Source organism: Pseudomonas sp. CFBP13509 (assembly GCF_005233485.1).
Lineage (GTDB): Bacteria > Pseudomonadota > Gammaproteobacteria > Pseudomonadales > Pseudomonadaceae > Aquipseudomonas > Aquipseudomonas marginalis.
The window spans coordinates 1-55,517 of record NZ_QGAA01000009.1; the positions used below are offsets into that span (position 1 = coordinate 1).

Annotated in this window: 52 protein-coding genes (1 of these 52 running past the window's edge); 32 read left to right on the forward strand and 20 right to left on the reverse strand. The window is 61.8% G+C overall.

The window, feature by feature from the left end; all coding sequences use genetic code 11:
* The first annotated feature begins 234 nt into the window (after window positions 1-234).
* Window positions 235-1,161, forward strand: coding sequence for an SdiA-regulated domain-containing protein (locus PspCFBP13509_RS16150; protein ID WP_065938078.1), 927 nt, complete (start codon window positions 235-237; stop codon window positions 1,159-1,161).
* A gap of 121 nt (window positions 1,162-1,282) precedes the next feature.
* Entirely contained in the window at window positions 1,283-2,197 is a 915-nt protein-coding gene (locus PspCFBP13509_RS16155) for an SdiA-regulated domain-containing protein (RefSeq protein WP_027608420.1), read from the forward strand.
* Between the two features lie 18 nt (window positions 2,198-2,215).
* On the opposite strand, the gene rpiA is transcribed toward PspCFBP13509_RS16155, so the two are convergent.
* Window positions 2,216-2,887 carry a ribose-5-phosphate isomerase RpiA gene (gene rpiA, locus PspCFBP13509_RS16160; RefSeq protein ID WP_065924352.1) on the reverse strand — a complete coding sequence of 224 codons (672 nt, stop codon included), beginning with the start codon at window positions 2,885-2,887 and terminating at the stop codon, window positions 2,216-2,218.
* A 136-nt stretch (window positions 2,888-3,023) separates the two neighbouring features.
* On the opposite strand from rpiA, the gene ilvA reads away from it, so the two are divergent.
* Both ilvA and PspCFBP13509_RS16170 read left to right on the forward strand, forming a co-directional pair.
* Window positions 3,024-4,538 carry a threonine ammonia-lyase, biosynthetic gene (ilvA, locus tag PspCFBP13509_RS16165; RefSeq protein ID WP_137212340.1) on the forward strand — a complete coding sequence of 505 codons (1,515 nt, stop codon included), beginning with the start codon at window positions 3,024-3,026 and terminating at the stop codon, window positions 4,536-4,538.
* 41 nt (window positions 4,539-4,579) lie between these two features.
* On the forward strand, window positions 4,580-4,993 hold the full coding sequence (locus tag PspCFBP13509_RS16170) for a DUF2269 family protein (protein WP_137212341.1): 414 nt from the start codon (window positions 4,580-4,582) through the stop codon (window positions 4,991-4,993).
* Window positions 4,994-5,093: 100 nt separating this feature from the next.
* Here PspCFBP13509_RS16170 and PspCFBP13509_RS16175 read toward each other — a convergent pair whose 3' ends face one another.
* Complete coding sequence (locus PspCFBP13509_RS16175; protein WP_137212342.1) at window positions 5,094-5,750, reverse strand: histidinol-phosphatase; 657 nt, start codon at window positions 5,748-5,750, stop codon at window positions 5,094-5,096.
* A 143-nt stretch (window positions 5,751-5,893) separates the two neighbouring features.
* Here PspCFBP13509_RS16175 and PspCFBP13509_RS16180 point away from each other — a divergent pair, with 143 nt between their 5' ends.
* Together PspCFBP13509_RS16180 and ptsP are read left to right on the forward strand one after the other, a co-directional pair.
* Window positions 5,894-6,373, forward strand: coding sequence for an RNA pyrophosphohydrolase (locus PspCFBP13509_RS16180; protein WP_003176750.1), 480 nt, complete (start codon window positions 5,894-5,896; stop codon window positions 6,371-6,373).
* Between the two features lie 22 nt (window positions 6,374-6,395).
* The gene (gene ptsP, locus PspCFBP13509_RS16185; RefSeq protein ID WP_027608425.1) at window positions 6,396-8,675 is read left to right on the forward strand and encodes a phosphoenolpyruvate--protein phosphotransferase; all 2,280 of its coding nucleotides are present in this window, start codon (window positions 6,396-6,398) and stop codon (window positions 8,673-8,675) included.
* An 86-nt stretch (window positions 8,676-8,761) separates the two neighbouring features.
* On the opposite strand, the gene PspCFBP13509_RS16190 is transcribed toward ptsP, so the two are convergent.
* Window positions 8,762-9,508 carry an NRDE family protein gene (locus tag PspCFBP13509_RS16190; protein WP_137212343.1) on the reverse strand — a complete coding sequence of 249 codons (747 nt, stop codon included), beginning with the start codon at window positions 9,506-9,508 and terminating at the stop codon, window positions 8,762-8,764.
* A gap of 121 nt (window positions 9,509-9,629) precedes the next feature.
* Here PspCFBP13509_RS16190 and PspCFBP13509_RS16195 point away from each other — a divergent pair, with 121 nt between their 5' ends.
* From PspCFBP13509_RS16195 to PspCFBP13509_RS16205, 3 genes are all read left to right on the forward strand, one after another.
* Entirely contained in the window at window positions 9,630-10,412 is a 783-nt protein-coding gene (locus PspCFBP13509_RS16195) for a sulfite exporter TauE/SafE family protein (RefSeq protein WP_137212344.1), read from the forward strand.
* A 65-nt stretch (window positions 10,413-10,477) separates the two neighbouring features.
* On the forward strand, window positions 10,478-11,290 hold the full coding sequence (lgt, locus tag PspCFBP13509_RS16200) for a prolipoprotein diacylglyceryl transferase (RefSeq protein WP_065924346.1): 813 nt from the start codon (window positions 10,478-10,480) through the stop codon (window positions 11,288-11,290).
* A gap of 52 nt (window positions 11,291-11,342) precedes the next feature.
* Window positions 11,343-12,176 (forward strand): thymidylate synthase, encoded by an 834-nt coding sequence (locus tag PspCFBP13509_RS16205; RefSeq protein WP_137212345.1) that lies wholly within the window; start codon window positions 11,343-11,345, stop codon window positions 12,174-12,176.
* Between the two features lie 83 nt (window positions 12,177-12,259).
* Here the strand turns inward: PspCFBP13509_RS16205 and cadR are convergent, their stop codons facing one another.
* Complete coding sequence (cadR, locus tag PspCFBP13509_RS16210) at window positions 12,260-12,700, reverse strand: Cd(II)/Pb(II)-responsive transcriptional regulator (RefSeq protein WP_027606134.1); 441 nt, start codon at window positions 12,698-12,700, stop codon at window positions 12,260-12,262.
* Between the two features lie 84 nt (window positions 12,701-12,784).
* Here cadR and PspCFBP13509_RS16215 point away from each other — a divergent pair, with 84 nt between their 5' ends.
* The 7 genes from PspCFBP13509_RS16215 to PspCFBP13509_RS16245 all read left to right on the forward strand — a co-directional run bounded on the left by PspCFBP13509_RS16215 (window position 12,785) and on the right by PspCFBP13509_RS16245 (window position 21,781).
* Complete coding sequence (locus PspCFBP13509_RS16215) at window positions 12,785-15,037, forward strand: heavy metal translocating P-type ATPase (RefSeq protein ID WP_137212346.1); 2,253 nt, start codon at window positions 12,785-12,787, stop codon at window positions 15,035-15,037.
* A gap of 16 nt (window positions 15,038-15,053) precedes the next feature.
* A complete protein-coding gene (locus PspCFBP13509_RS16220; RefSeq protein WP_027606132.1) occupies window positions 15,054-15,917 on the forward strand; it encodes a LysR family transcriptional regulator in 864 nt (287 codons plus the stop codon).
* A gap of 246 nt (window positions 15,918-16,163) precedes the next feature.
* Window positions 16,164-17,228, forward strand: a complete 1,065-nt coding sequence (locus tag PspCFBP13509_RS16225; protein WP_137212347.1) for a putative 2-aminoethylphosphonate ABC transporter ATP-binding protein — start codon at window positions 16,164-16,166, stop codon at window positions 17,226-17,228.
* Window position 17,229: 1 nt separating this feature from the next.
* The gene (locus PspCFBP13509_RS16230; RefSeq protein WP_137212348.1) at window positions 17,230-18,936 is read left to right on the forward strand and encodes a putative 2-aminoethylphosphonate ABC transporter permease subunit; all 1,707 of its coding nucleotides are present in this window, start codon (window positions 17,230-17,232) and stop codon (window positions 18,934-18,936) included.
* Between the two features lie 22 nt (window positions 18,937-18,958).
* The gene (locus tag PspCFBP13509_RS16235; RefSeq protein ID WP_074847855.1) at window positions 18,959-19,972 is read left to right on the forward strand and encodes a putative 2-aminoethylphosphonate ABC transporter substrate-binding protein; all 1,014 of its coding nucleotides are present in this window, start codon (window positions 18,959-18,961) and stop codon (window positions 19,970-19,972) included.
* Between the two features lie 130 nt (window positions 19,973-20,102).
* Window positions 20,103-21,227, forward strand: coding sequence for a TIGR03364 family FAD-dependent oxidoreductase (locus PspCFBP13509_RS16240; RefSeq protein WP_137212349.1), 1,125 nt, complete (start codon window positions 20,103-20,105; stop codon window positions 21,225-21,227).
* On the forward strand, window positions 21,227-21,781 hold the full coding sequence (locus PspCFBP13509_RS16245) for a phosphonate degradation HD-domain oxygenase (RefSeq protein WP_137212350.1): 555 nt from the start codon (window positions 21,227-21,229) through the stop codon (window positions 21,779-21,781). Before PspCFBP13509_RS16240 ends, PspCFBP13509_RS16245 begins: the two co-directional genes overlap by 1 nt.
* Here PspCFBP13509_RS16245 and PspCFBP13509_RS16250 read toward each other — a convergent pair.
* Both PspCFBP13509_RS16250 and PspCFBP13509_RS16255 read right to left on the reverse strand, forming a co-directional pair.
* Complete coding sequence (locus tag PspCFBP13509_RS16250; RefSeq protein WP_137212351.1) at window positions 21,778-23,145, reverse strand: DUF3482 domain-containing protein; 1,368 nt, start codon at window positions 23,143-23,145, stop codon at window positions 21,778-21,780. The genes PspCFBP13509_RS16245 and PspCFBP13509_RS16250 overlap by 4 nt on opposite strands.
* Entirely contained in the window at window positions 23,138-24,517 is a 1,380-nt protein-coding gene (locus PspCFBP13509_RS16255) for a DUF2868 domain-containing protein (RefSeq protein ID WP_065946532.1), read from the reverse strand. The genes PspCFBP13509_RS16250 and PspCFBP13509_RS16255 overlap by 8 nt, the downstream gene beginning before the upstream one ends.
* A 69-nt stretch (window positions 24,518-24,586) precedes the next feature.
* Between PspCFBP13509_RS16255 and PspCFBP13509_RS16260 the strand changes: the two genes are divergently transcribed.
* The 3 genes from PspCFBP13509_RS16260 (at window position 24,587) to PspCFBP13509_RS16270 (ending at window position 25,699) form a co-directional block, all read left to right on the forward strand.
* Window positions 24,587-25,099: a dihydrofolate reductase gene (locus PspCFBP13509_RS16260; RefSeq protein WP_137212352.1), complete on the forward strand. Its 513-nt coding sequence runs from the start codon at window positions 24,587-24,589 to the stop codon at window positions 25,097-25,099.
* Between the two features lie 83 nt (window positions 25,100-25,182).
* Window positions 25,183-25,422 carry a type II toxin-antitoxin system RelB/DinJ family antitoxin gene (locus tag PspCFBP13509_RS16265; RefSeq protein WP_033897026.1) on the forward strand — a complete coding sequence of 80 codons (240 nt, stop codon included), beginning with the start codon at window positions 25,183-25,185 and terminating at the stop codon, window positions 25,420-25,422.
* Entirely contained in the window at window positions 25,412-25,699 is a 288-nt protein-coding gene (locus PspCFBP13509_RS16270) for a type II toxin-antitoxin system RelE family toxin (protein WP_065923875.1), read from the forward strand. The genes PspCFBP13509_RS16265 and PspCFBP13509_RS16270 overlap by 11 nt, the downstream gene beginning before the upstream one ends.
* Window positions 25,700-25,730: 31 nt before the next feature.
* Here PspCFBP13509_RS16270 and PspCFBP13509_RS16275 read toward each other — a convergent pair whose 3' ends face one another.
* Window positions 25,731-27,122 carry an L-cystine transporter gene (locus PspCFBP13509_RS16275; RefSeq protein ID WP_065923874.1) on the reverse strand — a complete coding sequence of 464 codons (1,392 nt, stop codon included), beginning with the start codon at window positions 27,120-27,122 and terminating at the stop codon, window positions 25,731-25,733.
* Window positions 27,123-27,364: 242 nt separating this feature from the next.
* Here PspCFBP13509_RS16275 and PspCFBP13509_RS16280 point away from each other — a divergent pair, with 242 nt between their 5' ends.
* The 4 genes from PspCFBP13509_RS16280 to PspCFBP13509_RS16295 all read left to right on the forward strand — a co-directional run bounded on the left by PspCFBP13509_RS16280 (window position 27,365) and on the right by PspCFBP13509_RS16295 (window position 32,687).
* Window positions 27,365-28,423, forward strand: a complete 1,059-nt coding sequence (locus PspCFBP13509_RS16280; protein ID WP_137212353.1) for a haloacid dehalogenase-like hydrolase — start codon at window positions 27,365-27,367, stop codon at window positions 28,421-28,423.
* A 204-nt stretch (window positions 28,424-28,627) separates the two neighbouring features.
* Window positions 28,628-29,161, forward strand: coding sequence for an RNA polymerase sigma factor (locus PspCFBP13509_RS16285; protein ID WP_065923872.1), 534 nt, complete (start codon window positions 28,628-28,630; stop codon window positions 29,159-29,161).
* Entirely contained in the window at window positions 29,158-30,114 is a 957-nt protein-coding gene (locus PspCFBP13509_RS16290) for a FecR family protein (RefSeq protein ID WP_065923871.1), read from the forward strand. The genes PspCFBP13509_RS16285 and PspCFBP13509_RS16290 overlap by 4 nt, the downstream gene beginning before the upstream one ends.
* Window positions 30,115-30,245: 131 nt before the next feature.
* The gene (locus PspCFBP13509_RS16295) at window positions 30,246-32,687 is read left to right on the forward strand and encodes a TonB-dependent siderophore receptor (protein WP_065946528.1); all 2,442 of its coding nucleotides are present in this window, start codon (window positions 30,246-30,248) and stop codon (window positions 32,685-32,687) included.
* 63 nt (window positions 32,688-32,750) lie between these two features.
* Here PspCFBP13509_RS16295 and ilvD read toward each other — a convergent pair whose 3' ends face one another.
* Window positions 32,751-34,592 carry a dihydroxy-acid dehydratase gene (ilvD, locus tag PspCFBP13509_RS16300; RefSeq protein WP_027606118.1) on the reverse strand — a complete coding sequence of 614 codons (1,842 nt, stop codon included), beginning with the start codon at window positions 34,590-34,592 and terminating at the stop codon, window positions 32,751-32,753.
* A gap of 413 nt (window positions 34,593-35,005) precedes the next feature.
* On the opposite strand from ilvD, the gene PspCFBP13509_RS16305 reads away from it, so the two are divergent.
* Window positions 35,006-35,464, forward strand: coding sequence for an REP-associated tyrosine transposase (locus PspCFBP13509_RS16305; protein ID WP_065923869.1), 459 nt, complete (start codon window positions 35,006-35,008; stop codon window positions 35,462-35,464).
* 108 nt (window positions 35,465-35,572) lie between these two features.
* Here PspCFBP13509_RS16305 and PspCFBP13509_RS16310 read toward each other — a convergent pair whose 3' ends face one another.
* A complete protein-coding gene (locus PspCFBP13509_RS16310) occupies window positions 35,573-36,748 on the reverse strand; it encodes an MFS transporter (protein ID WP_137212354.1) in 1,176 nt (391 codons plus the stop codon).
* Window positions 36,749-36,955: 207 nt separating this feature from the next.
* Window positions 36,956-38,152 carry a class I SAM-dependent rRNA methyltransferase gene (locus PspCFBP13509_RS16315; RefSeq protein ID WP_074847840.1) on the reverse strand — a complete coding sequence of 399 codons (1,197 nt, stop codon included), beginning with the start codon at window positions 38,150-38,152 and terminating at the stop codon, window positions 36,956-36,958.
* A 187-nt stretch (window positions 38,153-38,339) separates the two neighbouring features.
* On the opposite strand from PspCFBP13509_RS16315, the gene PspCFBP13509_RS16320 reads away from it, so the two are divergent.
* Together PspCFBP13509_RS16320 and mutM are read left to right on the forward strand one after the other, a co-directional pair.
* On the forward strand, window positions 38,340-39,152 hold the full coding sequence (locus tag PspCFBP13509_RS16320) for an HDOD domain-containing protein (protein WP_169898796.1): 813 nt from the start codon (window positions 38,340-38,342) through the stop codon (window positions 39,150-39,152).
* A gap of 21 nt (window positions 39,153-39,173) precedes the next feature.
* The gene (mutM, locus tag PspCFBP13509_RS16325; RefSeq protein WP_137212355.1) at window positions 39,174-39,986 is read left to right on the forward strand and encodes a bifunctional DNA-formamidopyrimidine glycosylase/DNA-(apurinic or apyrimidinic site) lyase; all 813 of its coding nucleotides are present in this window, start codon (window positions 39,174-39,176) and stop codon (window positions 39,984-39,986) included.
* Window positions 39,987-40,226: 240 nt separating this feature from the next.
* On the opposite strand, the gene PspCFBP13509_RS16330 is transcribed toward mutM, so the two are convergent.
* The 5 genes from PspCFBP13509_RS16330 to PspCFBP13509_RS16350 form a co-directional block, all read right to left on the reverse strand.
* Complete coding sequence (locus tag PspCFBP13509_RS16330; protein ID WP_003195146.1) at window positions 40,227-40,478, reverse strand: YfhL family 4Fe-4S dicluster ferredoxin; 252 nt, start codon at window positions 40,476-40,478, stop codon at window positions 40,227-40,229.
* Between the two features lie 114 nt (window positions 40,479-40,592).
* On the reverse strand, window positions 40,593-41,072 hold the full coding sequence (coaD, locus tag PspCFBP13509_RS16335; protein ID WP_003176711.1) for a pantetheine-phosphate adenylyltransferase: 480 nt from the start codon (window positions 41,070-41,072) through the stop codon (window positions 40,593-40,595).
* Between the two features lie 114 nt (window positions 41,073-41,186).
* A complete protein-coding gene (locus tag PspCFBP13509_RS16340; RefSeq protein WP_065923865.1) occupies window positions 41,187-42,782 on the reverse strand; it encodes a GMC family oxidoreductase in 1,596 nt (531 codons plus the stop codon).
* A 37-nt stretch (window positions 42,783-42,819) separates the two neighbouring features.
* Complete coding sequence (locus PspCFBP13509_RS16345; protein WP_065923864.1) at window positions 42,820-43,365, reverse strand: twin-arginine translocation pathway signal protein; 546 nt, start codon at window positions 43,363-43,365, stop codon at window positions 42,820-42,822.
* 28 nt (window positions 43,366-43,393) lie between these two features.
* Entirely contained in the window at window positions 43,394-44,821 is a 1,428-nt protein-coding gene (locus tag PspCFBP13509_RS16350; protein ID WP_137212356.1) for a coniferyl aldehyde dehydrogenase, read from the reverse strand.
* A gap of 146 nt (window positions 44,822-44,967) precedes the next feature.
* On the opposite strand from PspCFBP13509_RS16350, the gene PspCFBP13509_RS16355 reads away from it, so the two are divergent.
* On the forward strand, window positions 44,968-45,639 hold the full coding sequence (locus PspCFBP13509_RS16355; RefSeq protein WP_074847834.1) for a TetR/AcrR family transcriptional regulator: 672 nt from the start codon (window positions 44,968-44,970) through the stop codon (window positions 45,637-45,639).
* Between the two features lie 33 nt (window positions 45,640-45,672).
* Window positions 45,673-46,527, forward strand: a complete 855-nt coding sequence (locus tag PspCFBP13509_RS16360) for a sulfurtransferase (RefSeq protein WP_137212357.1) — start codon at window positions 45,673-45,675, stop codon at window positions 46,525-46,527.
* Window positions 46,528-46,584: 57 nt separating this feature from the next.
* Here the strand turns inward: PspCFBP13509_RS16360 and PspCFBP13509_RS16365 are convergent, their stop codons facing one another.
* The 4 genes from PspCFBP13509_RS16365 to PspCFBP13509_RS16380 form a co-directional block, all read right to left on the reverse strand.
* Window positions 46,585-47,580 carry a hydrolase gene (locus tag PspCFBP13509_RS16365; protein WP_065923861.1) on the reverse strand — a complete coding sequence of 332 codons (996 nt, stop codon included), beginning with the start codon at window positions 47,578-47,580 and terminating at the stop codon, window positions 46,585-46,587.
* A gap of 61 nt (window positions 47,581-47,641) precedes the next feature.
* On the reverse strand, window positions 47,642-48,259 hold the full coding sequence (gene rsmD / locus PspCFBP13509_RS16370; RefSeq protein WP_027606107.1) for a 16S rRNA (guanine(966)-N(2))-methyltransferase RsmD: 618 nt from the start codon (window positions 48,257-48,259) through the stop codon (window positions 47,642-47,644).
* A complete protein-coding gene (locus tag PspCFBP13509_RS16375) occupies window positions 48,259-49,749 on the reverse strand; it encodes a M16 family metallopeptidase (protein WP_137212358.1) in 1,491 nt (496 codons plus the stop codon). Before PspCFBP13509_RS16375 ends, rsmD begins: the two co-directional genes overlap by 1 nt.
* Window positions 49,742-51,097, reverse strand: coding sequence for a M16 family metallopeptidase (locus PspCFBP13509_RS16380; protein ID WP_137212359.1), 1,356 nt, complete (start codon window positions 51,095-51,097; stop codon window positions 49,742-49,744). Before PspCFBP13509_RS16380 ends, PspCFBP13509_RS16375 begins: the two co-directional genes overlap by 8 nt.
* A 233-nt stretch (window positions 51,098-51,330) precedes the next feature.
* On the opposite strand from PspCFBP13509_RS16380, the gene ftsY reads away from it, so the two are divergent.
* The 4 genes from ftsY (at window position 51,331) to rpoH (ending at window position 55,408) form a co-directional block, all read left to right on the forward strand.
* Complete coding sequence (ftsY, locus tag PspCFBP13509_RS16385; protein ID WP_137212360.1) at window positions 51,331-52,737, forward strand: signal recognition particle-docking protein FtsY; 1,407 nt, start codon at window positions 51,331-51,333, stop codon at window positions 52,735-52,737.
* Entirely contained in the window at window positions 52,734-53,405 is a 672-nt protein-coding gene (gene ftsE / locus PspCFBP13509_RS16390; protein ID WP_003213784.1) for a cell division ATP-binding protein FtsE, read from the forward strand. Before ftsY ends, ftsE begins: the two co-directional genes overlap by 4 nt.
* Window positions 53,402-54,424, forward strand: coding sequence for a permease-like cell division protein FtsX (ftsX, locus tag PspCFBP13509_RS16395; protein ID WP_065923857.1), 1,023 nt, complete (start codon window positions 53,402-53,404; stop codon window positions 54,422-54,424). The genes ftsE and ftsX overlap by 4 nt, the downstream gene beginning before the upstream one ends.
* Before the next feature lie 129 nt (window positions 54,425-54,553).
* Window positions 54,554-55,408, forward strand: coding sequence for an RNA polymerase sigma factor RpoH (rpoH, locus tag PspCFBP13509_RS16400; RefSeq protein WP_003176698.1), 855 nt, complete (start codon window positions 54,554-54,556; stop codon window positions 55,406-55,408).
* A 46-nt stretch (window positions 55,409-55,454) separates the two neighbouring features.
* Here the strand turns inward: rpoH and mtgA are convergent, their stop codons facing one another.
* Window positions 55,455-55,517: the end of a monofunctional biosynthetic peptidoglycan transglycosylase gene (mtgA, locus tag PspCFBP13509_RS16405; protein WP_065923856.1), read on the reverse strand. It continues 660 nt past the right edge of the window; 63 of the gene's 723 nt are visible here — the last part of the coding sequence; its start codon lies beyond the right edge, outside the window; it ends in the stop codon at window positions 55,455-55,457.

Below are 55,517 nucleotides of genomic sequence, written 5' to 3' on the forward strand. Positions count from 1 at the left end.
GAAGCACGCGTTATCGTTGACGTTTTTCGCGAGCAAGCTCGCTCCTACAGGAGGCGATGTACGCTTAACTGACTGGCATTAGGGCTTGCCCCCTTCCACATTGGGTCCGAATCCATCTCGTGGATCGGCTTTTGCATTTTTTTCACACCCCATCCGGATAATCCTCAGCCTCCTGCGCGCGGGTCCATTGATCCTGTGCTATCACCTACCGCTGACTTTCCGGAAAAGCACCCAATGGCCGTGTCCCTGCCTTCCGCCACACCCAAGCCGCGCTCTCGCTTTGCCTTGCGCTGGTATTCCTGGCTATTTCTGGCGGGTGCCATCGTGTACGGCATTTCCTGGGCCATGCATTGGGACGATCGCGGCGTGCTGTGGCTGTTGGAGGGCTTTGAAACGCCCGCCGAGCGCAGCGAAAGTGTGTGGTTGCCTGACTATCACGTTGTCATCGACGCCAAGGTTTTGCCGGGCATGGAGAAAGACGAAGCCTCGGACGTCTCCTATAACCCGCAGACCAAAACCCTGTTTTCCGTCATGGGTAAAAACCCGTTCCTTGTCGAGCTGAGCCTGCAAGGCGATGTATTGCGCAAGATGCCGCTCAATGGCTGGGACAACCCGGAAGGCGTGACCGTGATGGAAAATGGCCTGATGGCCGTGGTCGACGAACGCCAGCACAACCTGACCATCGTCAAGATCGACGCTGCCACCCAGCAATTGAACAAGGCCGACTTCCCGAGCTATGACCTGGGCCCGTCCAAGGATCAGAACAAAGCGTTCGAGGGGCTTACCTGGGACAAGCGCAATCAGCAATTTGTGCTGGGAGAAGAGCGGCCGCCGGCGTTGTTCACCTGGAAAAGCGACGGCAGCCAGACCCTTGTCGGCGATAAACAGAAACTGGCCAGCAAAGAGCTGGACATGCGCAACCTTTCGGCCCTGGCCATCGACCCGCGCACCGGCCATCTGCTGGTGTTATCGGCCGACTCCCACTTGTTGCTGGAGTTGGATGAGAAGGGTGAACAAGTCAGCTTCATGACCCTGCTCGGTGGCTTCAACGGCCTCAAGAACACCATCCCTCGTGCGGAGGGGGTAACGATGGATGAGGACGGCACGCTCTATATGGTCAGTGAGCCAAACCTGTTCTATCGTTTCGAAAAGCAGAAATAACAGACGAATCACGTCGGATATTTCTCTATTAGCGGCATTCGCCAGACACCGGGGCGCGTTTAAGTTTAAATTCAGACAGGCGTGATATTCATTCGCCACTTTTGACTTTGAGCACCGCCCGATGCGTCGATTTGCCCGCCCCAAACCCATTCTTTTTATGCTGGTGTTGATCGCCCTGGTCAGCGCCGGGGCTGTTGCGCAGCATTTTCGCCTGTTCGAGCGCGCCTGGTTCAACTGGCAGGCCTGGCGTCAGCCGGCGGACGAGCGCTCCATCGGCCTGGCGGATTACCGAGTGACCCTTGAAGCCCAGGTTATCGAAGGGCTCGACGACGATGTCTCGGCCCTCACCTACGATCCGGTACGCAAGAGCCTGTTTACCGTCACCAATAAAAACGCCGAGCTGATCGAGCTGTCCCTTGAGGGCAAGATCCTGCGACGCATCCCGTTGGTGGGGTTTGGTGATGCCGAGGCGGTGGAATTTATCAGCGACAACATCTATGTCATCACCGACGAGCGCCAGCAGCGGCTGATCAAGGTGCATGTGGACGACGATACCCAATTCCTCGACGCCGCCGATGCGGAACAGATGACCCTGGGCCTGCATGTCGGGGGCAACAAGGGGTTTGAGGGGTTGGCCTATGACTCGGTGGGCAAGCGCCTGTTCGTGGCCAAGGAACGCGACCCGATGCTGATCTACGAGGTCCACGGCTTTCCCCATTTCAAACCGGAAAAAACCTACTCGGTGCACGTGATCAACAACCCCAAGCGCGATGCCGGGTTGTTTGTACGCGACCTGTCGAGCCTGCAATACGACGAGCGCAGCGGTCATTTGCTGGCGCTGTCGGACGAGTCGTTCCTGGTGCTGGAGCTGGACATCGACGGTCGCCCATTGAGCAGCCTGTCTCTGCTCAATGGGCGCCATGGCCTGAAAAAACGGGTGCCCCAGGCCGAAGGAATCGCCATGGATGACGAGGGTACGTTGTACCTGGTCAGCGAGCCGAACCTGTTCTACGTGTTCAAGAAACCCAATCCCTGAGACACATTGGGTTTTGCATCAGGCTTTAAGGGTTTTCACGCCTTCGGAAGTGCCCAGCAGCAGCACATCCGCCGGACGCGCAGCGAACAAGCCGTTGGTGACCACGCCGACGATGGCGTTGATCTGGGTCTCAAGCTCCACCGGGTGGGTGATCTGCATATTGAACACGTCGAGGATAATGTTGCCGTTGTCGGTCAACACGCCTTCGCGGTACACCGGATCGCCACCGAGCTTTACCAGTTCGCGGGCTACGTGGCTGCGAGCCATCGGGATGACTTCCACCGGCAGCGGGAACGCGCCGAGCACCGGTACCAGCTTACTGGCGTCGGCGATGCAGATAAAGGTCTTGGCCACCGCCGCGACGATCTTCTCGCGGGTCAGGGCTGCACCGCCGCCCTTGATCAGGTTCAGGTGTTCGTCGCTTTCATCGGCGCCGTCGACGTAGAACTCCAGGTCGCTCACGGTGTTGAGCTCGTACACCGGAATGCCATGGCCCTTGAGGCGCGCGGCGGTGGCTTCGGAACTGGCCACGGCGCCGTCGAATGCGCCTTTGTGCCGGGCCAGCGCATCGATAAAGCAGTTGGCGGTGGAGCCGGTGCCGACACCGACGATGCTCTTGTCGTCGAGTTTGGGAAGGATTAAATCGACGGCGGCCTGGGCCACTGCCTGTTTGAGTTGATCCTGGGTCATGCGGGCTCCGGAACGGGCGGGGAGTAAAGAGGGGCGCGAGTATAACCCAACAAAACCTCCGGATTCGTGTGGTCGCCCGGCCAAACGCTGGGTTAGACTCCTTGGCCCTGCCCAACCCGCCCAGTGATTTCCGCCGATGCTTGAACAGTACGTCAAAAAGATCCTCACCTCGCGCGTCTATGACGTTGCCGTAGAAACCCCGCTGCAGACCGCCCGCCAGCTCTCCGAGCGGTTGGGCAACAAGGTCTGGCTCAAGCGTGAAGACCTGCAGCCGGTGTTCTCGTTCAAGATTCGCGGCGCGTACAACAAGCTGACTCAATTGACGGCTGAAGAGCGTGCACGCGGCGTGGTCACGGCCTCGGCGGGCAACCATGCCCAGGGCCTGGCCCTGGCGGCCAAGGTGCTGGGGGTCAAGGCCACGATCGTGATGCCCAAGACCACTCCGGAGATCAAGGTCGAAGGCGTGCGCTCCCGTGGCGGTAAAGTGGTGCTGCACGGCGATTCCTTCCCGGAAGCCCTGGCCTACTCGCTGAAGCTGGTCGACGAAAAAGGCTACGTCTACATTCACCCCTACGATGATCCGCACACCATTGCCGGGCAGGGCACCGTGGCGATGGAGATCCTGCGCCAGCACCCGGGGCCCCTGGACGCGATTTTTGTACCGGTGGGCGGCGGCGGGCTGATCGCGGGCATTGCGGCGTACGTGAAATACCTGCGCCCGGAGATCAGGATCATCGGCGTCGAACCGGACGACTCCAACTGCCTGCAAGCTGCCATGGCTGCCGGCGAGCGTGTGGTGCTGCCCACCGTGGGCATTTTTGCCGATGGCGTGGCGGTGGCGCAGATCGGCCAGCACACCTTCGACATCTGCAAACACTATGTGGATGAAGTGATCACCGTCAGCACCGATGAAATCTGTGCGGCGATCAAGGACATCTACGACGACACCCGCTCCATCACCGAGCCGGCCGGCGCGCTCGGCGTAGCAGGCATCAAGAAATACGTGGAGACCCGTGGCATCAGCGGGCAAACCCTGGTGGCCATCGACTCCGGCGCCAACGTCAACTTCGACCGCCTGCGCCATGTGGCCGAGCGCGCCGAGCTGGGTGAAGGCCGCGAAGCCATTATTGCCGTGACCATCCCTGAGAAACCGGGCAGCTTCAAGGCGTTCTGCGAGGCGGTGGGCAAGCGCCAGATCACCGAGTTCAACTACCGCTACCACTCCGGCAGCGAAGCGCACATCTTTGTCGGCGTGCAGACCCATCCGGAAAACGACCCGCGCAGTGCGCTGATCGCCAGCCTCACCGGCCAGGGTTTCCCGGTGCTGGACCTGACCGAGAACGAACTGGCCAAGTTGCACATCCGCCATATGGTCGGCGGGCATGCGGCCAAGGTCAGTGATGAAGTGGTGTTCCGTTTCGAATTCCCGGAACGTCCGGGGGCGCTGTTCAACTTTCTTAATAAATTGGGCGGACGCTGGAACATCTCGATGTTCCACTATCGCAACCACGGTGCCGCTGACGGCCGTGTGGTCGCCGGCCTGCAAGTGCCGGCGAACGAGCGCCATCTGGTACCGGCGGCCCTGGAGGCCATTGGCTACCCGTATTGGGATGAAAGCGATAACCCGGCCTACAAACTGTTTCTCGGTTGAGCGACTACGCTGATTGGGGCGGCCTTTAAGGAAAACGACATATGGAAACCCTGACCACCCTCAAAGTTATCCACATCGCCGCCACGGTGTTGCTGCTGCTCAGCGGCCTCGGCCTGGCGCTGTTGGCCTGGCGCAAGCGCAGCGACGGCCCGGCCGTGACTGTGCAGCGCCCGTGGGCGTTCGTGTGGTTGCTGATGGGCGTTTGCATGGTCAGCATGCCGTTTACCGGCTGGTGGCTGGTGCACCTGGTCGGCTGGCCGCTGGGGCAGACCTGGATCCTGGGTTCCAGCATCCTCTACACCGTGGCCGCGCTGGCCTGGTTCTGGCTGGTGGCACGGCTTAACCGGCTGCGCAAAGGCGAGGGCGGCAGCCTGAATTTCACCTTGGTGCTGGCGGTGGTAAGCCTGGCGGGGTTTGTGGCGATTGCCGGGTTGATGGGCGCCAAGCCGGTTTAAGGCTTTGGACCGTGTCGCCTGCATCGGGAGCAAGCCCCCTCCCACATTTGACTGTGTTCACAAATCAAGTGTGGGAGGGGGCTTGCTCCCGATAGGGCCATCAGCTACGCAGCGTAATCACCGGCCAACCCCGCTTCTCGGCTTCAGCGCGCAGATTCGGATCCGGATCCACCGCCACCGGATGCGTCACCTGCTCCAACAGCGGCAGGTCATTCATCGAGTCGCTGTAGAAGTAACTGTCTTCCAGGCTGTAGCCAGTCTCTTCCAACCACCGATTCAAGCGCGTCACCTTGCCTTCACGAAAACACGGCACATCAGTGCTGCGCCCGGTGTAGCGGCCATTTTCCATCTCGCACTCGGTGGCGATCAGCGTCTCGACGCCCAGGCGTGCGGCAATTGGCGCGGTGACGAAACGGTTGGTGGCGGTGATGATCACCAGCTTGTCGCCAGCGGCGCGGTGCTTGGCCAGCAGTTCAGCAGCCAGGGGCAGCATGATCGGCTCGATGCAGTCGCGCATATAGTCGTTATGCCATTCGTCCAGCTGGGCCATCTCGGTGCGGCCGAGGATGTCCAGGCAGAAGTTCAGGTAGGCGGCGTTGTCCAGCTTGCCGGCCAGGTAGTCCTGGTAGAACTCGTCGTTGCGGGCTTTGTAGGCGACCGCGTCGAGAATCCCCCGTTCGCAGAGGTAATCGCCCCACGCGTGGTCGCTGTCACCGCCGAGAAGGGTGTTGTCCAAGTCGAATAAAGCCAGGCGCATTGCAGTTACTCGCTGAAAAGTCTGTAAAAAGGCGTCCAGAATACGGTCTTTTCACAAGAGTGCACATAAGGTAAGAAGCCTCGTTGCCGCTGGAACAACCTTTGTGGAACAATGCGGCGACATGCGTTTGCGAGGTTGTTGCCGTGATCGACCCCGATGGTTTCCGTCCTAATGTCGGGATTATTCTTACGAATGATGCCGGACAGGTGCTATGGGCTCGCCGAATCAACCAAGATGCCTGGCAGTTTCCTCAAGGCGGAATCAACCCCGACGAAACCCCTGAAGACGCCTTGTACCGTGAGTTGAACGAAGAAGTCGGCCTTGAGCGTGAAGATGTGCAGATTCTGGCCTGTACCCGGGGCTGGTTGCGCTATCGTTTGCCGCAACGCCTGGTGCGTACCCACAGCCAACCGCTGTGCATCGGCCAGAAGCAGAAATGGTTTCTCCTGCGCCTGATCTCCAACGAGCAGCGGGTGCGGATGGATTTGACCGGTAAGCCGGAGTTCGATGGCTGGCGTTGGGTCAGTTATTGGTACCCGCTGGGCCAGGTGGTGACATTCAAGCGCGAGGTTTATCGTCGCGCTCTCAAAGAGCTTGCCCCGCGCCTTTTAGCGCGCGACTGACGACGGAGTTCGACCCCGAGCCATGCTCAATACGCTGCGCAAGATCGTCCAGGAAGTTAACTCCGCCAAGGATCTCAAGGCGGCGTTGGGGATTATTGTGTTGCGCGTCAAGGAAGCCATGGGCAGCCAGGTCTGCTCGGTTTACCTGCTGGACCCAGAGACCAACCGTTTTGTGCTGATGGCCACCGAGGGCTTGAACAAGCGCTCCATCGGCAAGGTCAGCATGGCGCCCAATGAAGGTCTGGTGGGCTTGGTGGGGACGCGTGAAGAACCCCTGAACCTTGAAAACGCGGCCGATCACCCGCGTTATCGCTACTTTGCCGAAACCGGCGAAGAGCGCTACGCCTCGTTCCTCGGCGCACCGATCATTCACCACCGCCGCGTCGTCGGCGTATTGGTCATCCAGCAAAAAGAACGTCGCCAGTTCGACGAGGGCGAAGAAGCCTTCCTCGTGACCATGAGCGCGCAGCTCGCCGGGGTTATCGCCCACGCCGAAGCCACCGGCTCGATTCGCGGCCTGGGCGGCCAGGGCAAGGGTATCCAGGAAGCCAAGTTCGTCGGTGTACCGGGTTCGCCGGGTGCGGCGGTCGGTACTGCCGTGGTCATGTTGCCGCCGGCCGACCTCGATGTGGTGCCGGACAAGCACGTCGACGACATCGACGCTGAAATCAAACTGTTCAAGACGGCCCTGGAAGGCGTGCGCGCCGACATGCGCAACCTGTCGACCAAGCTGGCCACCCAGTTGCGCCCCGAAGAGCGCGCGCTGTTTGACGTGTACCAGATGATGCTCGACGACGCGTCCCTCGGGAACGAAGTCAAGACCGTGATCAAGACCGGCCAGTGGGCCCAGGGCGCGCTGCGTCAGGTGGTCACCGATCACGTCAACCGTTTCGAATTGATGGACGACGCCTACCTGCGCGAGCGGGCCTCGGATGTGCGCGACCTCGGCCGCCGCCTGCTGGCCTACCTGCAGGAAGACCGCAGCACCAACCTGGTCTACCCCGACAACACCATCCTGATCAGTGAAGAACTGACCGCCACCATGCTCGGCGAAGTGCCCGAAGGCAAGTTGGTGGGCCTGGTCTCGGTCCTGGGTTCGGGTAACTCCCACGTCGCGATCCTGGCCCGGGCCATGGGCATTCCGACGGTGATGGGCCTGGTAGACCTGCCGTACTCCAAGGTCGACGGTATCGACATGATCGTCGATGGGCATCGCGGCGAGGTGTTTACCAACCCCAGCGAAGTCCTGCGCAAGCAATACGCCGAGGTGGTGGAAGAAGAGAAGCAACTGGCGCTCGGGCTCGATTCCTTGCGCGAACTGCCGTGCGTGACCCTCGACGGTCACCGTGTACCGCTGCTGGTCAACACCGGCCTGCTGGCCGATGTGGCGCGCGCGCAACAGCGCGGCGCCGAAGGCGTGGGGCTGTACCGCACCGAAGTGCCGTTCATGATCAACCAGCGTTTCCCGAGTGAGAAGGAGCAGCTGGCGATTTATCGCGAGCAACTGTCCGCCTTCCACCCGTTGCCGGTGACCATGCGCAGCCTGGACATCGGTGGCGACAAGTCACTGTCGTATTTCCCGATCAAGGAAGACAACCCCTTCCTCGGCTGGCGCGGTATTCGCGTTACCCTCGACCACCCTGAAATCTTCCTGGTGCAGACCCGTGCCATGCTCAAGGCCAGCGAAGGCCTGAACAACCTGCGCATCCTGCTGCCGATGATCTCCGGCACCCATGAGCTGGAAGAAGCCTTGCACCTGATCCACCGTGCCTGGGGCGAAGTGCGCGACGAAGGCGCCGACGTACCGATGCCGCCGATTGGCGTGATGATCGAAATCCCGGCGGCGGTGTACCAGGCCAAGGAACTGGCGCGGCAGGTGGACTTCCTGTCCGTGGGTTCCAACGACCTGACCCAGTACCTGCTGGCCGTGGACCGTAACAACCCACGGGTGGCCGACCTCTACGACTACCTGCACCCGGCGGTGCTGCAAGCCCTGCAACACGTGGTGCGCGACGCCCATGCCGAAGGCAAGCCGGTGAGCATCTGCGGTGAAATGGCCGGTGACCCGGCGGCAGCGGTGCTGTTGATGGCGATGGGCTTTGATAGCCTGTCGATGAACGCCACCAACCTGCCGAAGGTGAAGTGGATGCTGCGCCAGGTTGAACTGAGCATGGCCAAGGATCTGCTGGCGGAGTTGATGACCATCGACAACCCGCAGGTTATCCACAGCTCGCTGCAATTGGCGCTGAAAAACCTGGGGCTGACGCGGATGATCAACCCGGCGTCTGCCAAGACCCTTTAATGGCGATACGCAGCCCCCGCCCGTAGCAGCTGTCGAGCGCAAGCGAGGCTGCGTCGGGCGCGCTGCTGGGTAAGACGGCATCAGCGTCAGAACTTGAGTTCTACCTCTCCGAGCCGCCCACCATGCGGTCCAAAGCTTCGCTCCACCATCCGCCGCGTGCCATCGGCATTCACAATCAACGCCGTGCTCGCCCGTGTCCCATAACTCGGGCTGGCGATAAACACACTCGACAGCAAACTCTCCGTCGCCAACCCCACGCCGGTATCCGGCAGCTCGGCAAACGGTGCAATCTGCGGATCGCTCAGAATCTCCAGTAGCGCTTCGGGCTGGGGATCGTTCAGCAACTCACTCAGCGCGGCTTTGGCCTTAAGCAGTTTCGGCCAAGGTGTATCCAGCCCTGCATTGGATAACCCATACACGCCCGCTTTCAACTGCGTCGGCTCGGTGTGATTGGCGTTGTAATGCCACAACTCTTCCCGCGTCCCCACCAGCAGGTTAAACCCGGCATATTCAATCGAACGGCCGTTAACCTCGGCCAAATACTGGTCAATCGGCAGCGAACCACTGAGAAACCGTGCCACCAGCTCCCCGCGGGACTTGCGTGCCGGCGGCTGGTGCGGATCACGGATATTGGTCAGGGCAGCAAAACGCCCATCGGCATTCACGCCCAGCCAGGTGCCGCCCGCTTCCTGATCGCGGCCGGCGTAGACTTCGGGCGCATCCGGCCACTGCGCCAGCGGCAGGCTGGGGCGGGCGTAGAACTCATCACGGTTGGCCGCGACGATCAGCGGTTGGGCATGGCCCGGCCGCCAGGCAAAAACAATCAGGCACATCAGGCGATTCCCGTTTGTGTTTTTTGCCACTCTACCCACACCGGCAGCGGCGTTCCATCGTATCCAGTTGGGTCGCATGCCTTCCATCCGTTAACATGCCGGACCTGGTTTGGGGGCTCCCATGGAATTTCTGCTGTATTTGCTGCTGGGCGCGTGCGCGGGCGTACTCGCCGGGCTGTTTGGCGTGGGCGGCGGGATCATTATCGTGCCGGTGCTGGTGTTCAGCTTCACCTTGCAGGGCTTCGACCCGCAGGTGCTTACCCACCTGGCCGTGGGCACCTCCCTGGCGACGATCATCTTTACCTCGGTCAATGCCGTGCGTGAGCACCACCGACGTGGCGCGGTGCGTTGGCCGATCTTTGTCTGGATGACCGTGGGCATCCTGCTCGGCGCCGGTTTTGGTGCGCTGACCGCCGAGGCGATTTCCGGCCCCCACTTGCAGAAGATCATCGGCGTATTCGCCCTGATCATCGCCGTGCAACTGGCCCTGGAGGTCAAGCCCAAGGCCAGCCGCACGGTGCCGGGCAAGCTCGGCCTGACTGTGGCCGGTACCCTGATTGGCTGGGCTTCGGCGATTTTCGGCATTGGCGGCGGCTCGCTGACCGTACCGTTTTTGACCTGGCGCAGCGTGCCGATGCAACAAGCGGTGGCCACCTCGTCCGCCTGTGGCCTGCCGATTGCCTTGGCCAGTGCGTTAAGTTTCATGATTCTGGGCTGGCATGACCCGCTGTTGCCCGCTCATAGTCTAGGGTTCGTGTATTTGCCGGCGCTGCTGGGCATTGCCCTGACCAGCATGGTGTTTGCCCGTTTCGGCGCACGCCTGGCGCACCGGTTGTCGCCGCGCTTGCTCAAGCGGTTGTTCGCCGGCTTGCTGTTTTGTGTCGGTTTGAATTTTTTGCTGTAACGCAGGCTTAATCGCGCCCGGGCATGGTCCGGTTGCCATAACGAATGATTTAACGAGGAGTCGCAATGCTGCCTTACCCGCAGATCGACCCGGTGGCCCTGGCCATCGGTCCGCTGAAAATCCACTGGTACGGGTTGATGTACCTGATCGGCATCGGCGGTGCATGGCTGCTGGCCTCCCGGCGCCTGAACCGTTTCGACCCGACCTGGACCAAGGAGAAGCTCTCCGACATGGTGTTCTGGTTGTCGATGGGGGTGATCGTCGGCGGGCGCCTGGGGTATGTGCTGTTTTACGATCTCTCGGCCTACATCGCCAACCCGACGCTGATCTTCGAAGTGTGGAAAGGCGGCATGGCATTCCACGGTGGCTTTATCGGCGTAATGATCGCGGCCTGGTGGTTTGGCCGGCGCAACGGCAAGTCGTTCTTCCAACTGATGGACTTCGTCGCGCCGCTGGTACCGATCGGCCTGGGCGCCGGGCGCATCGGCAACTTCATCAACGCCGAGTTGTGGGGCAAGCCGACCGACGTGCCGTGGGCCATGGTGTTCCCGCCGTTCAGCGACCCGGCGCAACTGCCGCGCCATCCGTCGCAGCTGTACCAGTTCGCGTTGGAAGGCGTGGCCCTGTTCCTTATCCTGTACCTCTTTTCGCGCAAACCACGCCCGACCATGGCCGTTTCCGGCATGTTCGCGCTGTTCTACGGGATCTTCCGTTTCATCGTCGAGTTCGTGCGCGTGCCGGATGCCCAGCTGGGGTACCTGGCGTGGGGCTGGCTGACCATGGGACAAGTGCTCAGCATTCCGATGATCCTGGTCGGCCTGGGCCTGCTGTGGTGGGCGTACAATCGCCCGCAACCGCTGAAGCACACCGCGCTTTAAATTCGAATGCCGAGGCCCGCGAGGTCTCGGCTTCAACGATACGGGTAATGACATGAAGCAATATCTCGAACTACTGAACGACGTCGTGACCAATGGCCTGACCAAAGGCGACCGTACCGGCACCGGCACCAAGGCCGTGTTCGCCCGTCAGTATCGGCATAACTTGGCCGACGGCTTCCCGCTGCTGACCACCAAGAAGCTTCACTTCAAAAGCATCGCCAACGAGCTGATCTGGATGTTGAGCGGCAACACCAACATCAAGTGGCTGAACGAAAACGGCGTGAAAATCTGGGACGAGTGGGCCACCGAAGAAGGTGACCTGGGCCCGGTGTACGGCGAGCAGTGGACCGCCTGGCCGACCAAGGATGGCGGCACGATCAACCAGATCGACTACATGGTGCACACGCTCAAGACCAACCCCAACAGCCGTCGCATCCTGTTCCACGGCTGGAACGTCGAGTACCTGCCGGACGAAACCAAAAGCCCGCAGGAAAACGCGCGCAACGGCAAACAAGCCCTGCCACCGTGCCACCTGCTGTACCAGGCGTTCGTGCATGACGGCCATCTGTCGATGCAGTTGTACATCCGCAGTTCCGACGTATTCCTCGGCCTGCCGTACAACACCGCCGCCCTGGCACTGCTGACACATATGCTGGCCCAGCAATGCGACCTGATTCCCCACGAGATCATCGTCACCACCGGCGACACCCACGCCTACAGCAACCATATGGAGCAGATCCGCACCCAGCTGGCGCGCACGCCGAAGAAGCTGCCGGAACTGGTGATCAAGCGTAAGCCGGCGTCGATCTACGATTACAAGTTCGAAGACTTTGAAATCGTGGGCTATGACGCTGATCCAAGCATCAAGGCCGACGTGGCTATCTAAAGGCTGCCTCAGTCTAAGGGTGTGGGCTTGTGTGGGAGGGGGCAAGTCGAATCGTCGCACCGCCCCTCCCACATTTGGTCCGGTTAATGCCCGTGGCTTCTGCCTACGTGTGAGGGCTCGGCCTCGCTGGCGGCTACACCGCCGTTGACCTCCAGTCGCTGCAAAATCCCGCAGTGGTCCCCACCGCCACAGCGTTGGCGCAGGTCCAGCAACTGCTCCTGCAACGCCAGCAGCCCGTCAATCCGCGCTTTTACATGGTGGATATGCTCGTCGATCAACGCATTCACGTTTTCACACTGGTCCTGGGGGCTGTCCCGTAGCCCGAGCAGGCTGCGGATCTCTTCCAGGGTCATGTCGAGGCTGCGGCAGTTGCGGATAAAGATCAGTCGCTCGGTGTGCGCCTGGGTGTACACGCGGTAGTTGGCCTCGGTGCGTGCCGGGGGTGGCAGCAGGCCTTCCTTCTCGTAATAACGGATGGTTTCCACCGGACAATCGGTCAGTTTGGCCAGTTCGCCGATCTTCATTGCAGCAATCTCCAAATGGGTGCTTGACCCTATAGTGGCTACAGGGTCTTTACTTGGCAACAGGCACCTTACGGACGCGACCTGATGAGCGACTCCATTCACACCCCGCATAAACACGACCATGACCATGATCATGGGCCGAAGAAACTCACCCCCGTGCACGATCACGGCCATGGCGGTTCCTGCTGTTCCGGCACGCCTGCGCCTGCGCTGGTGCAGTTGAGCGAGGCGCCCACCGCCGGCTCGCGCCTGAGTACCTTCCGCATCGAAGCCATGGACTGCCCCACCGAGCAGACGCTGATCCAGAACAAACTGGGCAAGCTGGCCGGTGTGCAGCAGCTGGAATTCAACCTGATCAACCGCATCCTCGGCGTCACCCATGACCTGCCGAGTACCGCGCCGATCATCGATGCGATCAAATCCCTGGGTATGCAGGCCGATCCGATCGTGGAGGGCACCCCGGCCGCCGAGCCGCCCGCCAAGAAGCATTGGTGGCCGCTGGCGTTGTCCGGTGTGGGCGCGTTGGGCGCCGAAGTACTGCACTTCACCAACGCCGCGCCCACTTGGGTGATTGCGCTGGTAGCGCTGGTGTCGATCCTCAGCGGCGGCCTCACCACCTACAAGAAGGGCTGGATTGCCCTGAAAAACCTCAACCTGAACATCAACGCGTTGATGAGTATCGCGGTCACTGGCGCGGTCCTGATCGGCCAGTGGCCGGAAGCGGCCATGGTGATGTTCCTGTTTACCGTGGCCGAGCTGATCGAAGCCAAGTCCCTGGACCGTGCGCGCAATGCCATCAGTGGCTTGATGCAGATGACACCGGAACAGGCCACGGTTCGGCAGGCTGATGGAAGCTGGGTTGAAATGGAGGTCAAGAGCATTGAGCTGGACGCAATCGTGCGGGTAAAACCCGGCGAGCGTATCGGCCTTGACGGTGAAGTCACCGCCGGCCAGTCCACCATCGACCAGGCGCCGATCACCGGTGAAAGCCTGCCGATTGAAAAGACCGTCGGCGATAAGGTCTTCGCCGGCACCATCAACCAGGCCGGTTCCCTGGAGTACAAGGTCACGTCGGCTGCAAACAACTCCACCCTGGCCCGCATCATCCATGCGGTGGAGCAGGCCCAGGGCGCGCGGGCACCGACCCAGCGGTTCGTCGACAGCTTCTCGAAAATCTACACCCCGGCCGTATTCCTGTTCGCCCTGGGTGTGGCGCTGATCCCGCCGCTGTTCATGGCCGGCGCCTGGTTCGACTGGATCTACCGCGCCCTGGTGCTGCTGGTAGTGGCGTGCCCGTGCGCGCTGGTGATCTCCACCCCGGTGACCATTGTCAGCGGCCTGGCGGCTGCGGCGCGCAAAGGCATCCTGATCAAGGGCGGTGTGTACCTGGAGGGCGGTTACAAGCTTGACTACCTGGCCCTCGACAAGACCGGCACCATCACCCACGGCAAGCCGGTGCAAACCGATTACCTGGCGCTGTTCACCACTGTCGAAGACAGCGCCCCGGCCCTGGCTGCCAGTTTGGCCGGGCGTTCCGACCACCCGGTGTCCCTGGCAATCGCCAATGCGGCGGTGGATAAAAACCTGCCGGTGCACGTTGTGGATAACTTCGAAGCCCTGGCCGGTCGCGGCGTGCGCGGCGATATTAATGGCCAGACCTATCACTTGGGCAACCACCGCCTGGTGGAAGACCTCGGCCTGTGTTCGCCGGAGTTGGAAGAAAAGCTGTTCGCCCTGGAAAAACAGGGCAAGTCCGTGGTGCTGTTGCTTGACAAGTCCGGCCCGCTGGCGCTGTTCGCCGTGGCCGACACAGTCAAGGACAGCAGCCGCGAAGCCATCCAGCAACTGCATGAGCTGGGCATCAAGACTCTGATGCTCACCGGCGACAACACCCACACCGCCCAGGCGATTGCGGCCCAGGTCGGCATCGATCAGGCCCAGGGCGACCTGTTGCCCACCGACAAGCTGCACGCCATCGAAACCCTCTACGGCCAAGGCCACCGGGTGGGCATGGTCGGCGATGGCATCAACGACGCCCCGGCCCTGGTCCGCGCCGAGATTGGCTTTGCCATGGCCGCAGCAGGTACCGACACCGCTATCGAGACGGCCGATGTGGCCTTGATGGACGATGATTTGCGCAAGATTCCGGCATTCATTCGTTTGTCGCGGCAAACGTCGAGTATCCTCAAGCAGAACATCACCCTGGCCCTGGTGATCAAGGCGATCTTCCTGGTGGTCACGTTCCTCGGCATGGCGACCATTTGGATGGCGGTGTTCGCCGACATGGGCGTGGCCCTGCTGGTGGTGTTCAATGGCCTGCGCCTGTTGCGCAAATAGAGGATGAGAGGGTGGTGTGCTGAGTGCCGAGCTGAAGGCGTTTTTTATGGTTGCCCGCCTGGGCAGCATCACCCAGGCGGCGAAAAAACTCGGCCTGAGCCAGCCCACCGTTACCACCCAGATTCGCAACCTGGAAAGCCAGTACGGCGTCGAGCTGTTCTACCGTGGCGGGCGCCGCCTCACCGTCAGCGACGAGGGCGCGCGCCTGCTGCCGATGGTCAAGACGCTGCTGCAGCAGGAAGCGGACATCGAGTTTTTCCTGCGCAACAGCGGCCAGGTCCAGGGCGCACTGAGGATTGCCGCGACGGCGCCGTACTACATCCTCGACCTGGTCAAAGCCTTTCGCGAACGCCTGCCGCAGGTGGAGGTATCGGTGGAAATCGGCAACTCCCAGCAGGTACTCGAAGCGCTGGACGATTACCGCGTCGATGTCGCTGCATCCTCGCAGTTACTCGAAGACCCGCGCCTGATCCGCCGTGTATTGGGCACCGACCCGTTGGTGCTGGCGGTACACCGCAACCATCCACTGGCCAAGCTCGACCATGTACCCCTCAGTGCGTTGGCGGGGCATACGCTGTTGATGCGTGAAGCCGGCTCCACCACGCGGCGGCTTACGGAAGAGATGCTGCAAGGTGCGGGCGTCAGTTACGGGCCGCTGCTGGAAATCGGCAGCCGTGAATCGATCCGCGAAGCGGTGCTGCGCAATATCGGCATCAGCATCATCGCCCGCCAGGAAGTGCCCCATGACCCGCAGCTGAAGGTGCTGACCCTCGAGCATGCGCCGCAGATTCCCGAGTACCTGTACTGCCTCAAGGAAAGAAAAGGCGCTCGTCTGCCGGCGGCGTTTCTGGGGTTGGCGCAGGAAATGTCGCCGATCTAAAGCCTTGTAGTGGCTTTGGGGACCAATCGGGGGCAAGCCCCCTCCCACAGGTGCCCGCATTTCCATGTTGGAACTCGGTCAAGTGTGGGAGGGGGCTTGCTCCCGATTGCGGTAGACCAGGCAGCTCACCGCTAAGCGTCCTACACAAATCTGCGAATACCACTATCGCCGCCTTTTGCCTTCCTGCCATAAGAGCGACGCATTGCCTGCCTAGCATGGCCTTCATCAGTTTGATGAGGTGCCACCATGAACACAGCCCTGACCCAACCCGGCGCGCCGATGAAAGTGCGCGGTATCCAGAAACGCTTCGGCGCCTTTACGGCGTTGGACAATGTGTCCCTGGACGTGGCTGCCGGCGAGCTGGTGTGCCTGCTCGGCCCTTCCGGCTGCGGCAAGACCACGTTGCTGCGCTGCATTGCCGGCCTGGAACGCCAGGACAGCGGCGAACTTTACCTGGGTGACCGCGATGTTTCCCTGCTGCCGCCCCAGGCGCGGGACTACGGCATTCTGTTCCAGTCCTACGCGCTGTTTCCCAATCTCACCGTCGAAGCGAACATCGGCTACGGCCTCACCGGCAGCGGTCGTGATGAAGTGCGCCAGCGCGTCGGCCAGATGCTTGAACTGGTGGGGCTGCTTGGTAGTGAAAAGAAGTACCCCGGCCAACTCTCCGGCGGCCAACAGCAGCGGGTCGCCCTGGCCCGTGCCCTGGCGCCGGCCCCGTCATTGCTGTTGCTGGATGAGCCGATGTCGGCCCTCGACGCCCGCGTGCGCGAGCATCTGTGCACCGAGCTGCGCCAACTGCAACGGCGCCTGGGTATCACCACCCTGATGGTCACCCACAACCAGGACGAAGCCATGTTGATGGCCGACCGCATTGCCGTGATGAACAACGGCAAGGTCGAGCAATACGCCACGCCCCAGGAAATCTACGACCGCCCGGCCACGCCGTTTGTGGCGGAGTTTGTCGGCCAGGGCAATTGGCTGCCGTTCAGCCGCAACAGTGCCAGCCATGCCCAGGTCGGCGGGATGAACATGCGCCTGGCCGAGGATGCCGGCGTGGCCAGGTCCGGCCGGTTGTTCTGCCGCCCGGAAGCGATCAGCGTCAACCCGTCGGTGCATGAGGAGAACCTGTTCCCGGCCAAGGTCCGCGAGATCACTTTCCTCGGCAACCGCTGCCGCATGAGCTTTGAGCTGGAGCAACTGCCCGGCCATCCGCTGCTTGCCGAACTGGCCCCGGAAGCCATGCCGCGCCTGGGCGCCCAGGACATCTGGGTAGCCTTGCCGCCGCGCAGCCTGCAGGTGTTTGCCTGAGATGGCCGCTGTCTTGACTCTGGCGCGTCAAGCGTCACGCGCCGAAACCGGCGACCGTATTTTCGTGGTCGGCGGCAAACTGCTCTGGCTGGTGCTGCTGGGCATCGCCGTATTGCTGCCACTGCTGGCGATCTTCTGGCGCGGTTTCAGCAGCGAGGCCGGGCAGGGCGGTGGCCTGGTCGCCGCACGGGAGTTGCTCACCAGCGCCAACTTCCACTGGCTGCTGGGCAATAGCCTGAAAGTCTCCCTCAGCGTGGCGGCCATTGTCGTACCGCTGGCCTACCTGTTTGCCTACGCCCTGCAACGCACGTTGATTCCCGGCAAGGCCCTCTGGCGCGGTATGTCGCTGCTGCCATTGATGGCGCCGTCGATGCTGCCGGGGATTGCACTGGTCTACCTGTTCGGTAACCAGGGCCTGTTGCGCGGGCTGTTCTCGGACAACATCTACGGCTTCTGGGGCATTGTCCTCGGTGAAGTGATCTACACCTTCCCACATGCCCTGATGATTTTGCTGTCGGCGTTGTCGTTGGCCGATGCGCGTTTGTTCGACGCGGCCTCGAGCATGGGCGCCAGCCCTGCGCGGGCGTTCCGCAGCATCACCTGGCCGGCCACGCGCCAGGCGGTGTTTGCCGCGTTCTGCCTGGTGTTCACCTTGACCATTACGGATTTCGGCGTGCCCGTGGTGGTGGGCGGGGATTACCAGGTGCTGGCGCTGGAAGCCTACAAGGCGGTGGTCGGCCAGCAACAGTTCGGTCGCGGTGCGTTGATCGGCATGGTGTTGCTGCTGCCGGCGCTGTTCAGCTTTGGCGTCGACGCCTGGTTGCGCCGTCGCCACGGCGAGGCCATGAGTGGCCGCGCCCAGGTCTTCCAGCCGGCGCCGTCACGCCTGAGGGATAGCGCCTATCTGCTTATCGTGCTGCTCATCAGTGCCGTGTTGCTGCTGGTGTTCGGCATGGCGGTGTACTCCTCGCTGGTGAAGTTCTGGCCGTACAACCTGTCGCTGTCGCTCAGCCACTACCAGTTCGAAGACACGGCCGGCGGCGGTTGGCTGGCCTATCGCAACAGCTTGACCCTGGCGTTGTGCACGGCATTGATCGGCAGCGTATTGATCTTCACCGGCGCCTACCTGATGGAAAAGACCAAGGGCCAGCAGGGCCTGAACCTGGCGCTGCGCATGCTCAGCTTTGTGCCGATGGCCGTGCCTGGGTTGGTGTTGGGCCTGGGCTATGTGTTCTTTTTCAACCTGAGCGGCAACCCGCTGCATGTGTTCTACGGCACCATGACCCTGCTGGTGGTGTGCACCATTGCTCACTACCTGACCACCGCACAAATGACCGCCACCACCGCGTTGCGCCAGCTGGACGCCGAGTTCGAAGCGGCGGCGCTGTCGCTCAAGGCGCCGCTGTATCGCCATTACTTGAAAGTCACGGTACCGATTTGCCTGCCGGCACTGCTGGACATCGTGCGCTACCTGTTTGTGTCGGCGATGACCACCGTGTCCGCCGCGATCTTCCTCTACAGCCCCGACACCATCCTCGCCGCCGTCGCCGTGTTGAACATGGACGACGCCGGCAATGTGGGCGGCGCGGCGGCCATGTCGACCCTGATCCTGTTCACCTCAGGCAGCGTTTCGCTGCTGCTGGCGTGGGCTTCACGTGGCGCCTTGCGCCGCTCCCAAGCCTGGCGCCAGACCGCGCCCGGCCAATAACCATCCCTGAAGGAGGTGCTCCATGTTCAAACCCCTGGCGCTGGTCGCTGCCGTACTCACTGCATTCAGCCTGAATGCCTTCGCCAAGACCGAGTTGACCGTGTACACGGCCCTTGAAGCCGAGCAGTTGAAGACCTACAAAAAAGCCTTCGAGCAGGCCAACCCTGACGTCGAGATCAAATGGGTCCGTGACTCCACCGGCATCATCACCGCCAAGCTGCTGGCCGAAAAAGACCGCCCGCAGGCCGATGTGGTCTGGGGACTGGCCGCGTCGAGCCTGGCGATCCTCGATCAGCAGGGCATGCTGGACAATTACGCCCCCAAGGACCTGGACAAGATCGGCAAGAATTACCGTGACGCCGCCAACCCACCGGCCTGGGTCGGCATGGATGTGTGGGCCGCGACCATTTGCTTCAACACGGTCGAAGCCGAGAAACAGGGCCTGACCAAGCCGGTGAGCTGGCAAGACCTGACCAAGCCCGAGTACAAGGGCAAGATCGTGATGCCCAACCCGGCCTCGTCCGGCACCGGCTTCCTGGATGTGAGCGCGTGGCTGCAAACCTTCGGCGAGAAGCAGGGCTGGCAGTACATGGACGACTTGCACCAGAACATCGGCCAGTACGTTCACTCCGGTTCCAAGCCGTGCAAGCTGGCGGCTTCCGGTGAGTTCCCGATTGGTATTTCCTTTGAGTATCCGGCCGTGCAGTTGAAGCGCCAGGGCGCACCGCTGGACATCATCCTGCCGAAGGAAGGCCTGGGCTGGGACATCGAAGCCACCGCCGTGATCAAGGGTACCGCCCATGCGGACGCCGCCAGAAAGCTCGCTGACTTCTCCGCCAGTACAGCGGCAATGGACCTGTACAAGGACAACTTCGCTGTGCTCGCCCAGCCGGGGATCGCCAAGCCGCAGACCGAATTGCCGGCTGACTACGAGCAGCGGTTGATCAAGAACGACTTCGGCTGGGCCTCGAAAAACCGCGACAGCATCCTGGCTGAGTGGCGCAAGCGCTATGACGGCAAGTCGGAGAAACAATAATTTTCACCTCTACCTGTAGGAGCGAGCTTGCTCGCGAAGAACGAATAGACGGCGCGGATAACCTGAAGCGCTGCCTTATCGTTGACGTTCTTCGCGAGCAAGCTCGCTCCTACAGAGGGTTGCATATTCCATGACAGATTTACTGATCATCGGTGCCGGCATCCTCGGCCTGTCCCACGCCTACGCCGCCGCCAGGCGCGGGCTCAAGGTCAAGGTGTTCGAGCGCAGCGCCACGCCCCTGGGCGCCTCGGTACGCAACTTCGGTCAGGCCCTGGTCACCGGGCAGCCGCCGGGGCCGATGCTTGACCTGGCACGGCAAAGCCGTGATATCTGGGGGCAATGGGCTCGGGTTGCCGGCCTGCAGCTCAAGCGCAACGGCTCGTACCTGTTCGCCCGAACCGAAGCCGAAGAGCATCTGCTGGAAGCCTTCTGCGCCGGCCGCGCGCGTGAACACGGCTATAACGTCGACCTGTTGCAAGGCGCGGCGTTGAAGGATCTGTATGGCGGCCAGTTCCGCCATCACCGCGCCGCGCTGCATGGCCGGGACGACCAGCAACTGTATTCGCGCGAGGCGATACCGGCGCTGATCCACTACCTGAGCCAGCAACTGGGTGTGGAATTTTACTTCTCCACCCTGGTGCGCGATGTCGAACCGGGCCAGGTGCACAGCACGGCAGGCAGTTTTCGTGGCGAGCAGGTTATCGTCTGCTCCGGCCACGATTATCAAACCCTGTTGGCCGAGGCCATCGCCGAACTCAACCCGCAGATCTGCCGCCTGCAAATGCTGCGCGCCCGGCCTGCACTCAACCTCAACCTGCAACACGCCTTGCTCACCGGCCTCAGTTGTGTGCACTACGGCGCTTTTGCCGACCTGCCTGAAGCCGCGCCGGTACAGGCGCAGATCCTGCGCGAGGCGCCGCACTTGCACGAGCACGGGATTCACCTGCTGATCAGCCCGACGCCCCATGGCGAACTGATCATCGGCGACTCCCACGACTACGGCAGCGATGCCTCGCCGTTCAATGCCGAGCAGGTGGATGACTGGATGATCGAGTTGGCCGAACAGACCTTGGGTTGCAATATCCAGGTAATGGAACGCTGGCAGGGCGTCTACGGCGCCAGGGGCCCGGCGCCGTTTTCATTTGTGCAGGCCGCACCTGGCGTGAGCGCTGCCTTGATGCACACCGGTGTGGGCATGAGCGTGGGGCCGGCGATGGCCGAGCGCAATATCACAACCCTGTGGGGGCCGGCGTGATGAGCCCGGAACAGGCGATTGCCACAATCTTCGCTTTGTACGAGCAGCACGGCGCGGCGGATTACATCGGCGAGCCGGTGTCGCAGATCGAGCACATGTCCCAGGCCGCGCAGTTGGCCATGGCCGAAGGCTTCGATGATGAAGTGGTGCTGGCGGCGTTTTTCCACGATATCGGCCATCTCTGTGGCCAGAGTGGCGAGAACATGGGCGGTTATGGCGTGGCCAGCCATGAACGGTTGGGCGCGGATTATTTGCGTCGCGCAGGCTTCAGTGAGCGCCTGGCCAGGCTGGTGGAGTACCACGTCCAGGCCAAGCGCTACCTGACGTTCAGCCAGCCGGACTACTACGCACGCTTGAGCGAAGCCAGCCGCCGCACCCTGGGTTACCAGGGCGGCGTGATGACGGCCGAGGAGGCTCGGGCGTTTGAGCAAGACCCGCTGTGTCAGGTCAGCCTGCGCCTGCGCCACTGGGACGAACAGGCCAAGGCAATGCACGTGCCGGTGCTCGACCTGGAAGTGCTCAAGGCCAAGGCCCGGCAGCTGCTGGCGGCTTAAGTCTCGTCGAGGCGCTGGGCCAGGGCTTCGACCTGTTCCTGGCGTTCGGCCTGGCTCAGTCTGGCCTGGGGGTTGAGGGACGACCATTGCGGGTGGGCGCGGGCCTTGTGCAACGCGTCCGGCAATTTGCCTTCGCGCCAGGTCTTGTCCTGGGGCGTATCGACCTTGATGCTGTGCATCGCCGCATGGCCGCGCAGGTTCAGGGCCTTGAGCAACTGGCGCTGGCGCAGGGCGAGCAGGCGCAGCACGCTGTCGTCCACGGTCAGCTCGCGTTGGCCCTTGATCTTGCCCAGCAGGCGGCTGCCGTAGCTGCGGGCGGTCTGCAACGCGCCACCGGCGATGGCGCCCGCCAGGGCGGCGGCGCCGAGGGTCAGCCCGCCGACCAGCAGGTCCACCCCGGCTCCGGCCGCTGCGCCTGCAGCGATGCCACCGCCGACGCGCACGCCGAGTTGCTTGAGGGTTTCCGGGTTGAACAGGTCATCACCCCAGCGGCCGTCGAGCAACGGCAAATCGCTGGCGGCGGCGTCCTGGGCACGAAAGCCGAACAGCTTGAGCAAGGCCTCCACGCATTTTTGTTCGCGCTGACGCACCGCCTTGCGCAAATCGCTGATGGCTTGTTGCTCATCTTCAGTCACCACGCTGCGTCGGCACGCGGCGCAGTCGATCAGCAATTCGGCAATCAACCGCGCGGCGCTCTGTTGACGGGCCTGGCGTTGGGCTTCCTGGTCGAGGATCAGGCGCTGCAACTGCGGCCGGGCGTTTTCCAGCAGCAGGGCGAGGCTTTCATACAAGCGACGTTCGCCGTCTTCCGGCGGCGCGACGCTGTCGAAACGCACCAGCGCATGCAGGCCCAGGCGTGCCAGGGCTTCGCGCCAGTCCGGCTCGCGGTGGTCGCTGCTGCTGACGAAGTTGAGCACCGGCAGCAACGGTTTACCGCAACTGGCCAGCACTTGCAGCTCATCACGGTACTTGGCCAGCACCGGTTCGCGAGCGTCGATCACATACAGGCCGGCGTCCGAGGCCAGCAGTTGGCGCAGCACCTTGGCTTCCTGTTCGAAACGCTGGCGGGCTTCGCTGCCTTCCAGGAACCGGGCCAGGCGGGCCGGGCCGTCCAAGCGTTCGCCGGGGCGATCCAGGCGTTCCAGGTAGTCGAGCAGGGCGATGGCATCTTCCAGGCCGGGTGTGTCGTACAGCTCCAGCAAGGCTTCGCCGTCGACCGACAAGCGCGCGCCTTCGACATGCCGCGTGGTGCTGGGGCGATGGGAGACTTCACCGAACCCGACGTCACGGGTGAGGGTGCGCAGCAACGAGGTCTTGCCGACGTTGGTGTGGCCGACCACGGCGAGTTTCAGTGGCTTAGTCATGACCGGTCTCCAGCCAGTTCAACGGCGCGCAATCGGCGAACGGCAGCTCCAGTTGTTGCAGCGCGCTGTGCCAGTCGCCCAGGCGCTCGGCATCCAGCGCCTGGCCGGGCGGGGCTTGCAGCAGCCAGACACGGGTGGCGGCGGCGCTGCGTGCGAGTTCGGCGATCAGTGCCAGGCTGCCGCGGTCCGGCGAGCGGCGCGGGTCGCAGGCGATGGCCAAGCGCGCGGGCGGGAAGCGGCTGAGTTGCTCCAGGAGCTTGTTGCGCGATTCGCGGCTGTCGAGGATGCCGGCGTGCTTCACATTAGCCGGCAGCTTGGGTGGCCAGGGGTGCTGATCGTCCAGTTCGATGGCGACGAGCAAGGCGCCGTCGCTGTCCAGCTCACTGACGCCGCCGGTGACGGGGTGCAGTTGTTCCGGCGCGGCGTCGTTGACGCCAAGGCGCTCGCTGCTGGGCATCAGGCGTTCGCGCAGTGGGCTGTAGCCGGGCAGGTTGAGGTCCAGGCGCAAGGCGGCGCGCCCGCGTTTCCAGCGCCACAGGCACAGCAGTGCGAGGATCAATCTTGGCAGCAGGCCGTAGACCAGCAATACCCCGACCAACCAGGCGGCCCACGCCTGGCGGGCGCTTTCGATGTTCAGGGCGGAATCGCCGCTGGCGCGGATCATCTCGACGGTCGGTACGTTGAAGCCCAGCAGGGCGGGCAGGGTGCCGAGGGCCTGGGTCACGGCGACGAAGGTGTCGGCGCCGAGGATAGTGGTTTCCCACACAAAGCCGTAACGGCGGGTGGCGAGCAGCGTCAGCAGAATCACCAGCGCACTGAGCAGCGCCAGCAACCACAGGCTGTTGACCAGCACACCGACCGCCCAGCGATTGAGTTTCTGCCGTTGCAGCAACAGCAGCAACGCCGGGGCCAGTTGGGCGGCCTTGGCATCGCGCGCAAGTTTTTCACTGAGCCACAACCACAAGCGCCCGAGGCTGGCGCTGTGCTCGCCGGCAAACAACAGCCCCAACGCCCAGCTCAACAGCAGGATCAGGTTCAGGCCGAGCAGGCTGCCCAGGGCCCAGAACACATTCACCGGGGTCAAGCCGTTGCCCAGCGCAGCAAAGGCCAGCCCCGCGCCGCTGATGACGGCCACCACCGCCAGCAGCACCAGCGCCAGGCGTGCGCCTTGCAGCCAGCGCGTGAGGGCGGCGGTCAGGCCATCGCGCTCGGCCAGGTGCAGGGCGCGCTGCTGGATGCGCGTCGGCAGGTCGCCGCCCGCCGTGCGCGCGAGGCGATTGGCTTCCTGGTCTTCCAGGGGGCCGGCGTGTTCTTCACGCAGGCGCACGGTTTCCGTCAGCCAGAGTTTGTGCAGGGGGGTCAGTGCGGTCACGCGTCTTCCTGTCGTGCAAGTGAGCTTGGAGCATAACCGCTGGTTCGTGGCTCTGGTATTCTCGTCGCCATGAAAAAAACTCTCCCTTTAAGCCTGATCGCAGCCCTCGGTGAAAACCGCGTGATCGGCGTCGACAACAGCATGCCCTGGCATTTGCCGGGGGATTTCAAATATTTCAAGGCCACCACGCTCGGCAAGCCGATCATCATGGGGCGCAAGACCTGGGACTCCCTGGGCCGACCGCTGCCGGGGCGCTTGAACATTGTGGTCAGCCGTCAGACCGACCTGGCGCTGGAAGGTGCGGAAGTTTTTCCGTCACTCGATGCCGCCGTGGCGCGGGCTGAAGCCTGGGCGCTGGAGCAGGGCGCGGATGAGCTGATGCTGATCGGCGGTGCGCAGTTGTATGCGCAGGGGCTGGAACAGGCGGATCGCCTGTACCTGACGCGCGTGGCGCTGAGCCCGGAGGGGGATGCGTGGTTTCCGGTGTTTGATGCGAGCCAGTGGAAGTTGGTGTCGAACGTCGAGAATCCGGCGGAAGGGGACAAGCCGGCGTACAGCTTTGAGGTTTGGGAAAAGGCCTGACTGGCACCAGATTAGTCAGACTTGCAAAAGAAGCCTCGATGCGACACTGTAATGACCAATGTCTTTACAGTGAGGGCTGCCCCATGGCTTCTATCAACGTACGTATCGACGACGACCTTAAGGCTCGTGCTTATCACGAGCTGGAAAAGCTCGGCGTCACCCCATCGGAATTAATGCGTCAAGCCTTGCAGTACGTGGCAGAGCGCGGTCAGTTACCTTTCAAGCCTGTCCTCATGACTGAAGATGATGAGGCATTGTTGGCAACCGTTCGGGAGCGGCTGGCTGCGCCTCAGCGGGTGAAGGTCTCACTGGATGACCTATGAGCTGGATTTCGATACACGGGCTTTGAAGGAATGGCACAAACTGGGCGATACCGTTCGTCAACAGTTTAAAAAGAAGCTGGTTGAGATCCTGATCAATCCACGTATTGAAGCCAGCCGTCTGCATGGCTTGCCCGATTGCTACAAAATCAAGCTGCGCAGCAGTGGCTATCGGTTGGTGTATCAAGTCATTGACCAGGAGATCACGGTGCTTGTCGTGGCTGTCAATAAGCGTGAGCGTGATGAGGTTTACCGAAAGGCTGCTGATCGTTCGAGCTAGCAGGGACTGAGGTCCCTGCTAGCTTATTCCGTCAGGCCTGCGCCAACGCCCCATGCTCATCCGCATCCAACAACGCTTTATCCGTCTGCCCCATGATCTGGCTGGTAATTGCCCCCGCCGTCATCGAACCATTCACGTTCAGCGCCGTACGGCCCATGTCGATCAGCGGCTCCACGGAAATCAGCAGCGCCACCAGTGACACCGGCAAGCCCATGGCCGGGAGCACGATCAACGCGGCAAAGGTCGCGCCGCCGCCCACGCCCGCCACACCGGCCGAACTCAGGGTCACAATCGCTACCAGAGTCGCGATCCACAGCGGGTCCAGCGGGTTGATGCCCACGGTCGGCGCCACCATCACCGCCAACATGGCAGGGTAGAGGCCGGCGCAGCCGTTCTGGCCGATGGTCGCGCCAAACGAGGCGGCGAAGCCGGCGATGGATTGCGGGATGCCCAGGCGGCGGGTCTGCGCTTCAATGCTCAGCGGGATGGCCGCCGCGCTGGAGCGGCTGGTGAAGGCAAAGGTCAGTACCGGCCAGACCTTGCGGAAGAAGCGCAGCGGGTTGATCCCGGCCAACGACAGCAACAGGCCGTGCACCACGAACATCAGGCCCAGGGCCAGGTACGACACCACCACAAAACTGCCGAGCTTGATGATGTCCTGCAGGTTGGAACCGGCGACCACCTTGGTCATCAGCGCCAGCACACCGTACGGCGTCAGCTTCATCACCAGGCGCACCAGGCGCATCACCCAGGCTTGCAGGGTGTCGATGGCGTTGAGCACCTTCTGGCCTTTTTCCACGTCATCCTTGAGCAGTTGCAACGCGGCAACCCCGAGGAAGGCGGCGAAAATCACCACGCTGATGATCGACGTCGGCTTGGCCCGGGCCAGGTCGGCGAACGGGTTGGCCGGCACGAACGAGAGCAGCAACTGCGGGATATTCAGGTCGGCGACCTTGCCGGCGTAATCGCTCTGGATCACTTGCAGGCGTGCCATTTCCTGGGTACCGGCCACCAGGCCTTCGGCGGTGAGGCCGAACAGGTTGGTCAGGCCGATACCGATCAGCGCTGCAATTGCGGTGGTGAACAGCAGCGTACCAATGGTCAGGAAGCTGATCTTGCCCAGGGACGAGGCGTTATGCAGGCGCGCCACGGCACTGAGGATCGAAGCGAATACCAGCGGTATCACGATCATTTGCAACAGTTGCACGTAGCCGTTGCCGACCAGGTCGAACCAGCCGATGGAGGCTTTGAGCACGGGGTTGCCGTCGCCGTAAATGGCGTGCAAGGCCGTACCGAACGCTACGCCGAGGACCAGGGCGAACAGGACCTTCTTGGCGAGGCTCCAGTGGGTGCGACGGGTTTGTGCCAGGCCCAGCAACAGGGCCACGAACACCAGCAAGTTGAGAATCAGGGGCAGATTCATTGAAGCTCCGTTGAGAAGGCAGCCAATCGCGTGAGCCCGCGATTGCGAACCGGAAATCCTAACAGCTTGAAATATATTGATTTAATACCGATATGGAATGGCAGCTGTCGTTTTCGGAATAAGGCTTTGACGCTCTGGCGTATGCCCGTGACGGAATCAGGACGCACACCGTCGTGCTCGCGTTGGGAACTGTCACAGGGATTTGTTAGCGTCCATGTCTTTCACTCAGGGAGACAACGCCTATGAAGCTCGCGCCGAAATTACTAGCCGCCGCATTCTGCCTCGGACTCGCCAGCCAGGCGTTCGCCGCAACCGAGTTGAAACATTGGCCGGCACCCGCCGCCAAACAACTGAACGAGATGATCGCCGCCAACGCCAACAAGGGTAACTTTGCGGTGTTCGACATGGACAACACCAGCTACCGCTACGACCTCGAAGAATCCCTGCTGCCCTACATGGAAAACAAGGGCCTGATCACCCGCGACAGCCTCGACCCGTCGCTCAAGCTGATGCCGTTCAAAGACACCGCCGACCATAAGGAAAGTCTGTTCAGTTACTACTACCGCCTTTGCGAAGTCGACGACATGGTTTGCTACCCGTGGGTTGCGCAGGTGTTTTCCGGCTTTACCCTCAAGGAACTCAAGGTCCAGGTGGATGAACTGATGGCCTCCGGCAAACCGGTGCCGGTCAGCTATTTTGAAGGCGACGTGGTCAAGCAGTCCGAGGTACAACCGCCGAAGGTCTTCACCGGCCAGGCCGAGCTGTACAACAAGCTGATGGAAAACGGCATCGAGGTGTACGTGATGACCGCCGCGTCGGAAGAACTGGTGCGCATGGTCGCCGCCGATCCGAAGTACGGCTACAACGTCAAACCCGAGAATGTCATCGGCGTGACGACCTTGCTCAAGGACCGCAACACCGGCGAACTGACCACCGCACGTAAACAGATCGCCGCCGGCAAATACGACGAAAAAGCCAACCTCGGCCTGGAACTGACCCCCTACCTGTGGACCCCGGCGACCTGGATGGCCGGCAAGCACGCGGCGATCCTCACCTACATCGACGAATGGAAAAAACCGGTGATCGTCGGCGGCGATACGCCGACCAGCGACGGCTACATGCTGTTCCACGATGTGGACGTGGCCAAGGGCGGCATCCACCTGTGGATCAACCGCAAGGACAAATACATGACCCAACTCAACGGCATGATCGCCAAGCATGCAGCGGCGCAAGCCAAGGAAGGGTTGCCGGTGACGGCGAACAAGAACTGGGTGATCGTCAAGCCTGACGAGATTCAGTAACACCGAGGCGCCTGCATCCCAGGCAAGCCCGCTCCCACATTTTTAAGGTGTTCACACATCAAAAGGTGGGAGGGGGCTTGCCTGGGATGGCTGTCTGAATAGCACTACAAAACCCAGCCTAAAATAGATATCAATTGCGAACCAATCTCATCCTCTGCTAGCGTGCGCACTTCCTGAACCCTCCGTTCTTCTCAAGGTAGTGCTGTGCCCTCCTGGAATTCGCAGATCGCGCGCCTGTTCGCGGAGCAGAAGAAAGCCCTCGAAGCCTTCGTCACTCGCCGCACCGGCAGCGCCCAGGTGGCCGCCGACCTGACTCAGGAGTCGTTCCTGCGCCTGGCTCGCATGGACTGCGGCGAAAAGATCGACAACCTCCCAGCCTTCCTCTTCACCATCGCCAGCAACCTGGTGCGCGATCACCAGCGCCAGGCCATCCGCCGTGAGCGCCTGGACGCCGGCGAGCCCAGCGAAGAGCTGCCGTGCAGCAATCCGGGTGCCGACGAGCAATTAGCCGCCTACCAACAGGAACAACTGATGCAGGATGCGATCCTGGCGTTGCCCCCAGCGACTCGGCAGATCTTCCTGCTTTATCATGTCGACGAACTTTCCTATCGCGAGATTGGCGAACGTCTATCGATCACGGCACGCAGTGTGGAATACCAACTGCGTCGCGCCTTGATTGAATGCCGCGCGTACATCAAGACGCGGCTTGCCTGCGATGAACAAGGATGTCGCTCATGACCGCCACCTCCACTGCCGACGTGTTGTTCGACGAAGCGTCCGGCTGGTATTTCCGCCTGCAGGCCGAGGACGTGACGCCGGCCGACATGGACGCCTTTGCCGCCTGGCTGGGGCAAGGTCCGGCCCAGGATGACGCCTGGCGGGAAGTGCAGGCGATGCTCGGCGGCCTGCGCGAACCTGCGCGGGTGATTCGCCGCGCCGAACAGGCCGCCTGGCGCAAACCGGCGCGAGCCTGGCAGCGCTGGGCGTGTGCTGCGGCGGTGTTGTTGGCCGTGGGGCTTACCGTGCAGAACACGCCATGGCTCGATCGCCTGCGCGCGGACTACGCCACCGGCACCGGCGAGTCGCGCAGCATCGAACTGGCCGACGGCTCGCACCTGCAACTCAACACCGACAGCGCGGTGCAGATCCGCTTGAGCGGGGGCGAACGGCAAATCCGTTTGCTGCGTGGCGAAGGCTTTTTCGACGTCACCAAGGATCCGACACGGCCGTTCGTGGTGCAGTCCGGCGACGGCTGGGTGAAGGTGGTCGGGACGCAGTTCAGCGTTGCGCGGCGCGATGCGCAGACGCGGGTGCAGGTGGCGCAGGGCAAGGTGCAGGTCAGTGCCGGCAGCGGTGAACCGGTGTACCTGGAGCCAGGGCGGGCCGTGGAATATCAAGGCCAGCGCCTGGCCGAGGTGCATGCTTTCGACCCGGCCAGCGGCTTTGCCTGGCGCCAACGGCAACTGGTGTTCCGCCAGCAGCCGCTGTCGGAAGTGGTGAGCGAGTTGAATCGCTATTGGCCCGGCAAGACTCTGGTGCTAGGTGATGCGCTGCGCAACCGCGTGGTGTCGGGTGTGTTTGAAATCGACAAACCCGAAGCCGTGATCAAAGCGCTGGAGTACACCCTCAACCTGCGTGCCGAGCACTACACCCCGTATTTACTGGTGTTGCGCGAAGGCAAGGCATCGTAATCGCAACTTTTTGAAAAAACTTTCAGGGTTTCTCCCCAGGCACTCGTCCTTGATCACTGAGGCGTAAATAGTAAGCACTCTCAAGTAGTGCGGCGCCGATCACAGACTTTTTGCACCGGGGAGCACCATCCATGGCACATCGATTCGCCGCACGGTCCTTGTTGGCACTGGCCATTTCCATGGCCTGTGGCACTGCGCCGCTGTATTTGCAGGCCGCCGAAACCACCCAGGCCCAGACCTACCGTTTCGATATTGCAGGGCAAAGCCTGGACGGTGCGCTGGCGGCGTTTTCGGCGGTGACGCGAGTTCAGGTGCTGGTGTCGGGTGAGTTGACCCAGGGCGTGCTGTCGCCGGGTGTCAAAGGCAACCTCGGCCAGCGCGAAGCCTTGGGGCAACTGCTCGGCGGTACCGGGCTGAGTGCGGCGTTTATCAACGCGGACACCGTGACCCTGGAAAAGCGCATGGACACAGGCTCTGCCATCGAAGTCGGCGCCACCACCATCAGCGCCGAACACCTGGGCGTGACCACTGAAGGCAGCGGTTCCTACACCACGGGCGCCGTGACCCTGGGCAAGGGCGAGCAAAAGCTCAAGGACATCCCGCAATCGGTCAGCGTCATGACCCGCAAGCAGATGGATGACCAGAACACCACCAAGCTCTCCGAGGTGGTCAAGCGCACGCCCGGCCTGACCGCGACCAAATCTCCCGGCCCCGGCATGTTCATCTTCTCCCGTGGTTTTGAAGTCGGCACCCTGCAATACGACGGTGTGGGCATCCCGCGTAATACCTACACGCTGGGCAGCTACCTCACCGAGAACATGGCGATCTACGACCGCGTCGAAACCCTGCGCGGCCCGGCCGCCTTGCTGCAAGGCGCCAACAGCCCCGGCGGCACGATGAACCTGGTGCGCAAGCGCGGTCAGCAGGCGCCGACCGTGACCATCACCGCCAAGGCGGGCTCATGGGACCATTACGGTACCCAAGTGGATGCTGGCGGCCCGCTGAACGCCGAAGGCACGTTGCGCGGCCGTTTTGTGGCTGACTACGACACTACGGATTCGTTTGTCGATTACGTCGGTGGCTGGAATCAGACAGTCTACGGCGCCGTGGACTACGACTTCAGCCCCGACACCACCGTCGGCGTCGGCATCAGCAACCAGAAAGGCCACTCGCGCCCCAACTTCATGTCGCTGCCGCGTTACGCCGATGGCAGCGATATCGGTCTGTCGCGCTCGACCTTCGTTGGCGCCAGTTGGAACCGTAATGTCAACAACCAGACCCAGGTGTTTGCCGATATCGAGCATCGCTTCAACGAGGACTGGAAGGTGAAAGCGGCGCTGGTGGCAATGGACGAGCACAACGACGCAACCTACCAGGCGACATGGGACACCGTCCCTGTAGGCGGCGGCACTGTGCCCTACGTGGACTGGATCACCGACTTCAATACCAAGAGCCGCGGCGCCGATGTGTATGTAAACGGCAAGTTCGAGGGGCTGGGTTTGCAGCAGGAGATGGTGCTGGGTGCCAACTATTCCAAACTCACCACCAATGACCAGTGGGCTCGGGCGTCAAATCCCGGTGCGGATATCTTCAACATCGACCACAACCGCCCGCAGCGCGACGCATCGCAATTGTTCAGGGACGGCGCTGCCTCCAAGAGCTGGTATGACATCCGTCAGAAGGGCATCTATGGCACCTGGCGCGTAAAAGTCCTGGACCCGCTGACCCTGATCGTCGGTGCACGCACCAGTTGGTATGACTATTCATACATAGGCCAGGGCGGGTTTGGCGGTGTGTATAACGCAGCCGAGAAAAGCACCACGCAAACCACCGGCAAGGTCACGCCGTATGCAGGCCTGGTCTACGCTCTGAATGATCAATGGTCGGCCTATGCCAGCTATGCCGATGCCTTTGAGCCGCAAACCAACCTGACCACCTCCGGCTCGTTGCTCAAACCTATCGAAGGCAAAAACTACGAACTGGGCATCAAGGGCGAGTTGGCCGAGGGTCGCCTCAACACCTCGTTTGCCATCTTCCGTTACGACCAGGAAAACCGTGGCGTCCAGGACCTGCAAGGGCCGATGAACTGCAATGGTTGGTACTGCTCGGTCGCCTCGGGCAAAGTCCGCAGCCAAGGCTTTGAAGCTACCTTGAGCGGTGAAGTGCTGCCAGGCCTGCAACTGGCCTCCAGTTACACCTACAACACCACAAAATTCCTCAAGGACGACACCTACGAAGGCAAGATCTTCAGCACCTGGACCCCCAAGCACCTGCTCAAGGTCTGGGGCGATTACCAACTGCCGGGTGACTGGCAGAAGTTCAGTGTCGGCGCCGGCGTGACCGCGCAAAGCAGCACCGAAGCCTACGACCGCACCTTCAGCGTGCCGGGCAATGCGCTGTGGGATTCACGGGTGGCTTACAAGATCAATCAGGAATTCACCGTGGCGGCGAACCTGTACAACCTGTTCGACAAGAAGTATTACATCCCGGCCTACAACGCGAACTGGGGCAGCAACTACTACGGCGATCCGCGTAATGTGATGTTTACGATGACCTACACACCGCAGTTCTGATTACATCCGGATATAAAAATGCCCCGCATTTAGCGGGGCATTTTCATGTGTGGCGGTTAGCCCTTACAGCCCATCCAGCATCGCCTTGTTACGTACCGCACCCTTGTCGGCACTGGTCGCCAACAGGGCATAGGCCTTCAACGCGGTCGTGACCTTGCGCGGACGCTTCTCCACCGGCTTCCAACCTTTCTTGTCCTGCTCGACCCGGCGTGCCGCCAGCTCTTCGTCACTGATCAACAGGTTGATCGAGCGGTTCGGAATGTCGATCAGGACCTTGTCGCCGTCCTGCACCAGGCCAATCGCACCGCCGGCAGCGGCTTCAGGTGACGCGTGGCCGATGGACAGGCCCGAGGTGCCGCCGGAGAAACGGCCGTCGGTGAGCAGGGCGCAGGCTTTGCCCAGGCCTTTGGATTTCAGGTACGACGTCGGGTAGAGCATCTCTTGCATACCCGGGCCGCCTTTCGGGCCTTCGTAGCGGATGATGACGATGTCGCCTTCCTTGACTTCGTCGGCAAGGATGCCGCGAACCGAGCTGTCCTGGCTTTCGTAGATCTTGGCGCGACCTTCGAAGACGTGGATGGATTCATCCACACCGGCGGTTTTCACCACGCAACCGTCGAGGGCGATGTTGCCGTACAGCACGGCCAGGCCGCCTTCTTTGGAGTAGGCGTGTTCGACACTGCGGATGCAGCCGTTTTCACGGTCGGCGTCCAGGGTGTCCCAACGGGTCGACTGGCTGAACGCGGTCTGGGTCGGGATACCGGCCGGGCCAGCCTTGAAGAAGGTGTGCACGGCTTCGTCGTCAGTCAGGGTGATGTCCCACTTGGCGATGCCTTCGGCCAGGGATTTGCTGTGCACGGTCGGCAGGTCGGTGTGCAGCAGGCCGCCACGGGCCAGGGAGCCTAAGATCGAGAAGATCCCGCCGGCGCGGTGCACGTCTTCCATGTGGTACTTCTGGATGTTCGGCGCGACCTTGCACAGTTGCGGCACATGGCGGGACAGGCGGTCGATGTCGCGCAGGTCGAAATCGATCTCGGCTTCCTGGGCCGCAGCCAGCAAGTGCAGGATGGTGTTGGTGGAACCGCCCATGGCGATGTCCAGGGTCATGGCGTTTTCGAACGCCTTGAAGTTGGCGATATTGCGCGGCAATACCGACTCATCGTTCTCGCCGTAGTAGCGCTTGCACAGCTCGACGATGGTGCGGCCGGCCTGCAGGAACAGCTGTTCGCGGTCGCTGTGGGTGGCCAGGGTCGAACCGTTGCCCGGTAATGCCAGGCCGAGGGCTTCGACCAGGCAGTTCATCGAGTTGGCGGTGAACATGCCGGAGCACGACCCGCAGGTCGGACAGGCGCTGCGCTCGTATTCCGCGACCTTCTCGTCAGAAGCGCTGGAATCGGCGGCGATGACCATGGCGTCGACCAGGTCCAGGCCATGGGAGGCGAGCTTGGTCTTGCCGGCTTCCATCGGGCCGCCGGAGACGAAGATCACCGGGATGTTCAGGCGCAGGGCGGCCATCAGCATGCCGGGGGTGATCTTGTCGCAGTTCGAGATGCACACGATGGCGTCGGCGCAGTGGGCGTTGACCATGTACTCCACGGAGTCGGCGATGATCTCGCGGCTCGGCAGCGAGTACAGCATGCCGTCATGGCCCATGGCGATGCCGTCGTCCACGGCGATGGTGTTGAATTCCTTGGCTACACCGCCAGCGCGCTCGATCTCGCGGGCGACCAGTTGGCCCAGGTCCTTGAGGTGCACGTGGCCCGGTACGAACTGGGTGAACGAGTTGGCAATGGCAATGATCGGCTTCTTGAAGTCGTCATCTTTCATCCCTGTGGCACGCCACAGTGCGCGGGCGCCGGCCATGTTGCGGCCGTGGGTGGATGTTTTCGAGCGGTAATCAGGCATTGGAGCACTCCGGGCGGCTAATCGGTATCAAAGGGGAGTGAGCTTCTATTGACGTCTGGAACACCCGAAAAATGGCACTGGTGTCCGGAAGTTGCCGCAAACGTGACGGGATCGCCGTGCGCATTGGCCTTGAGCTCATAAACCCGCCGGGGGATGACTGGCGATGAATAGGGCCGATTCTACACCGTCTTCCTGTAGGAGCGAGGGGGACGCCTAGTTCTTGCTCGCGAAAAACGTAAACGATAACGCAGCGCTATCAGGTAGTTCGTGTCGCCGATGAGTTTTTCGCGAGCAAGAACTAGGCGTCCCCCTCGCTACTACACAGGCAAGACATATTCAGAACCACTGTTTAAAGGCCTTTGGATGTTGTGCCTCCTACCGTTTCTCTTCCAATCACAGAAGAGGACGACGGAATGTCCACGCAACAAAATGCCTATCGGCTACGCATCGGGCGCTATTCAGAATCGGGCCGCGTGTACCTGATCACGGCTGTTACCTACCAACGACAATCAATTTTTCAGGACTGGCGCACGGGTCGCCTGCTCGTCAGCGAATTCAGGAAAGCTCAGGAAGACGGTGAGGCTACCTCGCTGGCCTGGGTCGTGATGCCTGACCATTTTCATTGGCTGGTCGAACTGCACAATGGCGACTTGCCAAGGTTGATGCGAATAACCAAGTCGCGAAGTGCCCGCGCGATAAACAGTGCGAGGGGTTCCTACGGGACGCTTTGGCAAAAAGGCTATTTCGATCGGGCACTGCGTCGTGAGGAGGACTTGAAAGCAATGGCCCGCTATATCGTCGCGAATCCTTTGCGTGCTGGTCTGGTCGAGCACATTGGTCAGTACCCGCTATGGGATGCCATCTGGATATGACGCACCTTCACTTGTAGGAGCGAGCTTGCTCGCGAAGAACGTCAACGATAACGCAGCGCTATCAGGTAGCCCGCGTCGTGTATGAGTTTTTCGCGAGCAAGCTCGCTCCTACAGGGGAAAGCGTGAGTGCCCGCTCCGTAAATTAGTCAACCAGCCCCAGAGGCTGAACACGATGAAGCTGACCGCGATGGTCAGCAGCAGATGCGTTCCGGTTTGTGCCAAGGCCGCACTGCTGATGGCGGCCGTGAGGAACATGATGCTGTTCCCGGCCGATGCAGCGGTGCCCGCGCTCCTTGAGAACAGCCGCATCGCCGCCGAAATCGCCGCCGGACGAACCAGGGTGACGGCCAGGGCGCTGATCAGTATCGGGATCAGCAGAGTCAAGGTGGTGATGGCTTCAAAAATAATGATCAACGTCAGCAACACACCCGCGACGAGCAATAGTCCAAGACCGATATTGATTTGCCGGGACAGCGCCATGCGTTTTTGCAGGTACGAGGCAGCAACGCCGCCGAGCAGGTAGGCCAGGCCGTACACCATCAGCACCAGCGCATATTGGTATTCGGACAGCTTCAGCGCATCCATGAAAATCAGCGGCGTCACGCTGATCAAGGCGAAGTAGCAGGCAAATACCAGGGCGGCGATCCACCAATAGCGCAGGAAGTCCCGATTGCGCGCCACGGCCTTGAGTGTGCCGATGATGGATACCGGTTCGCGGTGTGGGCTGGAGGACTTCGACGGCAGGATACAGAGCGCATGGATCAACATGCCCGATGCCATCAGCGCAAACCCATAGAAGCTCCCTTGCCAGTCGAAGGTGGTTTGCAGCCAGGAGCCGATCAGCGGTGACAGCGCGACAAACGAGCCGCTCAGGGTCATGTAATAGAGGCGCACCCGGGCTCGGTCCTGTTCGTCGAACAGGTCTTCCACCAGTGCATGGCCCAGTACGAAGAAGCCGCAGCCCATGGCCTGGACCGTGCGAAACAGCAGGAAGGTCAGGTAATCCGGCGCCATGGCGCAACCTATCGCCCCGAGGATCGACAGCGTGATACAGCCGAGCAGGACTTCCTTGCGTCCCCATTTATCCGAAAGTGGACCGGCGAGCAGTTGGGAGATGGAAAAGACCAGGGTGAACAGGCTGATGGACAGTGCGATGTCTGCGCTGGGCGTGTCGAACCGGGCGGACAGGGCGGGGAACGACGGGAGCAGGATATTGATCGGGAAAAAGCTGATCAGTGAGATGCAGGTGATGAGGATGAAGCGGGAGAGGGTGTGCCCAGACATTGTTTTTGTTTTCCGGAGTAAAACCAGAAACCGATACTAGTCTGCGAAAAGTGGAATTCAATCAAAACTACTGTGGGAGGCTTCCCGTAGCAATGTAGGAGCGAGCTTGCTCGCGAAGAACGTCAACGATAACGCAGCGCTATCAGGTAGCCCGCGTTGTATATGCGTTTTTCGCGAGCAAGCTCGCTCCTACAGAGGGTTCACGTCTTAGCTATTGGGCAACAACCGGCACGTAATGCTCTTGATATACCGCGTCTCGGCAATCGCCGGATGCACCGGATGATCCGGGCCCTGGCCGCCACGTTCCAGCATCTGGATATTGCGGTCCAGATGGCGGGCGCTGGTCAGCAGGATGTTCTGCAGGTCGTCTTCCGGCAGGTGCATGGAGCACGAGGCGCTGACCAGGATGCCGTCCTTGCTGAGCAGGCGCATGGCTTGCTCGTTCAGGCGGCGGTAGGCGCCTTCGCCGTTTTTCATGTCTTTCTTGCGTTTGATGAAGGCCGGTGGGTCGGCGACGATCACGTCGAAGCGTTCTTCGCTGGCTTTCAATTCCTTGAGGGCTTCAAAGACGTCGCCTTCGATGCAGGTCATCTTCTCGGCGACGCCGTTCAGCGCGGCGTTGCGCTCCACGCCATCGAGGGCGAAGGCCGAGGCGTCGACGCAGAACACTTCACTGGCGCCGAAGGCCGCGGCTTGCACGCCCCAGCCGCCGATGTAGCTGTACAGGTCGAGTACGCGTTTGCCTTTGGCATACGGGGCCAGGCGCGCGCGGTTCATGCGGTGGTCGTAGAACCAGCCGGTTTTCTGGCCCTGGATCACCGGGGCTTCGAATTTCACGCCGTTTTCTTCCAGTGCGACCCACTCCGGCACCAGGCCGAACACGGTTTCGACGTAGCGGTTGAGGCCTTCGGCGTCGCGCGCGGCGGAGTCGTTCTTGAACAGGATGCCGCTCGGCTTGAGCACTTGGGTCAGGGCGGCGATCACGTCGTCTTTATGGGCTTCCATGGTCGCCGAGGCGATCTGAACTACCAGGATATCGCCGAAACGGTCGACCACCAGGCCCGGCAGCAGGTCGGAATCGCCGTAGACCAGGCGGTAGAACGGCTTGTCGAACAGGCGATCACGCAGGGACAGGGCGACGTTGATGCGGTGCACCAGCAGCGACTTGTCCAGTGGCAACTTGATGTCGCGCGACAGCAGGCGTGCGCAGATCAGGTTGTTCGGGCTCATGGCCACGATGCCCAGGGTCTTGCCGCCGGCCGCTTCCAGGATGGCCTGGTCGCCCGCCTGGAAGCCGTGCAGAGGGGTGGCCGCCACATCGATTTCGTTGCTGTAGACCCACAGGTGGCCGTTGCGCAAACGACGATCGGCGTTGGCTTTGAGACGCAGGCTTGGCAGGGACATGACGTCGCTCCGGAAAAAAGAGCGGGAGTATACCTTGTTATGTAGGAAATGGCCGGGCTGCCGGATGTGCGGGGAGGTGTCAGCCGGGGGGAGATAAGGGTTAGAATCCCCACCTAGCCCAGAGTGTGTACTTATGTCCCAAGAGCTTTCCGCCGAACAGATCCAGCAGGCCCTCCAAGGCATCAGCGTGCCGCCCCAGCCGCAAATCATGGTGGATTTGCAGATGGAGCAGTACATGCCCGACCCGGACCTGGAAGTAATCGCGCGGTTGATCTCCCAGGACCCGGGCCTCTCCGGCGCGCTGCTGAAGATCGTCAACTCGTCCTATTACGGCCTGAGCAACAAGATCGCCTCGATCCAGCGCGCGGTGAACCTGCTGGGCAGCCGCTCGATCATCAACCTGATCAACGCCCTGTCGATCAGGGGCGAGATGAGCGACGACACCATCGTCACCCTCAACCGCTTCTGGGACACCGCCCAGGACGTGGCCATGACCTGCCTCACCCTGGCCAAGCGCACCGGCGCCCAGGCGGTGGACGAGGCCTATGCCCTGGGGCTGTTCCACGACTGCGGCGTGCCGCTGATGCTCAAGCGTTTCCCCAACTACATGACGGTGCTCGAAGAGGCCTACGCCAACGCCGGCCCCGACTGCCGCGTGGTCGACACCGAAAACAATGCGTTCAACACCAACCATGCGGTGGTCGGCTACTACACCGCCAAGTCCTGGCGCCTGCCGGAGCATGTGACCGACGCCATCGCCAACCACCACAATGCCCTGGCGATCTTCAGCGATGAGACGTCGCGCAATCCTCAGTTGAAGAACCTGCTGGCGATCCTGAAGATGGCCGAGCACATCTGCTCGTCCTGCCGCGTGCTGGGCAACCAGTCGGTGGACCATGAGTGGAATGCCATCGGCCACCTGGTGCTGGACTACGTGGGCCTGTCGGACTACGACTTCGAAAGCCTGAAGTTGTCGATCCGCGAACTGGGCGCGCACTGATCCCCCCTTCACGAGGTACACATGCCCGAGTTACCAGAAGTCGAAACCACCCGGCGTGGGATTGCGCCGCACCTGGAAGGCCAGCGGGTCAGTCGCGTGGTGGTGCGTGAGCGGCGCCTGCGCTGGCCGATCCCGGAAGACCTGGATGTGCGCCTGTCCGGCCAGCGCATCGTGCTGGTGGAGCGGCGCGCCAAGTACCTGTTGATCAATGCCGAAGTGGGCACCTTGATCAGCCACCTGGGCATGTCGGGCAACTTGCGCCTGGTCGAGGTCGGCATGCCGGCGGCCAAGCATGAACATGTGGACATTGAGCTGGAATCCGGCCTGGCCCTGCGCTACACCGACCCTCGGCGTTTCGGCGCGATGCTCTGGAGCCAGGACCCGCACAACCATGAACTGCTGATTCGCCTGGGGCCGGAGCCGTTGACCGAGCTGTTTGACGGTGAGCGGTTGTTCCAGCTGTCCCGCGGCAAGTCGATGGCGGTGAAGCCGTTCATCATGGACAACGCGGTGGTGGTGGGCGTGGGCAATATCTATGCGACTGAAGCGTTGTTTGCGGCGGGGATTGATCCGCGCCGCGCGGCCGGCGGTATTTCACGCGGGCGTTATGTGAAGCTGGCGATCGAGATCAAGCGCATTCTGGCGGCGGCGATCGAGCGTGGCGGCACCACGTTGCGCGACTTTATCGGGGGGGATGGGCAGCCAGGGTATTTCCAGCAGGAATTGTTCGTCTACGGCCGCGGTGGCGAGGCGTGCAAGGTCTGTGGGAGCGAATTGCGCAACGTGGTGCTGGGGCAGCGGGCGAGTGTGTTTTGCCCTAGATGCCAGAGCTGATTGCTGGGTGATGACTGATATGGCCATCGGGGGCTTGCCCCCGATGAGCATAAGTATCTACACAACTTCAGTAGGATAACGCGTAGCAGCTGTCGAGCCTTGGCGAGGCTGCGTTTGCGGCGTGTCTGACACACCGCCGACGCAGCCTCGCCAAGGCTCGACAGCTGCTACGCAGGGGGCTCGGCTCAAGATGTGTAGATACTTATGCCCCGATGAGGCCCTGATAGGCGCTGAAGAACCTCAAGCCTTACCGGTAATCTTCCGGTACTTCTCCATCAACTGCTCTTCCGTCTCCGGATGGGCTTCATCCAGCGGAATGCAATCCACCGGGCACACTTGCTGGCACTGTGGCTCGTCGTAGTGACCGACGCACTGGGTGCACAGGTTGGGGTCGATCACGTAGATCTCTTCGCCCTGGGAGATGGCGGCGTTCGGGCACTCGGGTTCGCAGACGTCGCAATTGATGCAATCGTCGGTGATGATCAAGGACATGGAAACTCCTGCCAGGGCTGTCAGCCAAGGCATCTGAAAACTAATGCGCGCAATTGTGCCGCATTGGCGCCCGCAGTGCGAGCCGTGGTGAGCGAGGCAAGCCCGCTCACCACATTACTTCTTGAAGCGCAGCGTCAGCGCATCAGCCACGGCCGGGTGCACGAACTTGGTGATATCCCCGCCCAAAGCGGCAATTTCACGCACCAACGTCGAGGAAATGAACGAATAACGTTCCGACGGCGTGAGGAACAGGCTTTCCACGTCCGGCGCCAGTTGGCGGTTCATGTTGGCCAACTGGAATTCGTATTCGAAGTCCGACACCGCGCGCAGGCCACGCAGGAACACATTGGCGTTCTGCTCTTTGGCGAAATGCGCGAGCAACGTGGAAAAGCCCACCACTTCCACGTTGGGCAGGTGCTTGGTGACCTCACGCGCCAGCTCCACGCGCTGTTCCAGGGGGAACAGCGGGTTTTTCTTGGGGCTGGCCGCGACTGCGATGATCACATGGTCGAACAAACGAGAGGCGCGTTCGACCAGATCGCCATGGCCTTTGGTAATCGGGTCGAAGGTACCTGGGTACAACACTCGGTTCATCGCGTCGTCCTGGCGGAGTCCGTTGGGGAACCGGATGGTATCGCAGCCATCCCGGTCGGCCAAGTCAACTTATGCATAAGAAAGCCGTATAGACACCGCGAATGGCGTGTTTTTTCACGCTGTTTTCAGACGTTCGGCCAAGGCTGTCGCCAGTTGAGCGGTTAATCCGTACACCGATAATTGCGGGTTGGCCCCAATACTGGTGGGGAATAACGAACCGTCGTGGATCGACAGGTTGCGCAATTGGTGATGGCGACCGAGGCTGTCAGCCACCGCATTTTTGGGATCTTCGCCCATGGCACAACCGCCCATCACATGGGCGCTGCCCAGGGTTGTCCGGTGCAATTCCAGATTCAAACCCTCAATGACGCTGCGTGCCTCGGCCAAGGTGTTCACGAACCGTGCGTCATGGTGCATGGGCTTGACCGACTTGGCGCCCGCCGCGAACTGGATTTCGGCCATGCTGTGGAAGGCCCGGCGCAGGCCGTCCCAGGCATAGGGTGAGACCTGATAGTCGAGCACCGGCGTACCGTCACCGCGTAAATCCACGCTGCCGCCCTGGCTGTCGGGGTGAAAGCCGTCACGCAACAGCGCGAGCATGGCGTGGGTATGGGGCAGTTGGCCCATGTCCAGGGCGTTCTGCGTGCCATAGCCGCCGAACAAGGTGCTGGCCAATGCTGGATGCAAGGGCGGCGCTTCAAGCTTGTAGGACATTTTGCCGGTGGTGCCGTCCTGCCACTGGAAATGGTCGGAGTAGATCGACTGCGGCGCGCCGTAGAACGGGTTGATCACCTCGTCGAACAATGCGGCGGAGAAGTTCACCAAGTGCAAAAAGGTCCGCTTGCCCAGCCGCGAATGCGGGTCGGGGGCACCCGAGCGCATCAGCAGCGCCGGGCTGTTGATGCCGCCGCCCGACAGCACGTAATGCTTGGCCTTCACGCTGATCCTGCGCCCGGTAGGCGCCACACAGCGCGCGTCCATCGCTACGCATTCCAGGCTGCTGATGGTGTCGCCGCTGTATTTGAGCTGCTCGGCGCGGGCCAGGTACAGTAGCTCGCCGCCTTTTTCCAGGGTAGACGGGATGGTGGTCACCAGCATCGACTGCTTGGCGTTGACCGGGCAGCCCATGCCGCAATAACCCAGGTTGAAGCAGCCACGGACGTTGCGCGGGATCACATGCCAGCTGTAGCCGAGCTTTTCGCAGCCTTTGCGGATCACATCATTGTTGGCATTCGGGGGGATGGCCCACGGTGCGATGCCCAGGCGCTGCTCCATCTTTTCGAACCACGGTGCCATCTCTGCACTGCTGTGGCCTTTTACCGCGTACTCGCTGGCCCAATGGCTGAGGGTGGCGTCCGGGGTGCGGAAGCTGGAGGTCCAGTTGATCAGCGTGGTACCGCCCACCGCGCGGCCTTGCAGGATGGTGATGGCGCCGTCCTTGCTCATGCGGCCGATACCTTCCTGATACAGGCTGGCGTAGGCCTCGTCCTCCAGCAGCTTGAAGTCGCTGCTGGTCTTGAGCGGGCCTTCTTCGATCAACAGCACTTTGTAGCCGGCGGCGCTGAGGATCTCGGCAGTGGTGCCGCCACCGGCGCCGCTGCCGATGATGGCCACGTCGGCCTCCAGGGTCAGGTCGCTGTCGAGGGCGGCGCCATTGTGGGTTTTCCAGCCGCGGGCCAGGCCGTCGCGGAACAGATCGGGTACGGGCATCAGGGTCGTCTCTTGTTTTTATTGTGAGGGATGCAAATCAGATCTTCGGCGGGCCGGGGTAGCCGCAATGCGCCCAGGCGGCGGGCCGGAAGTACCAGGCCATGATCACCAGCTTGAGCAGCGAGCCCTGGCCCATGCGCAGCAGGTTCAGGTAGCTGTTTTCCCAGCGGTGCAGGAAGTTGCGGATCTGCTCCGCGCTGGCGTTTTCCCAGCTGCCCCAGATGCCGGTCAACGGGCCACGCGTAATGCCCATGCCGAGCACATCGAACAGCTGCTGGGTGAGCTTGAACATCTCCGGCGACAGGTGCTGCAGGCTGTAGTCGAGTTTTTTCAGCGTGTCTTCAATCCCGGCGACCACGTCCTGGGCGCTGGCCACGCCTTCGAGCAGCACCGGGATCACCGCGCGCAGAAACGGCAGGTCACTGCTGCGCAACATGGCAAAGCCGCTGGCCGGGGTGCTGCTGGAGCAGCCGCTGAGGCTGGCGCCCAATCCGGCCGTGGCCAGGAAGGCGCTGGCACACAGACCGATTTTCAAGACGCCGCGCCGTGATAGCGCGGGTGAATCCGTGAGGCTAGGGTTCATTGTTATTGTTATCCCGTGGGTGGCGGTGTCAGCGGACAAACAACTTCTGGATCAGTTTCTGGATCGATTTGCCGTAGGGCGGGTAGATCAATTTCGCCGCGTTCAGGCGCTGTTTCACCAGCACGCCCTTGGCCTTGCTGAACGTCAGGAACCCTTCATGGCCGTGGTAGTGGCCCATGCCCGACGGGCCGATGCCGCCAAAGGGCATGTCGTCCTGGGCCACGTGCAGGAGGGTGTCGTTCAGGCAGACACCGCCGGAATGGGTCTCATGGAGGACCCGGTCCTGCTCGCGCTTGTTGTAGCCGAAGTAATACAGGGCCAGCGGGCGAGGGCGCTGGTTGATGTAGGCAAAGGCTTGGTCGATGCCGCGATAAGGCACGATCGGCAGCACCGGGCCGAAGATTTCGTCCTGCATCACGGTCATGTCATCGCTGACATTCAGCAGCAGGCTATGGGCCATGCGCCGTGCCTGGCCCTGGTCGTACAGCCGGATCAGGGTGGCGCCCTTGTCGGTGGCGTCCTTGACGTAGGCATTGAGCCGGGCCAATTGACGCTCATTGATGATGGCGGTGTAGTCCGGGTTGTCGGCCAGCGTCGGATAAAACCCGCGAACCGCCTTGCTGTAGGCCTCGACGAAACCCTCCACGCGGTCCTCCGGCACCAGCACGTAGTCCGGGGCCACGCAGGTTTGCCCGGCGTTCAAGGCTTTGCCGAAGGCGATGCGTTCGGAGGCGTCCTTGAGCGGTACGTCGGCGGAGACAATGGCCGGCGACTTGCCGCCCAGTTCCAGGGTGACTGGCGTGAGGTGTTCGGCAGCGGCGCGCATCACGTGCTTGCCAATACTGGTCGCGCCGGTAAACAGCAGGTGATCGAAGCGCAGCTTGGAAAACGCCATGCCCACCTCGGCCTCGCCGAGCACCACGCACACCAGGTCCTCGGGGAAAACCCTCGCCAGTAACGCCTTGAGCAGTTCGCCGGTAGCGGGCGTGGATTCGCTGAGCTTGAGCATCACCCGGTTGCCTGCCGCCAACGCACCGACCAGTGGGCCGATGGCCAGGTACAGCGGGTAGTTCCACGGCACGATCACGCCGACCACGCCCAGGGGTTGGTAAATGACTTTGGCTGACGCGGGTTGGAAGGCCAGGCCTACAGCGCGGCGGGAAGGTTTCATCCAGCCTTTTAGGTGTTTGCTGGCGTAGTGAATGCCATGCAGGCTGGGCATCAGTTCGGCGAACAGGGTTTCGTCGGCGCTGCGCTGGCTGAAATCCTGGCTGATCGCATGGATCAGTGCCTGGCGCTCGTCACTGAGCACATCCCGCAAGGCCTTGAGCCACTGCTGGCGCTGTGCAGCTGGCGGCATCGGGTTGGCGGCGTAGGCGCGGCGTTGGGCGTCGAACAGGTCCTGGAGTTGATCCAGCGCCTGGGCATCTTGCAGGTAGGCAACGTTGGCAGACATGGCGCAGCACCGATTGTTATTGGTCTGCGTGGATTTTTAGAGTCATTACTCTAAAATGTCAAATAACATTGCAGCAACATGCAGATTTATCCTGGCAAGGATAGGCCGTAAGATGCCCTATCACGTGTACAGAAGCTGATTCCCCTATGGCACCACGAGTAAAGACCAGCGAGCGTATTGTGCAAACCAGCCTGGAGCTTTTTAACCAGCAGGGCGAGCGCAGTATCAGCACCAACCATATCGCCGCCCATATGGAAATTTCGCCGGGCAACCTGTACTACCACTTCCCCAACAAGCAAGCGATCATCTCCGTGCTGTTTCGCGAATATGAAGCGTTGGTGGACAGTTTCCTGCGTCCGCCCCAGGGGCGTGCAATGGTCGTGGAGGACAAGCGCTTTTATCTCCAGGCCGTACTGGCCGGCATGTGGCGCTACCGTTTTCTGCACCGCGACCTTGAACACCTGCTGGAGAGCGACCCGGACCTGGCCACCGGCTATCGGCGTTTTTCCCAGCGTTGCCTGATCCAGGGCGGCGCCATCTACCAGGGGTTTGTCGATGCAGGCATCCTGAACATGGACCCGGTGCAAACCGAAGCCCTGACCCTCAATGCCTGGATCATCCTCACCTCCTGGGTGCGTTTCCTGTGCACCACCAATGAAAATTCCGCCCACCTGAGCGCCGAAGCCATCAAGCGCGGGGTGTATCAGGTGCTGGTGCTGGAGGCGGGCTTTGTCACGCCCCAGGCAAAAGAGGCGGTGGATGCATTGTTCAAAGAATTTTACGTGCCGTTGAACCAGGCACTGGAAGAAGTGAAGTAGGACCTTTCCCGAATCTGTTCACAGGAGTCCATCATGCCGCTTGCCCAACTGATCAGCCCCCAGCAATTGGCCGAGCGCCAGACGTCAGCGGGGTTGGTGATCCTGGATTGCCGTTTTGCCTTGGAAGACCCGGATTACGGGCGTTGCAGCTACGCTGAAGGGCATATCGACGGTGCGCAATATGCCGACCTGGAGCGCCATCTCAGCGGGCCGGTGATCAAAGGTGTGACCGGTCGTCACCCGTTACCGGCGGCGGGCACCTTCGCCGAGCAACTGCGGGCATGGGGTATCCATGCTGACACCGATATCGTGCTGTATGACGACGGCCCTGGCGCTTATGCGGCTCGTGCCTGGTGGCTGCTGGCCTGGCTGGGCAAGCGTGACGGTGTGTTTATCCTGGACGGCGGCCTCAAGGCCTGGCATGCCGCAGGTTTCCCGTTGAGCCTGGATGCGCCGGTAATCGAGCGTGGGACTTTCGATGGCACGCCGGACAATCACTTGCTGCTGGATGCCGAACATCTGCAAAAACGCCTGGGCCAACCCGGCCTGACCCTGATCGATGCCCGCGCTCAAGCGCGTTTTCGCGGCGAGGTGGAGCCTATCGACCCGATTGCCGGGCATATCCCCGGTGCGCAATGTGCGGCGTTCAACGAAAACCTGGGCAGTGACGGGCGTTTCCTCCCGGCCGAGCAACTCAAGCAGCGCTTCGCCGCGCAGTTGCAGGGGCGCTCGCCGGAGGAACTGGTGGCGTATTGCGGCTCGGGCGTGACGGCCTGCCACAACCTGTTCGCCCTGAGCCTGGCGGGTTACCCGTTGGGCAAGTTGTATGCGGGGTCGTGGAGCGAGTGGATTACCGATCCGACGCGGGCAATCGCTACGGGGGACTGAGTTCCCGGTCGTGTAAACCCAATCCGAATGTGGGAGGGGCCTGCCCCTCTCACATGTTTAACCGTGTCGTGCCAATAACCATTGCGGTATGCGCCGCTCCAGGTAGTAGCCTGGGCGTTTCAGCGAGCCATCGACGAAGCCCACGTGCCCACCCTTGGCCGTCAGCTCAAACTCGGTGCACGCCGATAGCTCACTGGCCTCGGGCAAGCTGTGGGCAAACACGAACGGGTCGTCGGCCGCCTGGATAATCAGCGTCGGTGTGCGGATCGCGCCCAGGTAGTAGCGACTCGACGCGCGACGGTAATAGTCCTCGGCACTCAAGAACCCATGCAGCGGCGCGGTGACCCGGCCGTCGAAGTCCCAGAAGGTGCGCATCTTCTCCAGCGAGCCAAGCGCTTCCAGGGTTTTCAGCCCGTCCGCGCGGCCATCCTGTAAAAAACGGCTTTGTTTGACGCGGATATACGCGAGCATTTCACTCATGAAGTGCTTTTGATAAATCCGCGAGAAACCTATCCCGATCCGGTCTGCACACTGGTCCAGGCGAAATGGCACCGACACCGCCGCTGCACCTTGCAGCCCGGACGCCTCGCCGGTTTCCCCCAGGTGCTTGAGCAGCACATTGCCCCCCAGCGAATAACCCACCGCATACAGCGGCGCCAACGGCCGCTTGGCGCGCAGGTGCGCAATCGCGGCGGCGAGGTCTTCGCTGGCGCCGGAGTGATAGCTGCGCGCCAGCAGGTTGGGCTCGCCCGAACAGCCGCGCCAGTTCAAGGCCGCACTGGCCCAGCCTTGGGCGCCGAGGACTTTTTGCAGGCCGGCCACATAGGGGGAATTGGATGAGCCGGTCAGCCCATGCAGTACCAGCACCAACGGCGCCTGCGCGTCATGCGGGCCATGCCAGTCGAGGTCGAGAAAGTCGCCGTCTTCCAGCCACAGGCGTTCGCGTTGGCGTTCGATATGGGTAGTCGGCCGCCACAGCGGCCCCCACAGGGTTTGCAGGTGAGGGTTGCCGAGGCCGAAGGCGGGGGTGAACTGGTCGGAGGACGGTGTCATGACGCTCTCAGTTTTGAGCTGACTCACTGTCTGTGGTGAGCGGGCTTGCTCACCACAGATTTTAAGCGACGCTTTCGACCAATCGATGCCACAGCGCGTAATACACACGACCGGATTTCTGCTCCCGGTGCAGGCGCCAGGCGCCCGGCAAACCCAGGGTAGACGGCGCGGTCTCGCTTTCAGTGTAGATCCACGCGTCCGGTGCCAGCCATTGGCGCTCTTCGAGCAAGGCGCACACGGTCGGCAACAGGTTCTGGTTGAACGGTGGGTCGAGGAACACCACGTCGTAGGCACTGGGCGCCTGGGTTTCCAGGTAGCGCAGGGCGTCGGCGGTCTGCACCTGGCCATTGGTGCAGCGCAGGGTGCCCAGGTGTTCCTTGAGGCTGGACACCGCGACATTGCTGGCATCCAGCGCCTGGGCCTGGGCCGCGCCACGGGACAGCGCCTCCAGGAACAGCGCGCCACTGCCGGCGAACGGGTCCAGCACCTTGGCGCCCGCGATGTACGGCGCGAGCCAGTTGAACAGGGTTTCACGCACGCGATCCGGCGTTGGGCGCAGGCCCACGACGTCGGGGAAGCTCAGCTTGCGGCTGCCCCATTCACCGCCAATGATGCGCAGTTGGCCCACACCGTTGTGTACGTTGTGGACAGGTTTTTTCGGGCGAGATGAACTGGCCATTAATGCTCCGGAACCCCGAGCGGCTGCTCGGCGGGTTTATCAGTGGGGGGCGGTAGTGGCTTTTGCGCAATCGTCGGGCCGGCGGTCACGATGACCATCTTGTCGGCGCTCAAGTGTTTATTCATTGCGGCCTTGACCTGCTCTACGGTCAGGGCCTGGGATTGTTTCATGAAATCTTCCAGATAGCTCAGCGGCAGGTTGTAGAAACCCATGGCGCCCAACTGCCCGACGATATCGGCGTTGCTCGCGGTAGACAGCGGGAAGCTGCCGGCCAGCTCGCGCTTGGCGTCATCCAGCTCTTTTTGCGTCGGGCCGGTCTTGAGGTAATCGGCGACTACGTCTTCGACCAGGCGCAGGGTGCCGCCGCTCATTTCGGCGCGGGTCTGCAGGTTGATCATGAACGGGCCGCGCACCTGCATCGGCGAGAAACCGGAGTACACGCCGTAGGTCAGCCCGCGCTTTTCACGCACTTCGCTCATCAAGCGGGTGCCGAAGCCGCCGCCACCGAGGATCTGGTTACCCAAGGACAAGGCCGCGTAGTCAGGGTCGGCGCGGTCGATGCCCAGTTGGGCAAACAGCAAATGCGTCTGCTTGGACGGGAACTCGATATGGCTCAGGCCGGCCTTTGGCTCGGTTGGCTGGGCAATCTTCGCCAGCGCCGGGCCTTTAGGTAGCGATGCGGACACCTTGGCGGTCATGGCTTCGGCTTCGGCGCGGGTCAGGTCGCCCACCACTGCAATCACCGCATTACCGGCGGCGTACGCCTTGGCGTGGAACGCCTGCAGCTGTGCCAGGTTAATGTTCGGCACGCTTTGCGGGGTGCCTTCGCTCGGGTGCGCGTAAGGGTGGTCGCCATACAGGCGCTTGAACAGCTCCAGGCTGGCCAGTTTGCCGGGGTTCTGCTTCTGGTATTCAAAGCCGGCGAGGATCTGGTTCTTGATGCGGGCCAGGGAGTCGGCCGGGAAGGTCGGCTTGCCGATCACGTCGTCAAACAGCGCCAGGGCGGCGTCGCGTTTATCGCTGGCACTCAGGCTGCGCAGGGACACCAGCGCCATGTCGCGGTAAGCGCCATTGCCGAAGTCGGCGCCCAGGCCTTCAAAGCCACTGGCGATCTGGCTGACATCCTTGCCCGGCACGCCTTCGTTGAGCATGGCGTTGGTCATCAAGGCCAGGCCCGGCACGTTGCCGTCCTGGCTGCTGCCGGCGGCGAACAGGATGCGCACGTCGAACATCGGCAGTTCATGGGCTTCAACGAACAGCACCTTGGCGCCTTCGGCGGTGGTCCAGGTTTGCACTTCGAGCTTGCGGTTGGTCGGCGCCTTGCCGTCCAGCTCTGCCAGGGATTGCAGCTTGTTGCTCGATTGGGCTTTTTCCAATGCCGGGCTGGCGACGGAGTCGCTCGGACGCAGGAAGTACACGGCGCTGGCGGCGATCAGGGTGACGACGATCAGGCCGGGGAAGATCAGGCGGCTGCTTTTGCGATCACTCATGAGCGGTCTCCTCAGGCAGAACATGGGCGACACTCAGACGTTCGCGGGTGAAATAGGTGCGCGCGGCCTTTTGGATATCTTCCGGGGTCACGCTTTGCAGGTCGGCCAGCTCGGAATCCATCAGTTTCCAGGACAGGCCAACGGTTTCCAGGGAGCCGATGGCCGTGGCCTGGCTGGTGATCGAGTCCCGCTGGTAGACCAGGCCGGCAATCACTTGGGCGCGGATACGCTCCAGTTCCTCGGCGGTCGGCGGCTTGGCTTTGAGCTCGTCCAGCAGGCGCCACAGGCCAGCTTCGGCTTGGGCGATGGTCTTTTTCTTCTGCTGGTTGGGAGTGGCCGACAGCATGAACAGCGTATCGCCACGGGTATAGGCGTCGTAATTGGTGGAGGCGGCGGAAACCAGCTCTTCACCACGCTCCAACTGCTCCGAGATACGTGCACTGTAGCCGCCGTCCAGCAGGGCCGAGATCAGGCGCAAGGCTTGCACCGAGCGTTTGTCGTCGGCGGTCGCCAGGCTGGGTACGTTGAAACCGAGCATGACGCTCGGCAATTGGGTCTGCACGTGCATGGTCAACAGGCGCTCGCCAGGCTCGGCCAGTTCCATCGGGATCTTGGCCGGTGGCACGTCACGCTTGGGGATCGGGCCAAAGTAGCGCTGGGCCAGGTTCTTCACCTCGTCCGGGGTGACGTCGCCGACCACCACCAGGGTGGCGTTGTTCGGCACGTACCAGGATTGGTACCAGTGGCGCAGTTCTTCGACTTTCATGCGGTCCAGGTCAGCCATCCAGCCGATGGTCGGCGTGTGGTAGCCGCTGGCCGGGAAAGCCATCGCCTTGAAGCGCTCGAAGGCCTTGGACATTGGGTTATCGTCGGTGCGCAGGCGGCGTTCTTCTTTGATTACCTCGATTTCGCGGCTGAACTCGTCGGCCGGCAGGCGCAGGCTGGCCATGCGGTCGGCTTCCAGTTCGAAGGCCACGCCCAGGCGGTCGCGGGCCAGCACTTGGTAGTACGCGGTGTAGTCGTCGCTGGTGAACGCGTTTTCTTCCGCGCCCAGGTCGCGCAGGATCAGCGAGGCTTCGCCGGGTCCGACTTTGGCGCTGCCCTTGAACATCATGTGCTCCAGGGCGTGGGACAAACCGGTCTGGCCCGGGGTTTCGTAGCTCGAACCCACCTTGTACCAAACCTGGGAAACCACCACCGGGGCGCGATGATCTTCGCGCACGACGACCTTGAGGCCGTTGTCCAGGGTGAATTCATGGGTGGGTTGTGGGTCGGCAGCGAAAGCTGAAAGAGGCAGACAAACTGTGCTGAACAGCAGGCCTGCGGCGCGGCGGGCTAGAGCATTCATTCGTTTTTAAACCTGTTGGGCTGCCCGCTTGGTCTTAGCGTCGGCGGGCGAGGAGGTGCTAGGATACTGGTCGAATATACGGACGGCCACTGCGGCAGTCTTGTTGAGGCCCTATTTTGGCCTTACAAAATGTTGCGCATGAACGAGCTGGCTAAAAAACAGTCTGTTACGCATCGAATTTTATTTACCGGCGCGCCCCTCTGGCGCGTCGCTACCTTGAGATAGCCGTCTCCATGTTTGGTTCCAACGACGACAAGAAGACCCCAGCTGCGGCTGGCGAGAAAAAAGGCCTGTTCGGATGGCTGCGCAAAAAGCCGCAGGAAACCGTTGTCGAACAGCCACAGGTTCAAGTTGAGCCGATCCCCGAACCCGTAATAGAAGCCGAACCGGTTGCCGAAGCGCCTGCGCCGGTGGTGTTGCCGATGGCTGAACCGGTGTTGCAGCCAGTGGTTGAGGCTGTGCCGGAGCCGGAGCCGGAACCTGAGCACAAGCCGTGGCCTGAGTTGCCGGTGGCCGAAGAGCCTGTGGCATTGGTCGAAGACGTGCAGGCTGAACACGTGGCGCCGCCGATTCCTGCGGTGGTTGAGCCGGTTGAGGTGGTGGTCGAAGCGCCGCTCGTCGTGGAAGTCCCTGCGCCTGTGCCTGTTGTGGTTGCTGCACCCGTTGAGGTTGTCGAGCCAGAACCGCTCGCCCCATCTCCAGAAGCCAGCAAAACCGGCTTCTTCGCCCGTCTCAAGCAAGGCCTGAGCAAGACCAGCGCCAGCATCGGCGAAGGCATGGCCAGCCTGTTCCTGGGCAAGAAAGTCATTGATGACGAACTGCTGGAAGACATCGAGACCCGCCTGCTCACCGCAGACGTGGGCGTCGAAGCCACCGCCGTGATCATCCAGAGCCTGACCCAGAAGGTCGCGCGCAAGCAACTGACCGATGCCGATGCGCTCTACAAATCCTTGCAGGCCGAACTGGCTGCCATGCTCAAACCCGTGGAAGCCCCGCTGGTGATCACCCCGAACAAGCCGTTTGTGATCCTGGTGGTGGGCGTCAACGGCGCCGGCAAGACCACCACCATCGGCAAACTGGCCAAGAAGCTGCAACTGGAAGGCAAGAAAGTCATGCTGGCCGCCGGTGACACCTTCCGCGCCGCCGCCGTTGAGCAATTGCAGGTTTGGGGTGAGCGCAACAAGATCCCGGTGATCGCCCAGCACACCGGCGCCGACTCCGCTTCGGTGATCTTCGACGCGGTGCAAGCCGCCAAGGCCCGCAACATTGATGTGCTGATCGCCGATACCGCCGGTCGCCTGCACACCAAAGACAATTTGATGGAAGAGCTGAAGAAAGTGCGCCGCGTCATCGGCAAGCTGGATGCAGACGCGCCCCACGAAGTGCTGCTGGTGTTGGACGCCGGCACCGGCCAGAACGCCATCAGCCAGGCCAAGCAATTCAACCAGACGGTGCAACTGACCGGCCTGGCATTGACTAAGCTCGACGGCACGGCCAAAGGCGGCGTGATCTTTGCGTTGGCCAAGCAGTTCGGGTTGCCGATTCGTTATATCGGCGTCGGTGAAGGCATCGACGACCTGCGCACCTTTGAAGCCGAACCCTTTGTCCAGGCACTGTTTGCCGAGCGGGAGCGTTCATGATTCGATTCGAACAGGTCGGTAAACGCTATGCCAACGGGCATGTGGGCTTGCATGAGCTGAGCTTTCGAGTGCGTCGCGGCGAGTTCTTGTTTGTCACCGGTCACTCGGGGGCCGGCAAGAGTACGCTGTTGCGCCTGCTGCTGGCCATGGAACGCCCGACCACGGGCAAGTTGCTGCTGGCGGGCCAGGACCTGGCCACCATCAGTAATGCGCAGATCCCGTTCCTGCGCCGCCAGATCGGCGTGGTGTTCCAGAACCACCAGTTGCTGTTCGATCGCACGGTGTTCAACAACATTGCCTTGCCGTTGCAGATTCTTGGGCTGTCCAAGGCCGAAATCGTCAAGCGCGTGGATTCGGCCCTGGAGCGCGTGGCGCTGTCGGACAAGACCGACCTCTACCCCGGCGACCTGTCCACCGGCCAGCAACAGCGCGTCGGCATTGCCCGCGCCATCGTCCATCGCCCGGCCTTGCTGCTGGCGGACGAACCCACCGGTAACCTCGACCCGCGCCTGGCGGCCGAGATCATGGGTGTATTCGAAGACATCAATCGTCTGGGCACCAGCGTACTGATCGCCAGCCATGACCTGGCGCTGATCGCCCGCATGCGCCATCGCATGCTGACCCTGCAACGCGGTCGCCTGATCGGTGACGGGGAGGCTGGCGTATGAGTGCAACACGTAGCCCCAAGGTTTCCGAGCGCGTGGCGCCGAAACCGGCTGATCCGCAGCCGAAAAAGAAAAAACACGACGACGATGACGGCCCGGACTTCAGTACCCTGCTGCGCGCCTGGATCGAAAGCCATCGCGCCAGCCTGCTGGACAGCCTGCGTCGCCTGGGCAAGCAGCCGATCGGCAGCTTTTTTACCTGCCTGGTGATGGCCGTTGCCCTGAGCCTGCCGATGGGCTTGTCGCTGCTGCTTAATAATGTCGAGCGCCTGGGCGGTTCCTGGCAGCGTGCGGCACAGATTTCCCTGTACCTGAACCTGGATGCCAGCACCAAGGAAGGCGAAGCACTACGGGACGATATCAAGAACATGCCGGGCGTCGCGGACGCCGAGTACGTCAGCCGCGACCAGGCCCTTGAGGAGTTCCAGCAACAGTCCGGCCTGGGCGAGGCGCTGAAAGAGCTGCCGCAGAACCCGCTGCCGGGCGTGGTGCTGGTGACGCCGAATGAAGTCGACAAGGCGGGCCTTGAAGCCCTGCGACAAAAACTCGCAGAGATGCCGAAGGTGCAACAGGCGCAACTTGATCTAGTCTGGGTGGAGCGCCTGGCGGCGATCCTCAAGCTGGGCGACCGCTTTGTATTCGGCCTGACGGTGCTGTTGGTGTCTGCATTACTTTTGGTGATAGGTAATACCATTCGTCTTCATATTGAAAACCGTCGCACCGAGATAGAAGTGATTAAACTGGTCGGCGGCACGGACAGCTATGTGCGTCGGCCTTTTCTGTACATGGGCGCGCTTTATGGCCTGGGTGCGGGGATTTTGTCCTGGGGCGTGCTGGCATTCGGCCTGAACTGGCTGAACGACGCGGTTGTCGGGCTTGCCGGCTTGTACGGCAGCGATTTTGCCCTGGCCGGGGTGCCGGTTGCCGATGGTCTGTCGCTCTTGCTTGGCGCGGTATTGTTGGGTTATATCGGTGCCTGGATTGCGGTCGCACGGCATTTACGCGAGCTGGCACCGAAGTAGTTAATGTCAGGGTAATGTGGTTTCGTTTGTATTGACCGTATCAGTGGTTTAGGGAACTTGTCCTACGGTTCCCGGTCAATTTTCGCAGTGCTGAACTGCACGAGTTATGTGAGTCGGAGGTTTTTTCGTATGACCACTTCTTTGCAACCTGCTTATGCCTTGGTCCCGGGTGCGAACCTGGAAGCCTATGTGCACACGGTCAACAGCATTCCATTGCTGACGCCCGAGCAGGAGCGTGAACTGGCCGAGAGTCTCTACTATGAGCAGGATTTGGGGGCGGCTCGGCAGATGGTGCTCGCCCACCTGCGTTTTGTCGTACATATCGCCCGTAGCTATAGCGGCTACGGCCTGGCCCAGGCTGACCTGATCCAGGAAGGCAACGTCGGCCTGATGAAGGCTGTAAAGCGCTTCAACCCTGAGATGGGCGTGCGCCTGGTGTCGTTTGCCGTGCACTGGATCAAGGCGGAAATCCACGAGTTCATCCTGCGCAACTGGCGCATCGTGAAAGTCGCGACCACCAAGGCCCAGCGCAAGCTGTTCTTCAACCTGCGCAGCCAGAAAAAACGCCTGGCGTGGCTGAACAACGAGGAAGTCCACCGCGTGGCCGAAAGCCTCGGCGTGGAGCCCCGTGAAGTGCGCGAGATGGAAAGCCGCCTGACCGGCCATGACATGGCCTTCGACCCGGCCGCCGAAGCGGACGACGACAGCGCTTTCCAATCGCCGGCCAATTACCTGGAAGACCACCGGTACGACCCGGCGCGTCAACTGGAAGACGCCGACTGGAGCGACAACTCCAACCACAACCTGCACGAAGCGCTGGAAGTGCTGGACGACCGCAGCCGTGACATCCTCTACCAGCGCTGGCTGGCGGAAGAAAAAGCCACGCTGCACGACCTGGCGCAGAAGTACAACGTGTCGGCCGAGCGCATTCGCCAGCTTGAGAAAAGCGCGATGAACAAGCTGAAGTTGTCGATCGCCGCCTGAACATGTGGGAGGGGGTAAGCCCCTCCCACATTTGTTTTGTGTTGTATCAGTCGGACCAAGGCGCTTTGCGGGAATTGTTCAGTTCCACCAAGTAACCCTCTCCGCCCAG

Coding starts and splice junctions, on each gene's coding strand:
- ftsE (WP_003213784.1), top strand. CDS start 52,734: ATGATTCGATTCGAACAGGTCGGTAAACGCTATGCCAACGGGCATGTG.
- PspCFBP13509_RS16250 (WP_137212351.1), bottom strand. CDS start 23,145: ATGACTAAGCCACTGAAACTCGCCGTGGTCGGCCACACCAACGTCGGC.
- PspCFBP13509_RS16355 (WP_074847834.1), top strand. CDS start 44,968: ATGGCACCACGAGTAAAGACCAGCGAGCGTATTGTGCAAACCAGCCTG.
- PspCFBP13509_RS16305 (WP_065923869.1), top strand. CDS start 35,006: ATGTCCACGCAACAAAATGCCTATCGGCTACGCATCGGGCGCTATTCA.
- rpoH (WP_003176698.1), top strand. CDS start 54,554: ATGACCACTTCTTTGCAACCTGCTTATGCCTTGGTCCCGGGTGCGAAC.
- PspCFBP13509_RS16380 (WP_137212359.1), bottom strand. CDS start 51,097: ATGAATGCTCTAGCCCGCCGCGCCGCAGGCCTGCTGTTCAGCACAGTT.
- PspCFBP13509_RS16350 (WP_137212356.1), bottom strand. CDS start 44,821: ATGTCTGCCAACGTTGCCTACCTGCAAGATGCCCAGGCGCTGGATCAA.
- PspCFBP13509_RS16295 (WP_065946528.1), top strand. CDS start 30,246: ATGGCACATCGATTCGCCGCACGGTCCTTGTTGGCACTGGCCATTTCC.
- PspCFBP13509_RS16195 (WP_137212344.1), top strand. CDS start 9,630: ATGGAATTTCTGCTGTATTTGCTGCTGGGCGCGTGCGCGGGCGTACTC.
- PspCFBP13509_RS16150 (WP_065938078.1), top strand. CDS start 235: ATGGCCGTGTCCCTGCCTTCCGCCACACCCAAGCCGCGCTCTCGCTTT.
- PspCFBP13509_RS16260 (WP_137212352.1), top strand. CDS start 24,587: ATGAAAAAAACTCTCCCTTTAAGCCTGATCGCAGCCCTCGGTGAAAAC.
- rpiA (WP_065924352.1), bottom strand. CDS start 2,887: ATGACCCAGGATCAACTCAAACAGGCAGTGGCCCAGGCCGCCGTCGAT.
- PspCFBP13509_RS16225 (WP_137212347.1), top strand. CDS start 16,164: ATGAACACAGCCCTGACCCAACCCGGCGCGCCGATGAAAGTGCGCGGT.
- PspCFBP13509_RS16215 (WP_137212346.1), top strand. CDS start 12,785: ATGAGCGACTCCATTCACACCCCGCATAAACACGACCATGACCATGAT.
- PspCFBP13509_RS16175 (WP_137212342.1), bottom strand. CDS start 5,750: ATGCGCCTGGCTTTATTCGACTTGGACAACACCCTTCTCGGCGGTGAC.
- PspCFBP13509_RS16170 (WP_137212341.1), top strand. CDS start 4,580: ATGGAAACCCTGACCACCCTCAAAGTTATCCACATCGCCGCCACGGTG.
- ftsY (WP_137212360.1), top strand. CDS start 51,331: ATGTTTGGTTCCAACGACGACAAGAAGACCCCAGCTGCGGCTGGCGAG.
- PspCFBP13509_RS16205 (WP_137212345.1), top strand. CDS start 11,343: ATGAAGCAATATCTCGAACTACTGAACGACGTCGTGACCAATGGCCTG.
- ptsP (WP_027608425.1), top strand. CDS start 6,396: ATGCTCAATACGCTGCGCAAGATCGTCCAGGAAGTTAACTCCGCCAAG.
- PspCFBP13509_RS16265 (WP_033897026.1), top strand. CDS start 25,183: ATGGCTTCTATCAACGTACGTATCGACGACGACCTTAAGGCTCGTGCT.
- lgt (WP_065924346.1), top strand. CDS start 10,478: ATGCTGCCTTACCCGCAGATCGACCCGGTGGCCCTGGCCATCGGTCCG.
- coaD (WP_003176711.1), bottom strand. CDS start 41,072: ATGAACCGAGTGTTGTACCCAGGTACCTTCGACCCGATTACCAAAGGC.
- PspCFBP13509_RS16330 (WP_003195146.1), bottom strand. CDS start 40,478: ATGTCCTTGATCATCACCGACGATTGCATCAATTGCGACGTCTGCGAA.
- PspCFBP13509_RS16365 (WP_065923861.1), bottom strand. CDS start 47,580: ATGACACCGTCCTCCGACCAGTTCACCCCCGCCTTCGGCCTCGGCAAC.
- PspCFBP13509_RS16235 (WP_074847855.1), top strand. CDS start 18,959: ATGTTCAAACCCCTGGCGCTGGTCGCTGCCGTACTCACTGCATTCAGC.
- rsmD (WP_027606107.1), bottom strand. CDS start 48,259: ATGGCCAGTTCATCTCGCCCGAAAAAACCTGTCCACAACGTACACAAC.
- ilvD (WP_027606118.1), bottom strand. CDS start 34,592: ATGCCTGATTACCGCTCGAAAACATCCACCCACGGCCGCAACATGGCC.
- PspCFBP13509_RS16315 (WP_074847840.1), bottom strand. CDS start 38,152: ATGTCCCTGCCAAGCCTGCGTCTCAAAGCCAACGCCGATCGTCGTTTG.
- ilvA (WP_137212340.1), top strand. CDS start 3,024: ATGCTTGAACAGTACGTCAAAAAGATCCTCACCTCGCGCGTCTATGAC.
- PspCFBP13509_RS16155 (WP_027608420.1), top strand. CDS start 1,283: ATGCGTCGATTTGCCCGCCCCAAACCCATTCTTTTTATGCTGGTGTTG.
- PspCFBP13509_RS16280 (WP_137212353.1), top strand. CDS start 27,365: ATGAAGCTCGCGCCGAAATTACTAGCCGCCGCATTCTGCCTCGGACTC.
- PspCFBP13509_RS16375 (WP_137212358.1), bottom strand. CDS start 49,749: ATGAGTGATCGCAAAAGCAGCCGCCTGATCTTCCCCGGCCTGATCGTC.
- PspCFBP13509_RS16345 (WP_065923864.1), bottom strand. CDS start 43,365: ATGAACCCTAGCCTCACGGATTCACCCGCGCTATCACGGCGCGGCGTC.
- PspCFBP13509_RS16310 (WP_137212354.1), bottom strand. CDS start 36,748: ATGTCTGGGCACACCCTCTCCCGCTTCATCCTCATCACCTGCATCTCA.
- PspCFBP13509_RS16240 (WP_137212349.1), top strand. CDS start 20,103: ATGACAGATTTACTGATCATCGGTGCCGGCATCCTCGGCCTGTCCCAC.
- PspCFBP13509_RS16290 (WP_065923871.1), top strand. CDS start 29,158: ATGACCGCCACCTCCACTGCCGACGTGTTGTTCGACGAAGCGTCCGGC.
- PspCFBP13509_RS16270 (WP_065923875.1), top strand. CDS start 25,412: ATGACCTATGAGCTGGATTTCGATACACGGGCTTTGAAGGAATGGCAC.
- mutM (WP_137212355.1), top strand. CDS start 39,174: ATGCCCGAGTTACCAGAAGTCGAAACCACCCGGCGTGGGATTGCGCCG.
- PspCFBP13509_RS16245 (WP_137212350.1), top strand. CDS start 21,227: ATGAGCCCGGAACAGGCGATTGCCACAATCTTCGCTTTGTACGAGCAG.
- PspCFBP13509_RS16340 (WP_065923865.1), bottom strand. CDS start 42,782: ATGCCCGTACCCGATCTGTTCCGCGACGGCCTGGCCCGCGGCTGGAAA.
- PspCFBP13509_RS16190 (WP_137212343.1), bottom strand. CDS start 9,508: ATGTGCCTGATTGTTTTTGCCTGGCGGCCGGGCCATGCCCAACCGCTG.
- ftsX (WP_065923857.1), top strand. CDS start 53,402: ATGAGTGCAACACGTAGCCCCAAGGTTTCCGAGCGCGTGGCGCCGAAA.
- PspCFBP13509_RS16360 (WP_137212357.1), top strand. CDS start 45,673: ATGCCGCTTGCCCAACTGATCAGCCCCCAGCAATTGGCCGAGCGCCAG.
- PspCFBP13509_RS16275 (WP_065923874.1), bottom strand. CDS start 27,122: ATGAATCTGCCCCTGATTCTCAACTTGCTGGTGTTCGTGGCCCTGTTG.
- PspCFBP13509_RS16230 (WP_137212348.1), top strand. CDS start 17,230: ATGGCCGCTGTCTTGACTCTGGCGCGTCAAGCGTCACGCGCCGAAACC.
- cadR (WP_027606134.1), bottom strand. CDS start 12,700: ATGAAGATCGGCGAACTGGCCAAACTGACCGATTGTCCGGTGGAAACC.